The sequence below is a fragment of the Streptomyces sp. NPDC107550 genome (genome assembly GCF_055639095.1).
Window position 1 is genome coordinate 55272 of the sequence record NZ_JBVKBC010000022.1, and the last position, 52399, is coordinate 107670.

A 52399-nucleotide genomic window follows, 5' to 3' on the forward strand; every position below is an offset into this window, starting at 1 on the left:
CCGCCCGCCGCTTCACCGCGCGGGTGTACGTCCTGTCGGCGGCCGAAGGCGGGCGCAGGACGCCGGTCACCACCGGGTACCGGCCGCAGTTCTACCTGCGCACGGCGGACGTGGTCGGGGACATCGACCTCGGCGATGCCTCCGTCGCCCGTCCCGGCGACACCGTCACGATGACGGTCGAGCTGGGCCGGGACACGCCCCTTGAGCCCGGTCTCGGCTTCGCGATCCGCGAGGGCGGCCGGACCGTCGGCGCGGGCACGGTGACGTCGGTGGAGTGAACCGGCGGCCCGGCGCCCGGGTCCCACCCGTGAGGGCGGGCCCCGGGCGCCCGGCACAATGGGGGCGTGGACGTCAGTGAGCCAGGCGCAGAGCCGATACCCGTCAGCCGAGAGGTCGATCACGGCAGCGCCCGGCTGCTGCCCGACGTGGACCGGCCCCGCGCCTGGCTGCTGACGGTCGACGGCGCGCCCCAGTCCTACGTCGACCTCGACGAGCCGACCCATCTGGAGTTCGAGTACGCGCGCCGCCTCGGGCACGTCCTCGACACCGCCGCGGAGCCCGGCGCCCCGCTCGACGTGCTGCACCTCGGCGGCGGCGCCCTCACCCTGCCCCGGTACGTCACCGCGACCCGCCCCGGCTCCCGGCAGACCGTCGTCGAGGCGGACCGGGCGCTGCTCGCGCTGGTCACCGAGCATCTGCCGCTGCCCGCGGGAGCGGCCGTCGCCGTGCACGGGGCCGACGCCCGCGCGTTCGTCGAGGCGGCGGACGAGGACAGCGCCGATGTCGTCGTCGCGGACGTGTTCGGCGGCTCCCGGGTGCCCGCGCATCTGACGACCCTCGGCTACGCCCGGGCCGCCGCCCGCGTGCTCCGCCCCGGCGGCACCTACGCGGCGAACCTCGCGGACGGGGCGCCCTTCGACTTCCTGCGCGGGCAGCTCGCCACGTTCCGCGCGGTGTTCGCGCACGTCGCGCTGGTCGCGGAGCCCGCCGTGCTGCGCGGGCGCCGATTCGGCAACGCCGTACTGCTCGCGTCGCAGACCCCGTACGACGTGACCGAGCTGGCCCGGCGCACCGCCCGCGACGCCTTCCCGGCCCGCGTCGAACACGGCCCCGCGCTCGCGCGGTTCACCGGGGACGCCGCGCCCGTCACGGAGGAGGAGGCGACGCCCTCACCGCTGCCGCCCGGGGGCTCGTTCAGCGTGGGGTGACCGGCGCCTCGGCGGGGCCTGGTTCAGCGTGGGGCGACCGGGGCCTCGGCCTGCTTCTTCGGCGCGGTCACCGGCTCCGCGCCCGCCTCGGCCTCCGTCGCTGCGGCCTGTGCCTGGGCGGTCGCCTCCGCCGCCGCGACCGGCTCGGCCGGCTTGCGGCGCAGCCCGCGTACATCGGGGACGAACAGGACGGCGGCCGTCGCCAGTACGACGAGACCGGCGCAGCCCCAGAGCGCTGCCGTCCGGCCGAACGCCGACTCGGCGGGCCCGGCGAGCGCCGTCGCCAGCGGCACCATCGCCACCGAGCCGAACCAGTCGTAGGCGGAGACCCGGGACAGCTTCTCCTCCGGGATCTCCTGATGCAGCGCGGTGATCCAGGAGACGCCGAAGATCTCGATGGTGACGCCGCTGACGAACATCACGGCGACGAGCACCGGCAGCGGCACGGGAATGGCGAGCGCCGCCGAGGGCAGCGCCAGCGAGAACACCGACAGGGTCGCAGCGAACAGCAGCCGGTCCGGCTTCCAGCGCATCATCAGCAGCCCGCCGAGCACCGTGCCGACGCCGAACGCGCCGAGCGCCAGCCCCCAGGGCCCCGCGCCGCCCAGCTCGTCGCGCGCCACGAGCGGCCCGAACACCGACTCGGCGGCGCCGACCACCGCGACGACCACGGAGAACTGCGCGACGATCGTCCACAGCCAGGGCCGCCCGATGACCTCACGCCAGCCCTCGCGCATGTCCGACAGCAGGCCGCCGCCCGCCTCGCGCGGCGCGATGTGCCCCACGTCGAGGAACGCGCGCAGCGCGCCCGCCACCGCGAACGCCGCCGCGTCCACCGCGAGCACCCAGCCGGGCCCGAGCGCGGCGACCATGGCCCCGCCGAGCGCGGCGCCGCCCACCGCCGCGCCGGACATGCCCATCCGGAACAGGGCGAACGCGCGGCTGGCCTGCTCGCCCCGCACCGACGACATGAGCATGCCCTCGGCCGCCGGATTGAAGAACGCCTGGCCGGTGCCGCCGAGGGCGCTGAGCGCCATCATCTGCCAGAGCTTGGGGTCGCCGTGCAGGACGAGCAGGGCGAAGGCGCCTTGCGACAGGAAGTTCAGCGCGTTCGCCGCGACCATCACGCGGTGCCGGGGGAGCCGGTCCGCGACCGCGCCGCCCACCAGCAGGAACACCACGAGGAACAGCGTGCGCGCCGCCGCGACCAGTCCTACGTCACCGCCGTCGCCGCCCGTCTCCAGGACGGCGAACGCCGACGCGATGAGGGCACCGTGGGCGCCGAGCGTGGTGATGAACGCCGAGACCGCCAGCAGTACGTAGTTGCGCCCGGCCCACGCGGGGCGGCGCGAGCGCTTGGACGGCGGCGGCTCGGACGGCGGGGAGGCGGCGGCGGAGGTCACTGAGGGACTATCGCCGCCCGCCGCCCGTTTGCCAAACCGATTTTCCCCGGCCGGGCCCGAGGCGGCCGGGGCGGGCCGGGATCAGGACTCGGTGGGGTCCTTGTAGTAGCGGACCGAGCTGAGGATCTTGTCGATCGTGGCGTCCGGCACCTCGTCCTTGACGCCCTTCGCGGACCACAGGTCCCAGGAGACGAAGTCGCCCGCGCCGTTCTGGAAGGCGAACACGACCGCCTTGCCGTCGCTCGCGCACTTGCCCTTCTTCGGGGTGTGCGAGGACGACGCCTTGATGAGGCTGCCGGAGACGCCCTGGGCGTTGGTGAAGGACTTCGCCTTGCCCATGGTGATCGACTTGGTGTCCGGCTCGGTGTAGCCGCCGTAGACCCACCACGGCACCCGGTTCTCGGCGGCCTGCGCGGCCGTCTTCGCGCCGTCCTCACCGCGCGTGCCGACGCCCGCGAGGGAGTGGTCCTCCTGGCGGCCGTCCTGGTCGGTGTCGTCCGAGCACCACTTCGACTTGTAGGCGGCGGGCGCGGAGACGGTCGTCATGCCGTGCTCCTTCTTGCCGCTCTTGTTCTTGTAGTCGTACTCGAAGCCGGTGATCTGGTCGGCGCCGCCCGCCGCGACCTCCCAGCCGGGCGGCACGTCGAACACCGTCTTGTGCTTGGTGTTGACGACGGGCTGCCAGCCCGCGATGACCGGCTTGACCGCGCTGCCCTCACCACGCGGGTTGTCGTCGGTGGCGCCCGAGGCGGACGCGCTCGCCGACGCGGAGGCGGACGCGGACGGCGACGCCTTCTTCTTGCCGCCGCCCTTCGCGTCGTCGCTCTTGTCGCCCCCGAGCACCAGGAAGCCGGTGACGCCCGCGGCGATCACGACGGCCGCCGCGGCGACGATCGCCACGATCTTGGTGTTGCCGCCGGGCTTCTTCGGCGGGGGAGTCGTCCCCATCGGAGCCGTCGGCGCGTTCCACGCGGGCTGCTGCTGGTACGGGTTGGGCTGCTGGTACCCCTGCTGCTGATAGGGGTTCGGCGCCTGCTGAGGTGCCGGTGCCTGGTGCGGTGCCGGTGCCTGGTGCGGCGCCTGCGGAGGCGCCGGCGGCGACGGGTAACCCGGCTGCTGGTACGGGTTCGGCGCCGGCGTCTGCGGAGTGTTCGGGTAGGAGGGGTTGTTCGGGTCCTGCGGGTTCTGCTCGCCCCCGGGCGGCTGCTGTCCTGGCCACATGGCCGTCAACGATAGAGGGTCCCCGGCGCCCTGAAGGTCCCTGGCCTGTACCGGACGTGCAACGGTTGGCGCACGGACCGGCCGCGCCGATCAGGTGCGGCCCGCCCCGGGAATCGGCGGGACCCGGCCCGCGGATCAGTGGGCGGCACGGTGTGGACCCGTAAGCTACTCGCAGGTAACGTGCGGGGCATGACCGCAGACCAGATGTCCATCGGCGAGATGCTCGCCGCCACCGTGCCGATGGCGCGCACGCTGAACCTCGACTTCGTCGAGACCACCCCGGAGAAGGCCGTCGTCGCGCTCCCGGACCAGGCGGACTACCACAACCACGTCGGCGGACCGCACGCCGGCGCCATGTTCACGCTCGGCGAGTCCGCGAGCGGGGCCATCGTCCTCGCCGCGTTCGGCGAGCAGCTCTCGCGCGCCGTGCCGCTGGCCGTCAGCGCCGAGATCTCCTACAAGAAGCTGGCCATGGGCCCGGTCACCGCCACGGCCACCCTCGGCCGCCCGGCCGCCGAGGTCGTCGCCGAACTGGACGCCGGACAGCGCCCCGAGTTCCCCGTCAGCATCGCCATCCAGCGCGAGGACGGCGCGGTCACCGGCGAGATGACCGTCGTCTGGACGCTGCGCCCCAACGGCTGAGCGGCCCCTCTGAAACACGAAGCGACGCCGAGCAGGGCTCGGCGTCGCTCGATCGGCACCGGATCAGCGGTGCTCCTTCCCGGCCTTCGCCGCGCCGCCCTCCTCGGGCCCGGCGCTCGCGCCACCGGACTCGTCGGAGCAGTGCGCCATCCACTCGGCCTGCGTCAGCTTGTCGTCCGTGCAGTCGACCTTCTTCGTCTTCTTCACGTCCGAGGGCTTCGGCTCGGCCTTGCCGTCGTCGCCCCCGCCGCCCGAGCAGGCGGTCAGGGCGGCCAGAAGCAGTGCGGCCAAGGCCGCGGTCGCGCGAACGCGCATGTTCTCTCCCACAGTTGAGCTGGCCGCAACACCGTAGTGCACGCGGAGCGGGCCAAGGGCGTGTCCCCGGTCCGCGCCCCGCCAGGTAGGCTGCCCGGCAGCGTTGGGTGAACGGCACGGGAGGCGACGGCGTTGCACGTCCAGGAATGGCTCGACACGATTCCGGCGGTCGCCATCTACGCCTTGGTGGCCGGCGTCATCGGTCTGGAGAGCCTCGGCATCCCGCTCCCCGGCGAGATCGTCCTCGTCTCGGCGGCGCTCCTGTCGTCCCAGCACGGCGACGTCAACCCCGTCGTGCTCGGCGTCTGCGCCACGGCGGGCGCGGTCATCGGCGACTCCATCGGCTACGCGATCGGCCGCAAGGGCGGGCGCGGGCTCCTGGAGAAGATGGGCCGCAAGTTCCCGAGGCACTTCGGGCCCGCCCATGTCGCCACCGCCGAGCGCTCCTTCGAGAAGTGGGGCATGTGGGCCGTGTTCTTCGGCCGCTTCATCGCCCTGCTGCGGATCTTCGCGGGCCCCCTGGCGGGCGTCCTGCACATGCCGTACTGGAAGTTCCTCACCGCCAACTTCCTCGGCGGCGTCGCCTGGGCCGGCGGCACGACCGCCGTCGTCTACTACGTCGGCATCGTCGCCGAGGACTGGCTCAAGCGCTTCTCGTACGTGGGTCTCGCGGCGGCGGTCCTGGTCGGCGCGGCCTCCATGCTCATCGTCAAGCGCCGGGCGGCGAAGATGGCCCGGGAGACGGAAGAGGCCACGGACTCGGAACCGGCCCACTCCTGAGCCTCCCGGCCCCCGCCCCGCGCGAGGCCCCGGCCCCCGCCTACTCGTGGACGGCCCGGTGCTCGCGCCCGAGGCCGACGTAGAACTCCCCGTTCAGCGAGACCCCGGCCCGCTCCTCCTCGGTCAGTTCCCGCTTGACCTTCGCCGGGACCCCCGCGACGAGCGACCCCGGCGGCACGACCATCCCCTGCGGGACGAGCGCCTGCGCCGCGACCAGCGAACCGGCGCCGATGACCGCCCCGTTGAGCACGGTCGCCCCCATCCCGACCAGGCAGTCGTCCTCGACGGTGCACCCGTGCAGCACGGCGTTGTGCCCGACGGACACCCGCTCGCCGACCGTCACCGGGAACCCGGGATCGACATGGACCGTGCAGTTGTCCTGGATATTGCTGTCGGCGCCGATCACGATGGGCCCGCAGTCCGCGCGCAGAACCGCCCCGTACCAGACCCCCGCCCCCGAGCGGAGCGTCACGTCTCCGATGAGGACCGAGGTCGGCGCGGTGAACGCCTCCGGGTCCACCTGCGGTTCCTTGCCGCCGAATCCGGCGATGAGGGGCTCGTGGGACATGCCGTCGTACTCCCTGTGTGTGCGGGTCTGCGTCGCGCCTGAGCGAACCGTACCCGTGGGGTGAAGATCACAGGTCACCGAGGTGGGGCCCGGCCGTACGGATGAGTAACGTGGCGCCGTGCCGATGAACTGGAACGCGTATCCGCCCCGCGCGCGACGCACCGCGAAGCGCGGCGGACTCGCCCACCGGGCCGTACAGGCGGGCTGGCGCTGGGCGCAGCGCCACGGCGCGGTCACCGCCGACCACCCCGGCGGCCACCCCTTCGGCGCGATCGGCCCCGGCACGAAGCTCGCGTTCCCGCAGGGCACCCTCTTCGGCGAGCCCTGGATCCGGCTCGGCGCACACTGCATCATCGGCGAACAGGTCACGCTGACCGCCGGATTGATGCCCGACCTCGACCTCGGCCCCGACCCGATCCTGACCTTCGGCGACGGAGTCGTCATCGGCCGCGGCAGCCATGTCATCGCGGACACGACCGTCACCGTCGGCAGCGACGTCTACATGGGCCCGTACGTCTACATCACGTCGACCAATCACTCCTACGACGACCCGCACGAGCCCATCGGCAAGCAGTGGCCCCGCATGGAACCCGTGTCCATCGGCCCCGGCTGCTGGATCGGCACCGGCGCGGTGATCCTGCCCGGCGCGCGCCTCGGGCGCAACGTCGTCGTCGCGGCCGGCGCGGTCGTCCGCGGCGAGGTACCCGATCACGCGGTCGTCGCCGGCGCGCCCGCCCGTCCCGTACGCACCTGGGACGAAGCGCGGGGCTGGCAGCCGCCGTTGCGCACCCCGGCGCCGCGCCCCCTCCCGGCCGACATCACGCCCGAGCAGCTCGTCGCGCTGGCCGACTGGGAAGAGGACAGGGGCGCCTGAGCGCGTGGGGTCCGGTGCTCAGCCCGTCGTGCGGGTGAGGACCAGGAGCGACCGCGGGACCCGGGTGAGCGTCGAGGACGCCTTGTGCTCCGACTCGTCCGGCGGCGGATCCTCCTCGGCCGTGTCGATCCGCGTCGTCCACGCCTGCCCGTACGAGGAGTCCGGCAGCCGGAACTCCACCGGGTCCCAGCCGAAGTTGAACAGCAGCAGGAACGAGTCGTCCTTGACGCGCTCACCCATCGCGTCCCGCTCCTTGATGGCGTCGCCGTTGAGGAACACGGCGAGCGCGTGCCCGTCCGGATCGTTCCAGTCGCCGTCCGCCATGCGCGTCGCGTCGGGGCGCAGCCACTCCACGTCCGGCAGCGGCTCGCCGGCGCCGGGCGCGGGCTCGCCGCGGAAGAACCGGCGCTGGCGCAGCACCGGATGTTCGGCGCGCAGCGCCACCAGGGCCCGCGTGAACTCCAGCAGGGACCGCCGCTCGCCGTCCAGGTCCCAGTCGATCCAGCTCAGCTCGTTGTCCTGGCAGTAGGCGTTGTTGTTGCCCTGCTGGGTGCGGCCCAGCTCGTCGCCGTGCCCGAGCATCGGGATGCCCTGCGACAGCAGCAGGGTCGTGAGCAGGTTGCGCTGCTGCCGGGCGCGCAGCGCGCGCACCTTCGGGTCGTCGGTGGGGCCCTCGGCACCGCAGTTCCACGACCGGTTGAAGCTCTCGCCGTCCCGGTTGCCCTCGCCGTTGGCCTCGTTGTGCTTGTCGTTGTACGAGACGAGGTCGCGCAGCGTGAACCCGTCGTGCGCGGTGATGAAGTTGACGCTCGCCCTCGGCCGGCGCCGGTCGCGCTGGTAGAGGTCGGCGGAGCCGGTCAGCCGGGACGCGAACTCCGCGAGCGTGCCCTGCGCCCGCCACATGTCCCGTACGCAGTCGCGGTACTTGCCGTTCCACTCGGACCACTGCGGCGGGAAGTTGCCCACCTGGTAGCCGCCGTCACCCAGGTCCCACGGCTCGGCGATCAGCTTGACGCGGCTGACCACCGGGTCCTGCTGGATGAGGTCGAAGAACGCCGACAGCCGGTCCACCTCGTGGAACTGCCGGGCCAGCGTCGCCGCCAGGTCGAAGCGGAAACCGTCCACATGGCACTCGGTCACCCAGTAGCGCAGCGAGTCCATGAGGAGCTGGAGCACGTTCGGGTGCCGCATCAGCAGGCTGTTGCCGGTGCCCGTCGTGTCGTAGTAGCGGCTGAAGTCGTCGTCCGACAGGCGGTAGTACGAGGCGTTGTCGATGCCGCGGAACGACAGTGTCGGCCCCTTCTCGTTGCCCTCGGCCGTGTGGTTGTAGACCACGTCCAGGATCACTTCGAGGCCCGCCGCGTGCAGCGCCTTCACCATCGACTTGAACTCCGTGACCTGCTCACCGAGTGTGCCGTGCGCGGAGTAGGCGTGGTGCGGGGCGAAGAAGCCGATGGTGTTGTAGCCCCAGTAGTTGGACAGCCCCCGGTCGCGCAGGAAGCCGTCCTGCACGAACTGGTGCACCGGCAGCAGCTCGACCGCCGTCACCTTCAGCTCCGTCAGATGCTCCAGGACGGCCGGCTCGGCGAGCCCCGCGTACGTGCCGCGCAACTCCTCGGGCACCCCCGGGTGGCGCGCGGTCAGCCCCCGTACATGGGTCTCGTAGATGACGGAGTCCGCGTACGTGCGGCACGGGGGAGTGTCGTCGCCCCAGTCGAAGGCCGGGTCGACGACCACTCCGCACAGCCCCTCGCCGTCCGCGCCGGCCGAGCCCGAACGGTCGTGCACGGCCTTCGCGTACGGGTCGAGGAGCAGCTTCTTCGGGTCGCAGCGGTGGCCCGACGCCGGCTCCCACGGGCCGTGCACCCGGTACGCGTACTGCTGCGGCGGCGCGACGTCCGGCACGTACCCGTGCCACACCGTGCCGTCCACCTCCGGCAGGGTGACCGTGTGCTCGGTCCCGTCCGGGTCCAGGAGCACCAGGTCCACCCGCTCGGCCACGGCACTGAACAGGGCGAAGTTCGTGCCGTGGCCGTCGTACGTCGCGCCCAGCGGGTAGGGGCGACCCGCGCGGACGCGCGGCGCCCCCTTGCTCGTGGTCCGCTGGGTCACGAGGCGGTACCCGCGCTCACGGAGACGGCGTCGGTGTCGGTGTCGGGCCGCACGATCACCGTGCGCGGCACGTCGAGCGCCTCGCTCGCCGTGGGCGTCGGCCGCTTCGGCACCAGGAGCTCGCGGTCGCCGGTGCGGCTGCGCAACGAGAACCAGACGATGTGCTGCGCGTCCTTGGTGCAACTGCCCCAGCCGTCGCTCATCGCGGCGAGCTGCTCCGAGCACAGCGCCGGCAGCTCATGGACGCGGGCCGCGCCGAGACCGTCGTAGGAGACGGCGTTGATCAGGTGCTGGCCCGTCCACCACGCCTCGACCTCGACGCGGGTGTCGGGCACGCCCTGGACGGCCTGGTCCAGCAGTAGCCCGAGACCGCGGGTCGCCGAAGGGGCCAGGCGCTGCAGACCCCAGTACCGCAGGTGCGCCGCCATGATGCGCTGGACCTGCCCGACGCGTTCGGGGGCCGGTTCCACAGCGACGTGGTAGTAGCGGGGCGTTTCCTGATGCATGGTTCTCGCTCCTCACCGCGGAGTCCACGGTTCCGTCGCTCGGGACGCTCCGTCGCGCACGGAAGGTGAACAGTGATCGCTTGAGAGTCACTGACCAGCGTGTGCGCGCTGCTCCGTTCGTGCAACCGGAGCGTGTCCGGGCGGCCACGCTCGGTTCAACAGGCCGGATCGCGCGACACGCCGCACCATGGGTGAGAGCGCCGCACGGTGACGGCGCGTTTTCCCTCCGTGAACGGCTCACGGGCCCGCCCGGGTCCGACGTGACGGAGGTGCGGAGGTCGATGGCGATGGAGGCGATGGAGACGTCGCGCACCACCGGTGAGGTCGACCGGTGCCTCAGGAGCTACCGCTCGTGGGAGCGCCGCTTCCTGGCCCGTCCGGCGGACTCGGAGACGTACCGCGGTTTCGCGCGGGCCGTGGCCGACCTGTGCCGGGTGACGGGCAGGCGGTGCGGACGCGAGGCCGCCGAGGCGGCGGAACGGGCCCGGCCGCGGCCGGCCGGCGCGCGAGGTGGTGCCGCGTGACGGCCCCCACCGCCGCCGGAGTCCCGCTGCCCGTCGAGGACGTGCGCCCCGCCGTCGACGGTGGGCGCCGCCCCGCCAAGGCCGTCGTGGGCGAGGAGTTCACGGTCAGCGCGCTCGTCCTCGTCGAGGGCAACGCCGTGCTCGGCGCCGAGGCCGTCCTCGGCGACCCGGACGGGCGGGAGATCCGGCCCGTGCCCATGACCGAGACGGGCCCCGGCACCGACCGCTGGAGCGCCGAGGTGCGCGCGCCCGCGCCGGGCCGCTGGACCTACCGCGTGCGCGCCTGGTGCGACCCCGTCGCCACCTGGATGCGCGACGCCACCGTCAAGGTGGGCGCCGGCGTGGACGTCGAGATCACCCTCGAAGAAGGCGCCCTCCACCTGGAGCGGGCCCTGTCCCGCCACCCCGACCCGCATCTGCGCGCCACCCTGCGCACCGCCCTCGCGGCTCTCGCCGACGCCTCCCGCGCCCCCGCCGAACGCCTCGCGGCGGCGACGGCCCCCGCCGTCCGCGCCGCCCTGGCCGCGGCCCCCGTACGGGAACGGCTCACCGAGTCCCGGCCGATGCCGCTGCTCGTGGAGCGGGAGCGGGCGCTGTTCGGGTCCTGGTACGAGTTCTTCCCGCGCTCGGAGGGCGCGGTCGTCGAGCCCGGCAAGCCCCCGGTGAGCGGCACGTTCGCCACGGCCGCCGAACGGCTCCCGGCCGTCGCGGAGATGGGCTTCGACGTGGTGTACCTGCCGCCGATCCACCCGATCGGCCGCACGTTCCGCAAGGGCCCGGACAACGCGCTGACGGCGGGCCCGCACGACGTGGGCGTGCCCTGGGCGATCGGCTCGCCCGAGGGCGGCCACGACGCGGTCCACCCGGACCTCGGCACGCTCGCGGACTTCGAAGCGTTCGTCGCCCGCGCCCGCGGCCTCGGCCTGGAGATCGCGCTCGACTTCGCGCTCCAGTGCTCCCCGGACCACCCGTGGGTGGACAAGCACCCGGAGTGGTTCCGGCACCGCCCGGACGGCTCGATCGCGTACGCGGAGAACCCGCCGAAGAAGTACCAGGACATCTACCCGATCGCCTTCGACCAGGACATGCCCGGACTGATCGCGGAGACGACCCGGGTGCTGCGGCACTGGATGGCCCACGGCGTACGCATCTTCCGCGTGGACAACCCGCACACCAAGCCCGTCGCCTTCTGGGAGCGCGTGATCGCGGACATCAACGCGACCGACCCCGATGTCGTCTTCCTGGCCGAGGCGTTCACCCGCCCCGCCCTGATGGCCTCCCTCGCGCGGGCCGGCTTCCAGCAGTCGTACACGTATTTCACCTGGCGCAACACCAAGCAGGAGCTGACGGAGTACGTCACCGAGCTGGCGGGCGAGTCCGCGGCCTCCATGCGGCCCAACTTCTTCGTCAACACCCCCGACATCCTCCCGGAGTTCCTCCAGCACGGCGGGCGACCCGCGTTCGAGCTGCGGGCCGTGCTCGCCGCGACGCTCTCTCCCGCGTGGGGTGTCTACAGCGGCTACGAGCTGTGCGAGAACACCCCCGTGCGGCCCGGCAGCGAGGAGTACCTCCACTCGGAGAAGTACGAACTGCGGCCCCGCGACTGGGAGTCCGCGGCGCGCGAGGGGCGGACCATCGCCCCGCTGCTCACCGCCCTCAACGCCATCCGCCGGCGCAACCCCGCACTCCAGGGGCTGCGACAGGTGCGCTTCCACCACGCCGACAAGGACGAGGTGATCGTGTACTCGAAGCGGCGGGGCGCGAACACCGTGGTGGTCGTCGTCAACCTCGACCCGCACCACACCCAGGAAGCCACGGTCCGCCTCGACTGCGAGGCGCTGGGGCTCGCCCCGGACGCCACGTTCCGCGTCCGCGACGAACTGACCGGCGACACCTACGCCTGGAGTTCCACGAACTACGTGTGCCTGACGCCGGGCCGCACGCCCGCGCACATCCTCACCCTCGGCTGAGCCAGGAACAACCGCTCCGCCGGGCACGGCAGGAACCGAACGAGGGAGAACCCTCATGACGACGCATGACTTCACGCTGCCCGCATCCTCCGACGAGAAGGAGAACAAGCCCCGCGATCCCGAGTGGTACAAGCGTGCCGTCTTCTACGAAGTGCTGGTCCGCTCGTTCTACGACAGCAACGGGGACGGGGTCGGCGACCTCAAGGGCATCACGGCGAAGCTGGACTACCTCCAGTGGCTCGGCGTGGACTGCCTGTGGCTGCCGCCGTTCTTCAAGTCGCCGCTCCAGGACGGCGGGTACGACGTGGCCAACTACATCGCCGCGCTGCCCGAGTTCGGCGATCTCGCGGACTTCGTGGAGTTCGTGGACGCGGCGCACCAGCGCGGCATGCGGGTCATCATCGACTTCGTCATGAACCACACGAGCGATCAGCACGAGTGGTTCCAGCAGTCCCGCAGCGACCCGGAAGGCCCCTACGGCGACTACTACGTCTGGGCGGACGACGACACGCTGTACCGGGACGCGCGGATCATCTTCGTGGACACCGAGGCGTCCAACTGGACCTTCGACCCGGTCCGCAAGCAGTACTACTTCCACCGCTTCTTCTCGCACCAGCCGGACCTCAACTACGAGAACCCGGTCGTGCAGGAGGAGATCCTCGCCGCCCTGCGGTTCTGGCTCGACCTCGGCATCGACGGCTTCCGGCTCGACGCGGTCCCGTACCTGTACGCCGAGGACGGCACGAACTGCGAGAACCTGCCCGCCACGCACGAGTTCCTCAAGCGCGTCCGCAAGGAGGTGGACGCGCACTACCGGGACATCGTGCTGCTGGCGGAGGCCAACCAGTGGCCCGAGGACGTCGTGGACTACTTCGGTGACTTCGCCTCCGGCGGCGACGAGTGCCACATGGCGTTCCACTTCCCGGTCATGCCGCGCATCTTCATGGCGGTGCGCCGCGAATCCCGTACCCCCGTCTCGGAGATCCTCGCCAAGACGCCCGCGATCCCGTCGTCGTGCCAGTGGGGCATCTTCCTGCGCAACCACGACGAGCTGACCCTGGAGATGGTCAGCGAGGAGGAACGGGCCTTCATGTACGCCGAGTACGCGAAGGAACCCCGGATGCGCGCCAACGTCGGCATCCGCCGCCGCCTCGCGCCGCTCCTCGACAACGACCGCAACCAGATCGAGCTGTTCACCGCGCTGCTCCTGTCGCTGCCCGGCTCGCCGATCCTGTACTACGGCGACGAGATCGGCATGGGCGACAACATCTGGCTCGGCGACCGCGACGCGGTGCGTACGCCGATGCAGTGGACGCCCGACCGCAACGCGGGCTTCTCCTCGGCCGACCCGGGGCGCCTGTTCCTCCCCGCGGTCATGGACCCGATCCACGGCTTCCAGGTCACCAACGTGGAGGCCGCGATGGCGTCGCCGTCCTCGCTGCTGCACTGGACCCGCCGGATGATCGAGATCCGTAAGCAGAACCCCGCGTTCGGCCTCGGCACCTACACCGAACTGCCGTCCTCCAACCCTGCGGTGCTCGCGTTCCTGCGCGAGTACAAGGACGACCTCGTGCTGTGCGTCCACAACTTCTCGCGCTTCGCGCAGCCCACCGAACTCGACCTCCAGGAGTACGACGGCCGCCACCCCGTCGAGCTGATCGGCGACGTGCGCTTCCCCGCCATCGGTGAACTGCCGTATCTGCTGACCCTCGCCGGCCACGGCTTCTACTGGTTCCGCCTGCTGCCCTCGGGCCGCCTCACGCCCCGCGTCGCTCGTCACGATTGGACCTGACGCCATGAACACGATCCTGGCCGAACTCGACGGCCCGACCTCGCTGGTGCTCGGCTCCTCCCTCACCGACCTGCTGCGGCGCTGGCTGCCCGGGCAGCGCTGGTACACCGGCGCCGGGCACGGCATCACGGACGTCGTGGTCGTCGCCGCGACCGAACTCGCCCCCGACTGCTTCCACCTCGTCGTGCGCGTCCGCGAGAGCGGCGACCTCGACGACGCCCACTACCAACTGGTCCTCGGCGCGGCCGTCGACCCGCCGCCCCGGCTGCGGCACTGCGTGATGGGCCGCGTGGACGGCCCCGGCGGACGCGACCTCATGGTGTACGACGCCGTGCACGACCACCGCGTCGCCGTCCTCCTCCTGGACCGGATCCGGCGCGGGGGCAGCACCGGCCATCTGCGCTTCGAGTCCTTCCCCCGCACCGCCGTGCCCGCCGACCTCGCCCCGCGCGTCGTCAGCGCCGAACAGTCGAACACCTCGATCGTCTACGGCGACACCCTCATCCTCAAGCTGTTCCGGCGCCTCCAGCGCGGCGTCAACCCGGACCTGGAGGTGCCGACCGCGCTGGCCCGCTCCGGCTACCCGTGGGTGCCCGCGCCGACCGCCTGGTTCTGCACGACCGTCCCGTTCTGGGCGACGCTCGGCATGGTGCAGCCCTTCATATCCGGCGCCACCGACGGCTGGACGCTCGCGCTGCGCTCCGCGTCCTCCCGCGGCGGCTTCGTCGAACAGGCCCGCGACCTCGGCCGCACCACCGGCGAACTGCACACCGCGCTCGCCCGCGCCTTCCCCACCCGCACCCCCTCCGCCCACCATCTGGCCCGGCTCGCCGAGGAGATGACCCGCAGACTCGTGCACGCCGCCGACACCGTCCCGGCGCTGCGCCGGCACACCGCCGTGCTGCGCGACATCTACGCGGCGGCGGCCGTCGGCGACGAGGACCTGCCGCTCCAGCGCATCCACGGCGACTACCACCTCGGCCAGGTGCTGTGGGCGCAGGGCCAGTGGCACGTCGTCGACTTCGAGGGTGAACCCGCGCAGCCGATGGCCGAACGCTGCGGCGACCGCTCGCCGCTGCGCGACGTCGTCGGCATGCTCCGCTCCTTCGACTACGCGGGCCACATGGGCCCCAACACCCGCCCCGAGTGGGCGGAACGCTGCCGCACCGCGTTCTGCGCGGGCTACGGCGAGGGCGGCGGCTTCCGCCTGCTCGCCGCCTCGACCCTGCTGCGCGCCTACGAGGCCGACCGCGCCGTCTACGAAGTGCTGTACGAGGCGGCCCACCGGCCCGACTGGATCACCGTGCCGCTGCGCGCGGTGGCCCGGCTCGCCGCCCGCCCCGCGACCCGGTGACCCAGCGAACCCGTCCGACGACCCCAGGCCCGATCCCCCGAGGCGAGGAGCCCTCATGAGTGTCAGTGCCGACCCGGCCACCACCCCGCGCACCCGGAGCGCAGCCGCCCCGGACATCGACGCGGACACGCGGGCCCGCCTGCTCTCCGGCACGCACCACGACCCGCACGCCGTCCTCGGCGCCCATCCGGCGCCCGGCGGCACGGTCGTACGGTGTCTGCGGCCCGGCGCGGTCGCGGTGACGGCGCTGGTCGACGGCGCGGAGTGGGAGCTCGCGCACACCGGCGACGGCCTGTTCGCCGGCCGGCTGCCCGTGCCGCCCGCCACCCCCTACCGGCTGCGCGTCGCCTACCCCGAGGCGCCCGGCGCCCCGGTCGAGCAGGACGACCCGTACCGCTTCCTGCCCGCGCTCGGCGAGACGGACCTGCATCTGATCGGCGAGGGCCGCCACGAGGAGCTGTGGACCGCGCTCGGCGCGCACGTCATGGAGCACCAGGGCGTGTCCGGCACCCGGTTCACGGTGTGGGCGCCCAACGCGCGCGGGGTCCGCCTGGTCAGCGCCTCCACCTACTGGGACGGCACCGCGACCCCGATGCGCTCCCTGGGCGCCTCCGGCGTCTGGGAGCTGTTCGTGCCCGGCGTCGGGGAGGGCGAGCTGTACAAGTACGAGCTGCTCGGCCCCGACGGATCGCGCCGCCAGCATGCCGACCCGATGGCCCGCCACACGGAGAAGCCCCCGGCGACCGCCTCCGTCGTGCACGTCAGCCGGCACGTCTGGCAGGACGAGGAGTGGCTGGCCCGCCGCACCGAACGCCCGGTGCACGAGGCGCCGTTCTCCGTGTACGAGGTCCATCTGGCTTCCTGGCGACCGGGCCTGACGTACCGCCGGCTCGCGGAGGAGCTTCCCGCTTATGTCTCCGAACTGGGTTTCACGCATGTGGAGTTGATGCCGGTCGCGGAGCATCCCTTCGGCGGCTCGTGGGGCTATCAGGTCACCGGCTTCTACGCGCCGACCGCGCGGCTCGGCACCCCGGACGACTTCAAGTACTTGGTCGACGCGCTGCACCGGGCGGGGATCGGCGTGCTGATGGACTGGGTGCCGGCGCACTTCCCGCGCGACGAGTGGGCGCTCGCCCAGTTCGACGGGCAACCCCTGTACGAGCACGGGGACCCGCGACGGGCGGCGCACCCGGACTGGGGCACCCTGGAGTTCGACTACGGCCGCCGCGAGGTACGCAACTTCCTGGTCGCCAACGCCGTGTACTGGTGCGAGGAGTTCCACATCGACGGCCTGCGCGTCGACGCGGTCGCCTCCATGCTCTACCTCGACTACTCGCGCGAGGACGGCCAGTGGACACCCAACCGCTTCGGCGGGCGCGAGGACCTGGACGCGGTCGCCTTCCTCCAGGAGATGAACGCCACCCTCTACCGGCGCGTGCCGGGCGTCGTCACCATCGCCGAGGAGTCCACGGCCTGGAACGGTGTGACCCGGCCGACCCACGAGGTGGGCCCGGACGGCCTGGGCGGGCTCGGCTTCGGCCTGAAGTGGAACATGGGCTGGATGCACGACTCGCTCGCCTACATGAGCCACGAGCCCGTGCACCGCAAGTACCACCACAACGAGATGACGTTCTCCATGGTGTACGCCTACAGCGAGAACTACGTGCTGCCCATCTCGCACGACGAGGTCGTCCACGGCAAGCAGGCGCTCGTCTCCAAGATGCCCGGCGACTGGTGGCAGCAGCGGGCCGACCACCGCGCCTACCTGGCCTTCATGTGGGCCCACCCCGGCAAGCAACTCCTGTTCATGGGCCAGGAGTTCGCGCAGGGCGCCGAGTGGTCCGAGGAGCACGGGCCGCAGTGGGAGGTGCTGGCCGACCAGTGGCCCGCCCGCGAGGACCACCTCGGCGTACGGCGGCTCGTCGCCGACCTGAACCGGATCTACCGCTCCACGCCCGCCCTGTGGGAACGGGACACCGACCCCGCCGGGTTCACGTGGACGGCCGCTGACGACGCCGACGACAACGTCCTCGCGTTCCTGCGCCGCGCCGCCGACGGCAGCCCCCTCCTGGGCGTCTTCAACTTCTCGCCCGTCGTCCGCCCCGGCACCCGCCTCGGCGTCCCCGCCACCGCGTCCGGCGCCTGGACGGAGATCCTCAACACCGACGCCGGTACGTACGGCGGCAGCGGCGTCCTCAACCCGGGGCCGTTGCGCGAGGAGGCCGTCGCCCACCAGGGGCAGCCCGCCTCCCTGACGGTGACGCTGCCCCCGCTGGCGGCGCTCTGGCTGACCCCCGCGAGCGGCGGCTGAGGAGCCCCGGCGCACGGGCCCGTGCCGCTCACCCGCCCGGCTCACCCGCGCCGCTCACCGGCCCGGCTCACCCGCCCCGCTCACCCGCGCAGCGCCCCGGCCGCCGCCGCAAGGACCGCCCCGGCGACCGAGGCGAGCGCGGGGGAGTCCAGCTTCCACTGCTGCCAGTACAGCGGCACGTCCATCGGTTCGTCCGGCGCCAGCAACGTCAGGCGCCCGGCGCGCAGCAGCGGCCCGGCCTGCGCCTCGGGCACCATGCCCCAGCCCAGGCCCGCCGCGACCGACTCCGCGAACCCCTCCGAACTGGGCACCGCGTGCCGCACCGGGCCCGCACCGCCCCGCCCGCCGCGCAGCCGCCTGACGAAAGCGTCCTGGAGGTCGTCGCTCCGGTCGAAGGTCAGCACCGGCGCCGCCGCCAGACAGGGGCCGAGCGGCCCGTCGAGGTGGCGGGCGGTGAACTCCGGGCTCGCCGCGGCCAGATACCGCATCCGCCCCAGGAGCCGCACCGAACACCCCGCCACCGCGTCCGGCGACGAGGTCACCGCCGCCATCACCCGGCCCTCCCGCAGCAGCGCCGCCGTACGCGTCTCGTCCTCGCGGTGCAGGTCGAACGCGACCGGCGGGCCCCCGGGCGGCAGCCGCGTCAGCGCGCCGAGGAACCAGGTCGCCAGCGAGTCCGCGTTCACCGCGACGGAGACGCCGACCGGGCCCTCGTCGGCGGCCATGCCGAGTTCGGCCCGCGCGTCCCGCTCCAGACGGGCGAGCTGCCGGGCGTAGCGGACCACCACCGCGCCGGACTCCGTGGGCCGCACCGGCTTCGACCGCACGAGCAGGACGCGCCCGGTGCGCTGCTCCAGTGCCTTGACGCGCTGGCTCACCGCCGAGGGCGTCAGACGCAGCGCGGCCGCCGCCGCGTCGAACGTGCCCGCGTCGACCACCGCGAGCAGCGTGCGCACTTGATCGACCGGAAGCTCGGGAATCATCACGGCGGCTAATGCTACGTAAGAATCTTTAGCTGTACGCGCGGTGATCCACTTCGTAGCGTCGGGGTCATGTCACCCTCGCTCACCGCCGCCGCGGCCGGTTTCGGCACCGGACTCTCGCTCATCGTCGCCATCGGCGCGCAGAACGCCTTCGTGCTGCGCCAGGGCGTCCGCCGTGACGCCGTGCTCGCCGTGGTCGGCATCTGCGCCCTGTCCGACGCCGTGCTCATCGCCCTCGGGGTCGGCGGCGTCGGGGCCGTCGTCGTCGCCTGGCCGGGGGCGCTGACGGCCGTCGGCTGGATCGGCGGCGCGTGCCTCATCACGTACGGGCTGCTCGCGGCGCGGCGCGTCCTGCGCCCGGCGGGGGCGCTGGAGGCGGCGGGGGAGGGGGCCGGGTCGCGGCGGCGGGCGGTGCTGACCTGTCTGGCGATGACCTGGCTCAACCCGCACGTCTATCTCGACACCGTGTTCCTGCTCGGGTCGGTCGCGGCCGGGCAGGGGGCGCTGCGCTGGACGTTCGGGCTCGGGGCGGTCCTGGCCAGCCTCTGCTGGTTCGTCGCGCTCGGCTTCGGGGCGCGGCTGCTCGGCCGGTTCCTGGCGCGGCCCGCGGCCTGGCGGGTGCTCGACGGGCTGGTCGCCGCGACGATGCTCACGATGGGGGTGCTGCTGGTGGCTGGGGAGTGAGGTCGCCGGGGAGTGAGACGCCCGTTCCGCCCGGTCCGGTGGTCCTGCGATAGTGAACCGCGCACCGATAGATGTAGCGGCCAGTCAGTCACGTACGGGCCGGCCCGGGGCGGAACCGAACAGGCCAGCGGACCAGGACGACAGACGACAGTGGACACCAGCAAGAGCAGCACCGGCGCGGAACCCTCCACGGAGCCCGAGCCCGGACCTTCGCCCGCGCCCCAGCCCGAGCCCGCCGCTCCGGACCGTGACGAGGGGCGGGCCGGCCGGCGTGGCTGGCGCCGCTTCGCCATGGACACCCGGCCGCTGCGCGTGCCCGCCTACCGCCGCCTGTGGTCGTCGACCATCGTCACCGCGGTCGGCAGCCAGCTCACCGCCGTCGCCGTGCCCAAGCAGATCTACGACCTCACGCACTCCTCGGCCTGGGTCGGCGCGGCGAGCCTCGCCGGACTCCTTCCGCTCGTCGTGTTCGCGCTGTGGGGCGGGGCCGTCGCCGACACCATGGACCGCCGCAAGCTCCTGCTCATCACCAACACCGGCATCGCCGTGACCTCGGTCCTGTTCTGGCTCCAGGCCGTCGGCGGGCTCGGCTCGGTGGTCGTGCTCATGGTGCTGCTCGCCGTGCAGCAGGCGTTCTGGGGGCTCAACGCCCCGGCCCGCAACGCCTCCATCGCCCGGCTCGTGCCCGAGGGCCAACTGGCCGCCGCCAACGCCCTCGGCTCGACCGTCATGCAGACCGGGCAGGTCGTCGGACCGCTGCTCGCGGGCGTCCTCATCCCCGTCATCGGCCTGCCCGAGCTGTACCTCATCGACGCGCTCGCCCTGTGCGTCACCGTCTGGGCCGTCCACCGGCTCCCCGCCCTGCCGCCGCTAGGCGAGGCCCTCAAACGCCGGGCCGGAGTGCGCGAGATAGCCGCCGGTTTCCGCTACATCGCCGCGCACAAGGTGCTGCTGCTGTCCTTCCTCGCCGACATCATCGCCATGGTCCTCGGCATGCCCCGCGCCCTGTTCCCGCAGCTCGCCGCCGAGACGTACGCGCCGTGGGGCGAAGGGCTCGCCCTCGGCCTGCTGTTCGCGGCGATCCCGGTGGGCGCGGTCGCGGGCGGGCTGTTCTCCGGTACGTTCTCGCGGGCGCGGCGGCACGGGTGGATGGTCATCGGCGCGGTCGTGGCGTGGGGCGCGGCGATCACCGGGTTCGGGCTGAGCGGCAACCTGTGGCTCGCCGTCGTCTTCCTCGCCCTCGCCGGGGTCGCGGACATGGTCTCCATGGTGTTCCGCGGGGCGATCCTGCTGTCGGCGGCCACCGACGAGATGCGGGGCCGGATGCAGGGCGTCTTCACGGTCGTCGTCGCGGGCGGCCCCCGCCTCGCGGACGTCCTGCACGGCACCGCGGGGTCGGCGTTCGGCGCGCGGACGGCGGTCGCCGGCGGGGGCCTGCTGGTGATCACGGCGATGCTGGGCCTCGCCCTCGCGGTACCCGCGCTGCGCCGGTACGCGATCTGAGACCGGCCCCGTTCCGAAGCCGCACGTGCGACGGCCGGACGCCGGTGCCCGGGACGCGGCGAGCCGGGGGAGGGGCGGTGCGGGCGGTTACGTACAAGAGGTACGGGAGGGGCGGCCCGAGGCCGGGGCGTACGGGAGGGTCAGGCTTCGGGGCGTGCGGGCGGTCAGCCCGAGGCCAGCAGGACCGTGCCGACCAGGGCGAGGCCCGCGCCCGCCGCCTGGATGCCGCGCAACCGCTCATGGAGGACGCCGCGCGCGGCCAGGGCCGTGACCACCGGGTACAGCGAGGCGAGGACGGCCGCGACGGTCACCGGGCCGTGCTGCGCGGCCACCGCGTACGTACCGTTGGCGGCGACGTCCGCGAGACCCACGAACGCCAGCGCGGGCAGCGCCGCCCGGATCGCGTCCAGGCCGCCGCTCTCGGGCAGGACCGCGCCGCCGCGCCGCGCGGAGACGTACAGGGCCGCGCCGCCCGCCGCCACGTTCGTCACGCGCTGCACGAACAGCGCGAGGAACAGGCCCGTCAGCGTGGTCGACGCCGACGCGATCAGCGTCATCACCGCGCCGAACCCGAACGCGGCCAGCAGCGTCAGCAGCACCGCCCGCCGCTGCACCGGAGCACCCCGCAACTGCGGCCCGCCCGCGAGGACGACGCCCGCCACCGCCACCGCGACGCCCACGCCCTGCAGCCACCCGGGGCGCTCCCCGAGCACGAGCCCGACGCCGACGGGGACGACCACCCCGAGCGAGCCGAGCGGCGAGACCACGCCCATCGGGCCGAGCGCCAGCGCCTTGTAGAACGCCAGCATGGCGACCGGGCCGACCAGACCGGCCGCCACCGCGTACCACAGCCGCGGCCCGGCCTCGCTCCAGCCGCCCGTCGCCACCACGATCGCGCCCAGCACGAGCGCCGCGAGGGACTGGGAGACCACGACGACGGTGAGCGCGGGCGTCCGCCGGGTCAGCAGACCGCCGCCGAAGTCGGCGAGCCCCCACAGCAGACTCGTGGCGAGGGCGAACAGTGCTGTCATGCGGGGCCTCGCAGTACAGTGCGGTGGACGGTGGGGTGCACCACACCGTAGTTCAGTGAAGTGAATGCTGTCATCCAAAATATTGGACGGAATGTGCCGGACCTCGATCTCCTGACCCAGTCGCTCGCGCGCAACGTCAAGCACTGGCGTACCGAGCGCGGCTTCACGCTCGACACGCTCGCCGCCCGGGCCGGCGTCAGCCGCGGCATGCTCATCCAGATCGAGCAGGCCCGCACCAACCCCAGCATCGGCACCGTCGTGAAGATCGGCGACGCCCTCGGCGTCAGCATCACGACCCTCCTCGACTACGAGCAGGGCCCCAAGGTCCGCATCGTCCCCGCCGACCAGGCCGTACGCCTGTGGTCCACCGACGCCGGCAGCTACCACCGCCTCCTCGCCGGCACCGAGGCGCCCGGCCCGCTGGAGATGTGGGACTGGCTGCTCCAGCCCGGCGAGGGCCACGCATCCGACGCCCACCCGCAGGGCACCGTCGAACTCCTGCACGTCCTCGACGGCACCCTCACCCTCGTCGTCGACGGCACCGCCCACGAGGTCCCCGCCGGAGCCAGCGTCACCTTCGAGGCCGACACCGCCCACGAGTACCGCAACGACGGGCCCGTCCCCTGCGCCCTCGTGATGGCCGTGTCCGTGCCGTTCGTACGCTGAGACGCCCACCGCCCGTGCTGCGGGCGGCCGTCAGCGTGCCGCCATGCGCGCACCCATCGGCTCCTTCGACCACGGCAAGGCCCTCGCCGAACTGCCGGGCGCGGTCGTCCTCGACGGCCTCGGCACCGCCTGACGGCCCGTCCGGCGGCGGAGTGGCAAGATCGCCGGTGGAACGCCGACCGGCGGCCCGCCGGCCCGCGCCGGGCGCGCCGCACCCCGACAAGGAGCGTGACGTCTTGACCTCCACCGCCAAGCCGACCGTCGCCGTCCTCGGCACCGGCATCATGGGCGCCGCCATGGCCCGCAACATCGCCCGCGCCGGCCTGCCCGTACGCGCCTGGAACCGCAGCCGCGCCAAGGCCGAACCGCTCGCCGCGGACGGCGTCGAGATCGCCGACAGCCCGGCCCGCGCCGTCGCCGGCGCCGACATCGTCCTCACCATGCTCCACGACGGGCCCGCCGTCCTGGACGTCATGCGGCAGGCCGCCGAGGGGCTGCGCCCGGGCACCGCCTGGCTCCAGTCGACGACCGCCGGGCTGACCTCCGTCAAAGACCTCGCCGAGTTCGCCGCCGCGCACGGCCTGGTCCTCTTCGACGCGCCCGTCCTCGGCACCCGCGAACCCGCCGAGGCCGGCCAGCTCCTCGTGCTGATCGCCGGGCCGAGCGCCCACCGCGACACCGTCGCCCCCGTCCTGGAGGCCGTCGGCTCCCGCACGGTGTGGGCGGGGGAGGAGGCGGCGCAGGCGGGCGCCACGCGGCTCAAGCTCGTCGCCAACAGCTGGGTGCTGGCCGCCACCAGCGCCGCCGGGGAGGTCCTCGCGCTGTCCAAGGGGCTCGGCGTCGACCCCCGGCAGTTCTTCGACGCCATCGCGGGCGGCGGCCTCGACATGCCCTACCTGCGGCTCAAGGCCGACAAGGTCCTCGACGACCGGCTCACCCCGCCGCAGTTCGCCGTCGACACCGCCGCGAAGGACGCCCGTCTCATCCTGGACGCGGCCCGCACCGCCGGCGTCCGCCTCGACGTCGCCGAGGCCAGCGCCGCGCGCCTCATCCGCGCCTCCGAACTCGGGCACGGTGACGAGGACATGGCGGCGGCCTACTTCGCGTCCTTCGAGTAACCCCGGGCGGGGGACCGGCCCCGGCCCTGGTCAGCCCAGGCGGGGGATCTCGATGGCGGGGCAGCGGTCCATGACCATCTCCAGGCCCGCCTCGCGCGTGCGCGCGGACGCCGCCTCGTCGACGACGCCGAGCTGGAACCAGACCGCCTTCGCGCCGACGGCCACGGCCTGGTCGGCGACCTCGCCCGCGAGGTCGCTGTTCACGAACACATCGACCACGTCCACCGGGAACGGGATCGCCTCCAGCGAGGGGTAGCCCTGTTCGCCGTGGACCGTCTCCGCCTTCGGGTGCACCGGGACGATGCGCTTGCCGAAGCGTTGCAGTACCTCCGCCACTCCGTACGCGGCGCGGGACCTGTTGGACGACAGGCCCACCACCGCCCAGGTGTCGCCGCTGCCGGTCAGGATCCTGCGGACGGTCTCCGTGTCGCCGTACATCGTCGCTCCCTCGCTCATGCGGTATCTCTCTTGCCGGCACAACGGGTGGCACCGCCCCGGGATTCCCTCCGGGCGGCGGGTCACGCTCGTGCGTGGGCGTCTGCGAGCGGGTGGTGGCTGGCCGCGCAGTTCCCCGCGCCCCTGTCGGGGCACTACGCGCGCGTGGTCACCTGCGGCCCGGTGGGGGCCGGTCGCGCAGTTCCCCGCGCCCCTGGAAGCGGGGCTTCGCCCCTGCTTCCCCCGATGGAGGCGGCGACGCAGTCGCCCCTCCCGCTGCCCCCAGGGGGGAGGGTGCGACGCAGTCGCCCCTCCAGGGGCGCGGGGAACTGCGCGACCAGCCACGACGCGAGTCGAGGACCCCCCGGCAGAGCCACCCACCCGCGCGGGGGAAGGAGAACTGCCCGAGGGAGTTCAACAGGCCGCACACCAAGAACCCGCCCCCCCCCGGAGGGAACCGTCACCCCACATGCACCCGCGGCCGCCGCCCAGGCACCCCCTCGGCCCGCCGCAGAACCTCCCGAGTGACCGGCGCCACCTCCCCGTCCCCGAACACGAGAAACCGCAGCAGATGACTGACCGGATGCCCCTCCGTCCAGGTGAAGTACGCATGCGGCACCTCCCCCGTACGGTCACGCAGATCCATCAGCACCGCCGCCACCGTGTTCGGCACCCCCGGCCCCCGCACCCGCAGCCGCCGCACCCCGTGCTTCTCGTCCCCGTGCACGAGCAGATCCTCCGTGAAGTCCGAGGAGTCCCGCACGAACACCTCAAGGAAGAGCACCGGCCCGTCCTCGGGGATCGGCGTGTCCTCGCGCTGGGACTCCTCCTTGCGGCGGTACTCGGCGGTCGTGTGCTCCTGCGGCTCGTTGGCGATGATCCGCAGCGGTCCGTGCGCCGCCGCCTCCTCGACCAGCCGCAGCGCGGCATCGTCGTACGTCACCGCGCCCGCGCGCAGCTCGAACGCCCGGTGCACGCGCGAGGCGAACGACGAGACCAGGATCGCCACGATGAAGATCAGGGCGATCTTGATGCCGTCGGGCCGCTCCACCACGTTGGTGACGAGCGTGTACGCGAACACCGCCGTGATCGCCCCGAACCCGGCCGTCGCCGCCCGGCGCCCGCGCCGGTGCACCGCGACCGTGGACGCGAACGACGCCGACAGCATCAGCACCAGTACGCCCGTCGCGTACGCGCCCGACTGGTCGTCCACGTTCGCGTTGAACCACAGCGTGATCGTCACGGCCGCCGCCATGAACACCAGCACCAGCGGCCGCACCGCCCGCGTCCACTCCGGCGCCATGCCGTAGCGCGGCAGGTAGCGCGGTACGAGGTTCAGCAGCCCGGCCATCGCCGACGCCCCGGCGAACCACAGGATGGCGATGGTCGACAGGTCGTACACCGTGCCGAAGCCCTCGCCGAGATAGGTGTGCGCGAGGAACGCCAGCGCGCGCCCGTTCGCCGACCCGCCGGCCTCGAACTCGCGCTGCGGGATCAGGATCGTCGTGGCGAGGCTCGAAAGCAGCAGGAAGCCGCTCATGATCAGCGCGGCCGTCGTCAGGAGCTTGCGCGTGTCCCGGATGCGGCCCCTCGGCTCCGCGTACGTGTCCGAGGCCGCGCCCCGCACCTGCGGCATCACCGCCACGCCCGTCTCGAAGCCCGACATGCCGAGCGCCAGCTTCGGGAAGACGAGCAGCGCCACGCCGATCATCACGAACGGTGACGAGTGCTGGGCGGTCATGGCGTGCCACCAGTTCCCGATCCGCACCGGCTCGTCGAACACGTGCACGGCGGCCGTCACCAGGACCACCACGTTCAGCAGCAGATACGCGCCGACCAGGACGACGGCGACCCGGATCGCCTCCCGGAACCCCTTCAGGAAGACCGCGCCGAGCGCCGCGAGCAGCGCCAGCGTGATGTACGTGTTCGCGCCGGACAGCGCGGCCGGCGCGAACGGGTTCTCCACGACGTGCGCCGCCGCGTCCGCCGCCGACAACGTCATCGTGATCAAGAAGTCGGTGGCCGCGAACCCGAGCAGCACCAGCACGAACAGCTTCCCCGCCCACCAGGGCAGCAGCCGCTCCAGCATGGCGATCGAACCCTCGCCGTGCGGCGACTCCTTCGCCACCCGCCGGTACACCGGCAGCGCGCCCAGCAGCGTGAGCGCGATCAGCACCAGCGTCGCCAGCGGCGAGAGCAGCCCGGCGGCGAGCGCCGCGATACCGGGCTGATAGCCGAGCGTCGAGAAGTAGTCGACGCCGGTCAGACACATCACGCGCCACCACCGGTGGCCCTTGTGCTCCTCGGGCACATGCCCGTGCGGGCCCTGGTGACGGGCCGTCTGCTCGCTCAGCCCCTCCAGCAGCCACGACCGCCACCCGTGGGAGGGCGGGGTCGTGCTGGCGGCCGGGGGCTCGGCCTGGGTGCCGGTCATGGCGCGCTGTTCCTGTCGGTCGGTGCCGGGGGACGACGAGCGAGTATCCAGTACATCGTCACCTGTGCCTCGACCGGGGGCGAGCCCGACACCACCTGCGCATACGCTGGACCGATGCAGGACGAGTACCGCACGGTGGCCCACGAGGGCGTGCACGAGACAGAGATCAACCGCTCCCGGTTCCTGTGCGCGCTCGCACCCGCCGCGACCGAGGCACAGGCCCAGGACTTCATCGCGCGCGTACGGGCCCAGCACCCCACCGCCACCCACAATTGCTACGCGTACGTCATCGGCGCCGACGCCTCCGTCCAGAAGGCGTCTGACGACGGCGAACCGGGCGGCACCGCGGGCGTCCCCATGCTCCAGATGCTCACGCGCCGCGAGATGCGCTACGTCGTCGCCGTCGTCACCCGCTACTACGGAGGCGTCAAACTCGGCGCCGGCGGCCTCATCCGGGCCTACGGAGGTGCCGTGGGCGAGGCGGTCGACGCCCTCGGCACGGTCACCCGCCGCCGCTTCCGGATCGCCACGGTGACCGTCGACCACGCCCGCGCCGGCAAGATGGAGAACGACCTGCGCTCGACCGGCCGCGAGGTGCGCGAGGTGCGGTACGCGGAGGACGTCACGATCGAGATCGGGCTGCCGGAGAGCGACATCGAGCGGTTCCGCGGCTGGCTCGCCGACGTCAGCGCGGGCACGGCCGGACTCGAACTCGGCGGCGAGGCATACGGGTAGAGCCCCCTGGCGCGGGAAGAGGGCGGCGCCCGAAGCCCGGGTGGGTCTCGACGCGGGGCGGGGGAGGCTGCTTGAATCGGGGCATGCACGCACAGCGGCAGGACCTCACGCGGCGACGTCACGTCGACCTCGCGCGCGTGTCCAGCGCCGTCTGTCCCCGCACCCGCTGAGCCCCCGCGCGCCGCGAGCCCCCGCCGGCCCGTGCGCCCTGTGTGCTCCCGCGCCCGGCACCTGACGCCCGTACGGGCCCGTCCTCGTGCGCCGCAGGCGCGGTCCGACCCTTCCTCAGCCCCAGCGCACCGGCACCCGGCGAACGGCACGTCCCGCCCGCCGCCCGTGCCGGGCGCGAGCCTGCCGCCGCCCGCTCCCAGCGCGCGCGGCGCCCACCGCAAAGGACGCACCCGTGGCCCTCGTTCTCGCCCTCGCCGGCAGCGCCTCCGCCCCTGGCACCTCCCGTACCGCACGCCTCGTCCGTCACGTCGGTGACGGGATCGCCGCCCATGGGCACGACGTGCGCCACGTCGACGTGCGCGACCTGCCCGCCGACGCGCTCCTCGGCGCCGACACCCGCCACCCCGCCGTCGCGGACGCCACCGGGCTCGTCGCCCGCGCGGACGCCCTGATCGTCGCCAGCCCCGTCTACAAGGCCGCGTACTCCGGAGTCCTCAAGACGTTCCTCGATCTGCTGCCGCAGTACGCGCTGCGCGGCAAGAGCGTGCTGCCGCTGGCCACCGGGGGCTCGCCCGCGCATGTCCTTGCCGTCGATTACGCGTTGCGGCCGGTGCTGACCTCGCTCGGGGCGGATGTCGCGCAGGGCTGGTTCGTCCTCGACCGGCACATCGCGGTGGGCGGTGACGGGAGCGTCACGCTCGCCGAGGAGACGGGGCTCGCGCTCGCCCCGGTGATCACCCGCTTCCGCGAGACCCTCCCGCCCACCCCCCGCCTGGCCGCCGCGTAGCGCCGCTGGCACGGCTGGAAGTGTCAGGTCGTCATCGACGGCGCTTACGCATCCACAGCGCCTCGAAGATCACTTACGGGACAGCCCTTGGTGTTGCTCCTCGTCGCCAGAGGTGTTCAAGCGCCAGGGGCAGACCGATCACCACTATGAGCCATATCTGGACATACAACCGGTCTTCCTCGATCGCGAGCGGGTGCGCGGCCATGGTCGCGAAGCCCGTCAGCCCCATGACCACCACACACAGCGCAAGGGGGACCGAGCGTGTCCACAGACCCCACGCGCCGAAGGCGACCAGGGTCAGCAACAGCGGGGCGAGAGCTTCCTGCTGGAGCCACTGCCACCAGTAGTTGATGTTCAAATCGAGCAGCGAACGCCAGGGATCGCTGACCGCGGGGTAGGTCCAGTGCAGGGTGAAGGTGTCCTGCAACGAGTCGGTCAGGCCGGGCAGGCTGAACACTCTGCTGAGGATGAGCGCGACGATGGTGGCTGTCACCGACAGCCCAGCGAGCAGCCAGGTGCCGAGGGTCCGAGCGCACTTGATGAAGATCAAGGCTGTACAGGCGGCGAGGGCGAGGGCCGGTGCGGCGATCAGGAAGCTGGAGTACTTGACACCGAGTCCCAGGGCGAAGGCCGCGGAGAAGAGCAGCGTGCCGTGGATGAGGCGGTTCTGCAACAGCCAGACGCAGGCGAGGAGCATCGCCGTCATCAGAGCCAGCATGGGGCCCTCGGACAAGGGCCTGCCGCCCCACTTGGCCACGGGGGTGACGTAGAAGAGGACTTGGCCGAGGGCGGCGGCCAGAGGTGGGGCGCGCAGGGCGCGCAGCAAGAGGAACACGAAGCAACCGGCCGCGGTGGTGAAGGCAAGGGCTACCAGGGTGAGGCCGGCCTTGGCGCCGAGCAAGGCTACGAAGGGGGCGGCTATCAGCGGGTAGGCGGGACGCGTGTGGAAGATGCGCTCGTACTTCGCGTCCGTGGGGACGAGCCCGTTCGCGTACTTGGTTTCACAGGCGCGCCGGTATTCCGCATGGCGACCGGGGTCGCGGAACTTCATCTGATCCAGCATCCGGTTGCGGTGTACGAGTTTGGCGGTGTCGGCGCAGTAGGCGGCTACCGCCTTCTTCTGAGCCTCTTTGGGCGAGTCTCCGAGGAATTCGTACGCCTCACGCGCGTAGCGATAGGAATCGTTGGAGAACCGGGTCGCCGGATAGCCGAACGTATGCAGCGCGATGAATACAGCGGCTGCCACCAGCGGTAGCGCTCGCAGGAGCCGGTGCCGTGAGACGTGGCGGGCTGTGCGAGACGAGGCGCCCGCTCCGGCCGAGGTGCCGGGTCCGGAGGTCCTTCCGACAGTCAATGGTCGCTCCCGATGAGTTGCCCGCCCTCACAGTTCCCTGCACGTCAGTGAGCGCATGTTCCCGTCTTTACAGTCAAAGCCCTTGGAATCCCTGACTTTTGACCCTTCTGTTCGGCTCTTGGCGCGCGCCCATCGAGCGGGGTGGCGGTGCCCGGGCGCGGCGTCCGGGGCGGGCTCGTCAGCTGATGGCGCGGATGTACTGCCAGCCGCCGGAGCCGATGACGGTGGACGAGCCGTTCGTCGGCCTGCCGTCGGCCTCCTTCTTGCCTGCATAGAAGAGGAGTTCGCCCTTGCCGGTGGTGGCCCACAGGCTGGGATTGCCGGTGCCGGCGGCATCGGCCGCACAGGTGACCAGGGGACGGTTGGAGGTGGTCCAACCGCTGGTGCCGAAGACGCTTCGGGTGCCGAACGTGCCGCTGGTCCGGCCGGGGTAGAAGAACAACTGCCCACTGCTGGTGCGGCGGGCCAAGAGGTCGGGGACGCCGTCCGCGTTGGCGTCGTTGAGCGCGGACACGGTGTAGGCGGACCAGCCCGTGCCGACCCGGATCGGGTTCTTCAGGAAGGGACGCTTGACGGGGTCACCGGCGTAGGCGTAAAGCGTGCCGCCCTGGCGGATGGTGAGGTCGGGGACTCGGTCGCCGTTCATGTCGCCCATCGCCACCACCTGTGCGTCGGCGGGCAGGCCGGTGCGGATCACGATCTTGGGGCCGAGAGTGCCGTCGCCCTTGTTCGGGTACACCCGCAGTTCGGTGCCGACGCGGGCGACGACGTCCTCGTGTCCGTTGCCGGTGAGGTCGCCGCGGTGCGCGATGGACGCGTCGCCCCAGCCTCGGGTACCAATGAGCTTGCGGGTGCCGAGCTTGCCGTTTCCCTGTCCGGGTACAGCCAGAGCTGGCCCTTGTCGTCGATGGCCAGCAAGTCCGGTTTCCCGTCCCCCGTCATGTCTCCCGGCACAGCGGTGCCCTGCAGTACCCAGTCGGCGATGTCGTCGACGCGGCTGCTGGTAGCGCCGGTCCGGGTCTCCGTCTCGTCAGTGCCCAGGCATCCGCCCTGCCAGGACGTGGAGTTGATGGACGTCACTTCGTAGCCGTCGCCGGTAGGCCGGAGCAGGGGGCCGCCCGCGTCTCCCCGGCAGACGGCGGCCTTGTCGGAGCCGTTCAGATGCAGACTCGTGACCGCGACGCCGTCGGTGGTGAAAGTGGCCTGGTGGAGCTGGTCGGGGACCCAGGTGTCGGCGGTACGACCGAACCCGAGCGCGCGCATCTGCTCACCCGTCTTGGGCGCAGCGGTGGACACGCGCAGTGGCGTCACTCCCCTGACGCGATGGTCGAGCTTGACCAGGGCCAGATCCCGGTCTGGGCGTGGTATGAGCCAGGTCGCATTCTGGGTGCTGCCGCCGCTCGCGGTGAGGTCGGTGCGGCCGACGGTGACCGTGGTCTTGTGCTTGGGTGTCCCGGCGGCCGGCTCGCCCTTGCCATCGGAGAAGCAGCTCCTGGCGGTCAGCACCCACTGCGGGGCCACCAGAACCCCGGAACATGCACGGTCCGTGTTCCCGATGTGCAGCTGGGCCATCGCGTTGTACGCGCTGTCGGTGGCCTTGTCGCCGACCATGGCACCGGCCGGGGCGGCGGTGATCAGGCTGGCGGCGAGTGCACCAGCGAGCAGCCCTGCGGCACTGGCCCACCGGGCGCGAACAGAGGGGGAGGGCATGTCGGGTCTTCACTTCCTTGAGCGGAGCGGGGAAGGCGTGAGGATCAGTCGAGGATGTGCTCACGGCGATCCCCCGGGTGAACGAGCCTCATCGGGGCTACTTGGTGTGGCGGATCTCGACGAGGAGGTGCTCCCGGCCCTTGGGGTCGGCGGTTTCGCCGACGGGGGTCCACTCGTCCTTCTTGATGTCGAAGGACTTCTCTTCACCGTCGACTTCCATGTCGACCGCGGTCTTGTACTTGTTGCCCACCACCGCGTACACGGACTCCATTTCCAGAGTCACGAAGCCGGAGTTGCCGGTGAAGCGGAAGCAGTACGGCTCGTCCTTTGCTCGCTTCCACACTTGTAGCAGTCCGTCCTGGCTGCCGCACTCGGCCAGGGCGATGTGCCCGTCGCCTCGCTTGAGGAGGATTCCCTTCTCTTCGAGAATCCTGGCGGCGTTCGGGTAGTTGAAGTCCTCCACCGCTGCGGACTCTGTCGACGGGGTGGGTGTGCTGGTCCGCTTCTCGCGCGGCGATGCGGCTGCGGGGGCGGTCTTACGTGCCGAGGGGGTGGTGGACGGCGTGGCGCGTGGCGACGGAGTGTTGGGTTCCGCCTCGGGCGCGGCGGACGCGGTGGCACCTGGTGTCGGTGCGATCTGCGCCGAGGGATCAGCGTCAGCGGCCGGCACTGCCGAGGCAAGTAGCGCTAGCGCGGCCGACGCTGACGCTAAACCAACTCGAAGTCTGTTCATTTTCGGACCAGCCTCCTCGGGGGCTATCCACGCCGAGCTGTGCGAAGTGGATACCTTCTTATCATTTGCATACGGAGGAGACGAAGTCGACCTGCCTTCAGAGTGGTTGACCCGGAGTTCGGGCCGGGACCTTCGGCCTTTCCGTTCGGGACATTCGTCCCACCCGTTCGGGGCATCCCGCACTTACGTTCCCGGCGTTGGTCTCGTTTGACTGCCCGTAAGTGCAGTCTCAGATCGCCCAGTTGGTTGCCTGACACCGAGAATTACGGGAAGGCGGATGGCTCTTACGTTTCCATTAGACGGTATCCGTGCGAGCCTGCGGTGCCGCCCTGTGGAAGCTGTTAGCGATGTGAGGCATTGGTCGATCGTGAAGGCGACGGTGTCAGTGAGTACGAACCAGTTCAATCGGCGGGCCTTTATCCGGGCGGCATTTGCCAGCACCGCGGCCGTCGCGGTGGGCTCACTGATCACCACGCGCAGCGCCTACGCAGCCGGGAAGGAGGACGACGGGCCGATACTGCCGGACACTCATCGCGGTAGGGCGCTGGAGGCGTATTTGTCGGGTGGTTCGGCGACCAAGGAGGCTGCCGGGCGGGCTCTGCTCGGGTCCGATCAGGACGTCAAGGACTTCCTTGACGAGCGCCTGATGCCGCTGCGGGCCGAAGACGAGCGCATCGCCGTGCTGACCATGTTGCCGATGGCGGGCAAGGGCGTGTACAACGCCGCGCAGAAGGCACTCTCCTCCGACAAGGCCGGCCTGCACGCCTTCGTCACTAAGGGTTTCCAGGCGCCCTTGAATGAGGACCGTTGCGTCGCCGTTCTGACGATCATGCACGCGGGCGGCACCGGAGTGAAGCGCGCCGGGCAGAAGGCGCTGGATGACAGCTCGGCGAAGGCGCTGGAAGACTTCCTGTACAAGGGCCAGTTCGCGGCCCGCACGGAGGACGACCGGGTCGAGATCCTGAAGATGATGTCCACCGCCGGCCCGCGGCTGAAGGAAGCCGCGCAGCGGGCCCTGTCGGGCACGGCTGCTGACCTGTCCTGGTTCCTGGAGACCGGGCAGCACATTGCCCGCGCGCGCGATGAGGAAATGCTCTCCATCGCCCAACTCGCCGACCTGGCCGAGAAGGAGTCCAAGCGGGCCAAGGCCGAGACGGACGCGGCCAAGGAAGCCTCCCAGCAGGCCAAGGACGCGGCTGCCAAGGCCAAGGCGGCAGCCCAGAAGGCCGCACAGGAGACCAAGGCCGCCAAGGGGGATGCGGCCCAGGCCAGTGCCGCCGCCGGCCGTGCCTCCGACGCTGCCAACGGTGCCGCCTCCGCCGCCCGCACCGCGATCCAGGCATCGGGGGCTGCGGTGTCGGCGGCGCGTACGGCAGCGCGCGCCGCGTCGGCGGCCGCGTCCGCTGCCGCTGCCGCGGGCCGGGCTGCGGCAACGGCCAACCGTGCTGCCACGTCGGCCGCGGCGAACGCCGGACAGGCGGCCAACGCCCGTCGTGCCGCCGAAGCCGCACGCGATGCCGCCAAGGGCGCGCGCACCGCGGCAGCCGCCGCCAACCATGCCGCCGACGCGAGCGCCGAAGCCGGCCGGTCCTCCAACGCCGCAGCCGCCGCAGGCCGCGATGCCGCCGCGGCAGCCTCGGCTGCCGCGAACGCCGCCACTCAGGCCGGGGTATCGGCGGCTCAGGCCAAGAAGGCCCGCGAGGCCGCCGCTCGCGCCCAGCGCGCCGCCGACGTCTCCACCAGGGCCGCGGCCCGCGCTAACTCCCTCGCGGGTAAGGCCGCCACTGCGGCCCGCCAGGCGAGGGATGCCGCCAACAGCGCCGCCGCACACGCGGAGAAGGCCGCCGACTACGCCGAGGACGCCGCCGACCACGCCGGGGAAGCGGCCGACTTCGCGGCGTTGGCGACCAAGCACGCCAATGCCGCGATCGAGGCTGCTGACAATGCGACCGACGCGGTCAAGAAGGCTCAGGACATCGAGAAGCTCGCCCGGGAGAGCGAAGCCTCGGAACTGCAAGCCAGTGCCGAACAGGCCAAGCAGGAAGCCGCCATCCTCAAGGACGAGGACACTCAGGCCCGTAAGAAAGCGCAGGAGGCCCAGACCCAGCAGGCCGCCCTCGACGAGGCGACCCGGAAACTATTGGAACAGGCCGACGACGAAACTGACCCTGCGAAGAAGGCGGCACTGGGTCGCCAGGCCGCGCTCAACCTGCTGCGGGGCACAGGGATCTGGACGGGGCAGGCCGCCACCGACGCCCTCGCCGGAGACGATGCGAATGTCCTGCTCTGGCTCAAGACCGAACGCCTCAAGGCCGCCCAGCTCGACGAGCGGGACAAGCTCGTTGCCCTTGCCGACTCCGGCCGCGTCGCCCTCGCCGAGGCCGCCCAGAAAGTCCTGGACACCAACGACCCGAACAAGGTCTCGGCGTTCTTGACCACCGGCGCCTACGAAGCCCAGATCGAAGACTTCCGTATCCACACCCTCAAAATCCTGAACGGTGCAGGAAAGGCCGTCACCGAGGCGGCCAACGCCGCGCTCAACGACGGCAGCGCCAAAGCCCTGTACGACTTCCTGATCACCGGCTACGCCACCGCCCAGGCCGAAGACGATCGTGTCGCCATCCTGGCGGCCCTGGCCAAGAACCCCGGCCCCAACTACCAGGCCACGGCCCAGGCCGCCCTGAACGGGCCGGTGTGGATGACCCACTCCTTCGTCGCACGAGTCGGCTACAAGGCCAACCTCCTGGATGAGGACACCCAAGCCCACGTTCTCGCGGTGCGTGCCCTCATCGCGCAGGCTGCCAAGGCGGCCGAATCCGCGCAGGAGAACGCCGCCCTGGCTGCCAAGGTCGCCGCCGAAGCCCGCGGCGCCGCGGCCGAGGCCGCCAAGTGGGCCCGCCACGCCAGTAAGTCGGCCGAAGCGGCCAAGGAACACGCCAAGAACGCCCTCAAAGACGCCAACAGCGCCCAAGAATCCGCGAACCGGGCCAAGGAATCGGCGAAGAAGGCCAACACCGCCGCCGCCACCGCACGTCGCGCCGGCCGGCAGGCCAACTACTACGCCAACCAAGCAGCCGCCTCCGCCGGCAAGGCCGCCAGCGCCGCATCCAGCGCCGCCCAGGCCGCCGAGCGCGCCCGCCGCGACGCCCTCGCCGCAGGCCGGGATGCAGCCGCAGCCAATGCCGCCGCACGCGAAGCACACGACGCCTACCTGACCAAATACCGCGCAGAACAAGCCGCCGCCGCGGCCAAGGCAGCAGAACAAGCACGCCAGGACGCCGCCGCAGGCCGCAACCCCGCCGACACCCCCGACAACGACAAGGTGAACAAGCCGGGGTCCGGGTCCGGCGGCGACGGCAGCCTCAAGGACTGGATCGACCTCTCCAACCAGATCAGCGGTTGGGCCGGACTCGCCGGAGTCTTCCTGGCCTTCACGCCGATTTCTCCCATCGCGGTTCCTATCGCAACCGCCATATCCTGGGGAGCCGCCGGCGTCGGAGCAGTCCTGACCGTGATGGAGTACGGCTGGAACAGCGATGAGTTCATGAGTGCCCTGGGCGGGCTTGCGCTAGCGGGCATCCTTTCAGGTGTCGGCGGCGCTATCGGACGAGAGATCGACAACGTCAACAAGATTGGCGGCGCGATCGGTGGAGTCACCAAGAATGTCGTACAGGGGGTGCAAGGAGCCGCCTCATCACTCGTATCCCTGTTCTCCTAGCAAGCGCATATAAGGGAATCGATCAGCGTAATGCCGACTCCGCCGCACTTCTCAATCATCGTATGGTGGGCCATCGATGCGATCACGTTGGGGGCATTCCTAGCCTTCTATCTTTCGTTGTCCAGCGAGCGGGGGTACAGGATCACGACGTGCCTGGGGCCAGTGGTCGGCGCCGTCGCTGCTGTCGGCGTCGCCTCGTACTATCACTGGACGCTAGCTGAGACTTTGTCGATATGCGGATCGATCTACGCTGGTCTGTTGTTGGCAGGAATCGGGCGGCGAAAAGAACTCCGAAAGGCCATTTCTGCCCAGTCGAACGGAGAGCGGTACGACTTCAGTATCGGCCATCGGACACAGGTGGTGGCATCCATCTTCTTGTGCGGGGCAATCGGGATCTGGCTCGCCAGGTGAGCAACCAATGACGACGGTGGCCGCGGCGTGTGCCCGGGAAGGTGGAGCAGCATCGCGGTGTCGGACCGGGCGGTGATCCCGGTGTCGCCGCCGGTCAGGCTCTTGTTGCCGCCGGAACGTGAGTCGGAGCCGAGGATGACCATGTTCCGCGCGCCGGCCCTGGCGGGGACGGGCCGGCCGCCGGTCGTTGTCCGGCCGTCGCGGCGCCCTGGTCACGCGTGCCTGTCTTCCTCGTCGGCCAGGTGGGTGAGCACTGATGCGTAGAGGTCGCAGGCCGTCGTGTTGCGCGTCGGCTCCTGGCGGCGGACGTCGATGACATGGCCGGTCTGGGACGACAGCAGCACGTCCAGGGAGGACTGTGCGACGGCCTCGGACGTCAGCAGCGTCTCGGCGGGTTCGTCGCCGAAGGCGCGGGCCCGCATGGGCGTGCGGGTGCGTTCGGGGTTGACGCAGTTGACCCGGATGCCGTCCTCGGCCCATCCCTCGGCCAGTGTCTGGGTGAGGTTGACGATCGCGGCCTTGGCCGAGGAGTAGAGGCTGTACCGGGCGCGGCCCGCGGGTGTGGCTGCTGGAGGTGTACAGGAGCAACTGCCCCTTGGTCTCGGCGAGATAGGGCCGTGCCAGCCGGGCCAGATGCACCGGCGCGAGATAGTTGACGAGCGTCGCCTGTTCGATGCTGGCGGTGTCGGTCTCGGCGAGCTTTCCGATGCTCAGTGTGGCGGCGGTGTTGACGACGTAGTCGATGCGGCCCGCCTGCTCGTACGCGTCCCGCAGCGCCTTGTCGAGGTGTTCGGGCATCTCGACGTGGACGCCGGTGCGGGACCGGCTGTGGGCGAAGACAGTGGCGCCGTACCGCTCGGCGAGGTCGGCGAGGTCGGCGCCGATGCCGTAGCCGGCGCCGAGGACGACCATCACCTTCCCCGCGAGCACAGTGCGGTAGACCGCCTCGTCCCGGGGTGGCGGCGCGGCCTGGGAGGCGAGCTGGAAGAGTTTGTCGACGAGGAAGATGTCCAGTGGGTGGGTCACCTTCATGTTGTGCTCGTCGCCGGGGACGACGTGGATCGGCACGTCCGGGAGGTAGCGCAGCACGACGCTGCAGTCGTCGGTCGCGGTGAACAGCGGGTCTTTCGCGGCGAGCCGGTAGGCGCGGCGGATCGTCGGCAGCCTGAACGCTTGCGGGGTCTGGCCCCGGCGCAGCCGCGAGCGCTCCGGAACGGCCGTGATGAACTCGCCCTCGGCGCCGTGCGTCCGGGTCGCGACGATGGTGTCGGTAGCCGGGACGGCGACGTCCACCGCCTCATAGCTGTCCAGGGCCCGCACGCACTCGGCGATCACGCGCTGGGAGAGCAGCGGACGCACGGCGTCGTGGAACAGCACGCGGATGTCCTCGTCCCCGTCGCCGGCCATCTCGCCGAGCGCCTCCAGGGCGCGTTCGGTGGTCCGGTTGCGGGTGGCGCCGCCCGGCAGGACCCGGCGCACCTTGGCCAGTCCGCTCCTGGCGACCATCGCCCGCACCTCGGGGACGTACGCAGGGGTCATCAGGACCAGGACGTCGTCGATGTCCGGCGCCTTCTCGAAGGCCTCCAGGGTGTGCTCGATGATCGACTTGCCGGCGACCTTGACGAGCTGCTTGGGGATCGCAAGGCCGACGCCGCTACCCGTACCTCCCGCGAGGACGATGGCGACGGTCCGGGTAGTGCCGGAGCTGTTTTCGGTGGGCGCGCAGGACGTCCCGTTCTGGGGCCGCGAGCATGGCGAGGAGGTCCTTGACCCCGCGGGCATCGGGTGTGAGCACATAGGCCGCCCGGGCCGCTCCGAGGAGAGGCCGTCGGACGGACCCGGTCGGCGGAGACCGACCGTCGGGCCCTGAGAGTCCGATGCGGCCGCTGGACCCCTTACGTCGGCTGGCGGCCTTCCTGGCTCCAGGTGAGCGAGGTCACGATCAAGAATGAGTACCGCGTGCGGGGGCTTACGGCGCCATCGCCGGCGGGGTGTCGCTCGCGGAAGTTCCCCGCTGGTTCGATCATTCGACGCCCCAGATCGCCGCTGACCTCTACGGCCACCTCACCCCGGACGCACCTGGCAAACTGAGGTCTGTGATGGACAGGGTGCTGTCTGGCGATAGCGTAGGTGGTGAGGCTGGCGGGGCTGGTGCTGGCCGGGTGCTGGATCCAGGGGCGAACTGAGGAGAACATGCAGGTCGGGGCGGTACTTTGAGAATCCTGCACACGTCGGACTGGCACCTGGGACGCGCGTTCCACCGGGTGAACATGCTCGACGCCCAGGCCGCGTTCATCGCCCACCTCGTCGCCACCGCGCGCGAGCGGGACGTGGACGCGGTGGTCGTCGCCGGTGACGTGTACGACCGTGCCGTGCCACCGCTCGCCGCCGTCGAGCTGTACGACGACGCCCTGCACCGCCTCGCCGACCTCGGCGTGCCCACGGTCATGATCTCCGGCAACCACGACTCCGCCCGCCGCCTCGGCGTGGGCGCCGGACTCATCGGCCGCGCCGGCATCCATCTGCGTACCGAGCCCGCCCGCGTCGGCGAACCCGTCGTCCTCGCCGACGCGCACGGCGACGTCGCCTTCTACGGGCTGCCCTACCTCGAACCCGCGCTGGTCAAGGACGAGTTCCGGGTGCCTAAGGCGGGCCATGAGCAGGTGCTGGCCGCCGCCATGGACCGCGTACGGGCCGACCTCGCCGCCCGCCCCACAGGCACCCGCTCCGTCGTCCTCGCGCACGCCTTCGTCACCGGCGGCGAGCCCAGCGACAGCGAGCGCGACATCACCGTGGGCGGGGTCGCGGCCGTCCCCGCGGGCGTCTTCGACGGCGCCGACTACGTCGCCCTCGGCCACCTCCACGGCTGCCAGACCCTCAGCCCGCGCGTGCGCTACTCCGGCTCCCCGCTCCCGTACTCCTTCTCCGAGGCCGACCACCGCAAGAGCATGTGGCTCATCGACCTCGACGCGGCCGGCGAGGTGAGCGCCGAGCGGCTCGACTGCCCCGTGCCCCGCCCCCTCGCCCGGCTCCGCGGCGACCTCGACGACCTGCTCGCCGACCCCGCCCTCACCGCCCACGAGGAGTCCTGGACCGAGGTCACCCTCACCGACCCCGTACGCCCCGACGACCCCATGGCCCGGATCGCCGCCCGCTTCCCGCACACCCTCAGTCTGCTGTTCGACCCCCGCCGCACCGACGACGACGCCTCCGACGCCAGCTACGCGGAGCGCCTCGCCGGGCGGGACGACCACGAGATCGCGGAGGACTTCGTGACCCATGTCCGGGGCGCGGGACCCGACGAGGACGAGCGGGCGGTGCTGCGCGCCGCGTTCGACGCCGTCCGCGTGGACGACGTGGTGCGCGAGGTCGCCCGGTGAGACTGCACACGCTCCGCGTCACCGCGTTCGGCCCCTTCGGCGGAACCCAGGAAGTCGACTTCGACGCGCTCTCCTCCGCCGGCCTCTTCCTGCTGCACGGCCCGACCGGCGCCGGCAAGACCTCCGTGCTCGACGCCGTCTGCTACGCCCTGTACGGGAGCGTGCCCGGCGCCCGCCAGAGCGCTTCCGGCCAGGGGCAGAACCTGCGCAGCGATCACGCGGACCCCGGCGTGCGCACCGAGGTCGTCCTCGACCTGACCGTCGCGGGCCGCCGCCTGGAACTGACCCGGCAGCCGCCGTTCGCCCGCCCGAAGAAGCGCGGCACCGGCACCACCACCGAGAAGGCGCAGAGCTGGCTGCGCGAGTACGACGCGGCCGACGGGCGGTGGAAGGACCTCAGCCGCTCCCACCAGGAGATCGGCGAGGAGATCACGCAGCTCCTCGGCATGAGCAAGGAACAGTTCTGCCAGGTCGTACTGCTGCCGCAGGGCGACTTCGCGCGGTTCCTGCGCGCCGACGCCGAGGCCCGGGGCAAGCTCCTCGGCCGGCTGTTCGACACGCGGCGGTTCGCGGCCGTCGAGCAGCGGCTCGCGGAGGACCGGCGCGCCGCCGAGAAGCGGGTCGCCGCGGGCGACGCCGAACTCCTCGCGGACGCGCACCGCATGCAGCAGGCGGCCGGCGACCTCGTGGACCTGCCGCCGGTGGACGCGGCGCCTGGCGACCCCGGCCTCGCCGACGCGGTCCTCGCCTGGGCGGCCGTCGCCCGTTCCACGGCCCGCGAGCGCTACACCCAGACGCACGTCGCGCTCGGCGCCGCCGAGCGCGTCCGCACCGCCGCACAGCAGGCGCTCGCCGAGACGCGGGAGACGGAGCGGCTCCAGCGCCGGTACGCCGAGGCCCGGGGGCGCGCGGACGCCCTCGCGGCGCGGCAGGGGGAGTACGAGGAACTGCGCGCCCGCATGGAAAGGGGCCGCAAGGCCGAGACCGTCGCCCCGGCCCTCGCCCTGCGCGACACCGCCGAGGCGGAACACCGGGAGGCCCTGGCACAGGAGCGCCGGGCTCGCGCCGAACTGCGGACGGAGGCGGAGACGGACGGGGTGCTCCCGGGTGCGGGGGCGTTCTTCGGTGCGGAGGCGGACAGCGCGGCGGAGCTTTCGGGGGCGGGGGCGGACGGCGCGGGGGAGCCTTCCGGGCCGGTGGCGGACAGCGCGGGCGTGGGCGGGGGCGACGACGCCGGTACGGGGATCGGGCCCATCGTGGGCTCCGGCTCCGGCTCCGGCGCGGAAGCCGCCCCCGGTAGGGGATCCAGCGCCGGTGACGAAGGCGCCCTCGCGGCAGCTCGTGGTGCCCTCGCGGCAGAACACGGCGCCCTCACGGCGGAAAACGGCCCCGGCTCCTATGCCGACCGCTCGCCGGAGGCGCTGGCGCGGGCCGCCCGGCGTGTCGCCCTCGAACTCGGCGGCCTCGACGCGGCGCGTCGCGCGGAGCGGCGGCTGCGGGAACTGGCCGGGGAGCGCGCGGGACTGGAGCGCGAGGAGCGCGCCGACACCGACCTCCTCGACGAGGCGGCGGGCTGGCTCGACACCTGGGACGAGCGGCGCGCCGGACTCCAGGCCCGGCTCGACGCCGCGCAGGACGCCCTGACCCGCGCCGAACAGCTCGCCGCCCGTCTCGACCCCGCACGGCGCCAGGCCGAGGCCGCCGAACTGCGCGACCGGCTCACCGAGCGGGCCGCGAGCGCCGACGCGCGCGTGCTTCGGGCCCGCGAGGAGTCGGCGGCGGCGCACGAGCACTGGCTCGCCCTGAAGGAGCAGCGGCTGCGCGACGTCGCCGCCGAACTCGCGGAGGGTCTGGTCGACGGCGCCCCCTGCACGGTCTGCGGCGCCACCGAACACCCCGCCCCGATGCGCAAGTCGCAGGGGCACGTCGACCGCGCCGCCGAGGAGAGCGCGCTCGCCGCCTACCGTGCGGCCGACACCCGCCGCTTCGACGCCGAGCAGGCGCTGTCCTCCGTACGCGAGGAGCTGGCTGCGGCGAAGGCGGCGGCCGGAGAGGAATCCGCGCAAGAACTCGCTGACGCGGCACGCGAGTTGGCCGCGGAGCATGCGCAGGCGCGGGCTGCCGCCTCGGGCCTGCACGCTGCCCGCGAGGCCCTGGAGGCGGCGTCCGCCGAGCACGACCGCCGCCTCGCCCTCCGCCAGGAAGCCGCCACGCGGGGCGCGGCCCGGGCCTCCCGGCGTGATGCGCTCGACCGCCAACAGGCCGAGCTGGAACAGGAATTGACGCAGGCACGCGGTTCGGCCGCCAGTGTCGAGGCCCGCGCGGACCAGTTGGAGCGGCTGGCCGCGCTGCTGACGGCCGCCGCCGACGCGGCCCGGGCCGCAGAGGAGACGGCGGGCCGTCTCAAGGCCGCCGACGCGCGACTCGCCGACGCGGCGTTCCGCGCCGGGTTCGACACGCCGCAGGACGCGGCGGCCGCGCTCCTCGACGACGCCGAGCATCGCGCGCTGCAACACCGCCTGGACGCCCGGCAGTCGGAGGAGGCGACAGTCCGCGCGATCCTCGCCGAACAGGAGACCGCCGCCGCGGCGCTCGCCCCCGACGCCGACGTGACCGCCGCGCAGACGGCCGCCGAAGCCGCCGACACGCGCGCCAGGGCCGCTGCCTCCGCCCGGGACGCGGCCGCCCGCCGGTGCGCCGACCTCGACCGGCTCTCCCGGCGCGCCCACACCGAGGCCCGCCGCCTCGGCCCGCTGCGCGTCACGTACAACCGCGTCGCGCGGCTCGCCTCGCTCGCCGCCGGCACCTCCGCCGACAACGAACGCAAGATGCGCCTGGAGTCGTACGTCCTCGCCGCCCGGCTGGAACAGGTGGCCGCCGCCGCGACCGCCCGCCTCAGCCGCATGTCGGCCGGGCGCTACACGCTGGTGCACTCCGACTCCCCTGCGGGGCGCGGCCGTTCGGGGCTCGGACTGCATGTCGTCGACGCGTGGACGGGCCGCGAGCGGGACACGGCGAGCCTGTCCGGCGGCGAGACGTTCTTCGCGTCGCTGGCGCTCGCGCTCGGCCTCGCGGACGTCGTCACCGACGAGGCGGGCGGGGTGCGCCTGGACACCCTCTTCATCGACGAGGGCTTCGGCAGCCTCGACGACCAGACCCTCGACGAGGTCCTCGACGTGCTCGACTCGCTGCGCGAACGCGACCGCAGCGTCGGCATCGTCAGCCACGTCGGCGACCTGCGCCGTCGCGTCCACGCCCAGCTGGAGGTCGTCAAGGGCCGCGACGGCTCCCGCGTACGCCAGCGCGGCACGGGCGAAGGCTGACCCGCGCCCGCACCCTCAAGCGCGGGCACCCGTGCATCCGTGCGCGCGTACGGGCGTCGCTCAGTGGCCGAGGGCGCGGCGCGGCAGCGGCGAGGAGTACACGACGCTCGTCGTCACCGACCCGAGCGCACCGATCCGTCCGGAGACCTCCTCCAGATGGCTCATGGACCGCGCGGCGACCTTGATGACGAAGCAGTCGTCGCCCGTGACGTGGTGCGCCTCCAGGATCTCCGGCGTCGCGGCGACGAGATCGTGGAAGGGCTTGTAGTTTCCGTTCGGGTAGCGCAGCCGGACGAACGCCATGATCGGCATGCCCAGCCGCTCCGGTACGACGACGGCCGTGTACCCGGCGATCACGCCCGCCTCCTCCATCCGGCGCACCCGCTCGGTGACGGCGCTCGCCGACATGGATACGGCGCGCGCCAGCTCTGCGTACCCGGCGCGGCCGTCCCGCTGGAGGACCTCCAGGATGCGCCAGTCGGTGGCGTCGGGCGCGTACGCGGGGCGGGGTGTGGAATCGACGGTCATCACCGAGAGATAGCAGGGCGATCCCCGGCAGGGCAAGGGATGTGCCGGGGATCATGCCTTCCGGCGGGCGTCCCGCGACCGTAGATTTCCGGTCAGGACGACCCCTGGGAGGGACCACCACCATGACCGTCACCGCCTCACCCACCGCGCCCCCGGCAGCCGCCCCGCACGGCACCCCCGTCGAGAACCCGGTGCTGCGGGTGCCGCCCGCGCCGCCCGCCGCCGCCGTCGCCCACTTCTCGGCGAGCCTCGCCTTCCACGCCGACGTGTCCGACGTCGCCGCCGCGCTGTCGGCCGGCGGCGACCCCGGGTTCGTCCTCGTCGACACGCGCTCCACCGCCGCCTGGGACCAGGGGCACGTGCCCGGCGCGCTCCACCTGCCCACGGCGCTCGTCGCGGAGCAGGCGGACGGGCTCCTCGACCGTTCCGTGCCGGTCGTCACCTACTGCTGGGGTCCCGGCTGCAACGGCGCCACCCGCGCGGCCCTCGCCTTCGCCCGACTCGGCTTCCCCGTCAAGGAGATGCTCGGCGGCTTCGAGTACTGGGTCCGCGAGGGCTTCCCGTACGAGACCTGGGAGGGCCCCGCCCGCACGGCCCCCGACCCCCTCACGGCCCCCTTCGACACGACGGCCGACTGCGGCTGCTGAGCTGCGGCTGCTGACCGGGCCGGGGCCGCCCGGCGTCGGCTACAGGTCGAGCTGGCGCTGGTGGGTGGTGTGCGTAGGGGTGTAGCCGAGTGCGTCGTTGATCGTCCGCATGGGCGTGTTGCTCTCGGCGGTGTCGGTCAGGAGGCCGGTGAGGTGCGGGTGGTCCGCGCGGGCCCGGCGGATCGACTCGGCCTTCATCCAGCGGCCGAGCCCGGCGCCCCGGTGTGCGGGGAGGACGCCGGTGCCGTAGTGCTGGCCGTCGCCCAAGCCGTCGCCGGGGACGACGAGTTCGGTGAACCCGGCGATCGAGCCGTCGCCGGTGTCGACGGCGGCGACGGTGTCCAGATGGTCACCGCGCTGTTCGACGGCCCGCGCCGCCGCCCGTACGCGCTCCGCGTCCCAGGACGCGGCGGCGCAGTCGGCGTCGTCCATCGGCATGTCGTCCATGGCCCGGCGCGAGGCGGCGAACGTCTCGGCGAGGTCGTCGGGGACGACGCCCCGCCAGGACACCAGCCGGTAGCCGGGGTGCGGGCGGGCGACGAGCCGGGCGAGGTCGTCGGTGTCCACGTCGGCCAGCGCCAGACGCGTGAAGCGTAGCGTCAGGACCTTGCGGAAGCCGTGCGCTGCCAGGAAGAGGTCGCCGGGCGAGCCGGCTTCCGCCTGGGCGAGCACGCGGCGCCGGGCGCCGTCCCGAGCGGCGTCGACGGCCGCGTCGAGGAGCCGGGAGCCGACGCCCCTGCGGCGCTCCGCGGGATGCACCCGCAGGTCGAGTTCGGCCTGGTGCTCCTGCGCGCCGTCCGGCAGACGCAGGAAGGCCGACCCGAGCGGTACGGATCCGGCGTCCGACGCCAGCCAGACGAGACGGGGGCCGTGCGGCCCGGGAGAGAGGTCGGTCAGAGGGGTGATGCGGAGGGACAAGGTGTCTCCGTCGTGAGGAGGTGGCAGAGGTCTGTACGCGCGCTCAACTCCTGGGCACTCCTGCGCATGTGCTCCACACCCCCTCGTCGACACCACCCGCCCGCACCGATGCCGGGCGGTGGGGCGAACCTAGCCGGTCGCCCGTACCGCGGCAACGGAATTTCCGTAGCGGCGGACCGAGCGCGGACGCGTGGTCAGGTACGAGGACGGCCGCCGCCCCGCGCTCCCTCGCGCGCGTGGGCGGCGGCCGCCGGGATCCGCCGGGTCAGAGGCGGGAGAGTTCCGCCACCAGGTCGTCGAGGCCCAGCGAGCCGAGCGACAGCGCCGCCATGTGCCACGCCTTCGCGTCGAACGCGTCGCCGTGCGCGGCCCGCGCCGCCTCCCGGCCCAGCAGCCACGCCCGTTCGCCCAGCTTGTACCCGATGGCCTGGCCCGGGATCGACAGATAGCGGGTCAGCTCGCTCTCCACGAAGTCCGCGGGGCGGCTGCTGTGCGCGCCGAAGAACTCCTGCGCGAGCGCCGGCGTCCACCGCTCGCCCGGCCGGAACGGCGAGTCCGCCGGGATCTCCAGTTCCAGATGCATGCCGATGTCCACGATGACGCGCAGCGCCCGCATCATCTGCGCGTCGAGATAGCCGAGCCGGGTCTCCGCGTCGGTGAGGAAGCCGAGTTCGTCCATCAGGCGCTCCGCGTACAGCGCCCAGCCCTCCGCGTTCGCGGACACCATGCCGAGCGTCGCCTGGTAGCGGGACAGGTCCTCGGCGACGTGCGCCCACTGCGCGAGCTGGAGGTGATGCCCCGGAACGCCCTCGTGGTACCACGTGGACACCAGGTCGTAGACGGGGAAGCGGGTCTGGCCCATCGTCGGCAGCCACGTACGGCCGGGCCGCGAGAAGTCCTCCGACGGCGGCGTGTAGTACGGGGCCGCCGCGCTGCCCGCGGGCGCGATGCGGGACTCCACGCGGCGTACGCGCTCCGCGAGTTCGAAGTGGGTGCCGTCCAGCGCGGTCACGGCCTCGTCCATGAGGTCCTGGAGCCACTGCCGCACCTCGTCGACGCCCTCGATGTGGCGGCCGTGCTCGTCCAGGTGCGCCAGCGCCACCCAGGGCGTCTTTGCTCCGGGCAGGATCTTCTCCGCCTCGGCGCGCATCTCGCCGAGCAGCCGGTGGAACTCGCTCCAGCCGTACGCGTACGCCTCGTCCAGGTCGAGGTCCGTACCGTTGTAGTACCGCGACCAGCGCGCGTACCGCTCGCGGCCCACGACGTCCGGCGCGCCCTCGATCGCCGGGGCGTACACGTCCCGCAGCCAGTCCCGCAGTTCGGCCGTCGCCGCGTCCGCTGCGCGCGCCGCCTCCGTCAGCTCCGCGCGCAGCGACTCGGGGCCGGCCGCCGCGAACTCCTCGAACCAGCCGCGCTCGCCGCCCGCCCACTCCGTGAGCTGCTCGATCACCGTCGCGGTCGGGCGCGGCGCCGCGTACACCTTGCGCTCAAGGCCCAGCGCCAGCGTCTCGCGGTACCCGGCGAACGCGTCCGGCACCGCCCGCAGCCGCGTGGCGACGGCCGCCCAGTCGGCGTCCGTGTCCGTGGGGGTGACGGTGAAGACCTCGCGGACGTTGTGGACGGGCGAGCCGAGGTTGCTGACCGCGCGCAGCTGCTCCTCCGCGTCGTGCACGGAGAGTTCGGCGGTCAGGCGCTCCCGCAGCAGGCGGGCGCAGCGCCGCTCGACGGCACTGTCCGCGCCGGGCGCGGATTCCGCGGCGTCCAGCCGCGCGAGGGTGTCGCGTGCGAGGTCGGCGAGGGCCTCGGTGCCGGCGGGGGAGAGGTCGGGCAGGCGGCTGTGGGCGTCCCGGACGCCGAGGTAGGTGCCCTCCACGGGGTCCAGCCTGACGTACGCGTCGACGAACGTGTCTGCGATCTGGCGGGGGAGCGGGGTGTGGGTGTTCGGCGTCTCTGACATGCGGCACATCTTCGTACGCGGCGGGGGGCTACGTCACCATCTGGCTTGGGGGGCGCTCATCTGGTCGGGACGGGCGTCCGGGCGTGGCCACCTGCGGGCCGGTGTGTCGTCCCGCGCAGTTCCCCGCGCCCCTGAAGGGGCGCTGCCCCCTGGGGTTGTCGTTCACCTTTCGCCGGGTGGGTGGCTGGTCGCGCAGTTCCCCGCGCCCCTTCGGGGCACGACCGTGCGTTGTCTTCTGCGGGTGGGTGGGGCTTCTCGCGCAGTTCCCCGCGCCCCTTCGGTGCGCACTTCGTGCGCTACCTCTATCTGGGGAGGCAGGGGCGAAGCCCCGCCTCCAGGGGCGCGGGGAACTGCGCGACCAGCCACGACGAAAGCCGAGGAAACCCACCGGCCGGAGCCCCCCACCCCCCAGGGGCGCGGGGAACTGCGCAAGACGGTCACTGCAAGCGGCCCCCGCCTGTGTACTCCCCAGTCGGAAGTGACGTACGTCGAGAGGTGAACCCCGGTTCAGCCGGACCCCGGCGGCAAAAGCGGCCCGCACTCCCACTGCTGGAAGATCAACCGCGTCTCCACCCTGGCCACTTCCCGCCGAGCCGTGAACTCGTCCAGCACAAGCCGCTGAAGATCCCCCATGTCCCGCACGGCGACATGCACGAGGTAGTCGTCGGGCCCCGTCAGATGAAACACCGACCGCGCCTCCGGCAACGCCCGCACCCGCTCCACGAACGGCCCCACCAACTCCCGCCGATGCGGCCGCACCTGCACGGACAGCAACGCCTGAAGCCCCCGCCCGAGCCGCGCCGGATCCACCCGCAAGGCATGCCCGAGGATCACCCCGGCCCGCCGCAGCCGCCCCACCCGGTCCAGGCACGTGGACGGCGCCACCCCCACCTCGGCGGCCAGCTCCCGGTACGTGGTGCGCGCGTCGTTCTGCAGCAGCCGCAGGATCTGCAGATCGACCGGATCCAGTGCGACGGAATCGGTCATCCGGCAAACGTAGCACGGCAGTTGCGGTCACGGCCCCGCCCGTTGTTCAGCATGAAGCGCATGGACACCTACGAGGACGTGACGTACCCGGACGCCCACCGGCCGCCCCGGGCGCTCGCCACCGAAGCCGTGCACGCGGGCCGCGACGATCTCGCCGCCCTCGGTCTGCACGCCCCGCCGATCGACCTGTCCACCACGTACCCCTCGGCCGACAGCCGGGGCGAGGCCGCCCGCATCGACGCGTTCGCCGCCGACGGCGTCCTCGACGACGGGCCGCCCGTCTACGGCCGCCTCGGCAACCCGACCGTCGCCCGCTTCGAGACCGCGCTCGCCCGCCTGGAGGGGACGGACGCGGCCGTCGCGTTCGCCAGTGGCATGGCCGCGCTGACCGCGACGCTCCTGGTGCGGCTCTCGGCGGGCCTGCGCCATGTCGTGGCCGTCCGCCCGCTGTACGGATGCAGCGACCATCTGCTGACGGCGGGCGCGCTCGGCTCGGAGGTCACCTGGGTGGACCCCGCGGGCATCGCCGACGCGATCCGCGCCGACACGGGCCTCGTCATGGTGGAGTCGCCGGCCAACCCGACGCTCGCCGAACTCGACCTGCGCGCCGTCGCCCACGCCTGCGGTTCGGTGCCGCTGCTGGTCGACAACACGTTCGCCACGCCGGTGCTGCAACGGCCCGTGGAGAGCGGCGCCCGGCTCGTCCTGCACAGCGCGACCAAGTACCTCGGCGGCCACGGCGATGTGCTCGGCGGAATCGTGGCGTGCGACGAGGCGTTCGCCCGCGAGCTGCGCAAGGTCCGCTTCGCCACCGGCGGGGTGCTGCACCCGCTCGCCGGTTATCTGCTGCTGCGCGGCCTGTCCACGCTGCCGGTGCGGGTGCGGGCCGCCTCGGCGACGGCCGCCGAACTCGCCCGCAGGCTCGCCGACGACCCGCGCGTGAGCCGCGTCCACTACCCGCGTATCGGTGGTGCGATGGTCGCCTTCGAGGTCGCGGGCGACCCGCACGCCGTGACCGCGGGGGTCCGCCTGATCACCCCGGCGGTCAGCCTCGGCAGCGTCGACTCGCTCATCCAGCACCCGGCGTCCATCAGCCACCGCATCGTCGACGGCGCCGACCGGCGCGCCGCGGGCGTCAGCGACCGGCTGCTGCGTCTGTCGGTGGGCCTGGAGGACGTCGAGGACCTGTGGGCCGACCTGGACACGGCGCTCGCCGCGTCGGCCGCGGCCGGCTCCACGGTCGTGCCGCTCAGTGCCGCTCGGCCTGCTCGTACGGGGGCCGGGACGCGACCGGAGTGACGTCCAGACGGGCCGTGACGACGAGGGTGCCCTCCTCGATCTGGTAGTCGAGGGGCAGCCCGAGGCCCCGCATCGCCGCGACCATGCCCGTGTTGGACGCCTGCGTCACCGCGTACACGCTCTCGCAGCCCGCCTCGACCGCCATCGAGACCAGCCGGCCGAGGAGTTCGGAGCCGACACCGCGGCGCTGCCAGTCGTCCTGCACGAGCAGCGCGATCTCCGTCTCGTCGCCGTCCCACAGCAGATGGCCGAGGGCGACGACCCGGCCGGAGGCCGTCTGCGCGGCGAGCGTACGCCCGAAGCGGGGGCTGAGCAGGTGGTTCAGATAGCGGTCCGCGTCCCCGACCGGGCCGTGGTACCGCATGTTCAGCGTCCGCTGCGAGCACCGCTCGTGCATCTCCTTCGCGGCGGGCAGATCCGACACGTCGGCGCGCCGGACGGTGATCTCGTTGCCCTCGGGCAGCGTCAGTACGTCGGTGCCGCGCGGGACGCGGGGGCCGAGCCGCGTGTCCAGCTCGACGAGGGCGCGGGCCCGCGCGAACTCCGTGGGCGTGAACGGCAGATAGGCCCGCTCCACTGTGATCACGCCGCCCTCCGGCGTGCGCAGCCGCAACTCCGTGCCGTCGAAGCCGCCCTCGACGGGCGCCGCGTCGTCCGTGGCCGTTCCGGCACCGGCGGGCGCCGACCTGATCGTGCACCGGCCCAGCAACTGGCGCAGCGCCAGCGGAAGTTCCGCCGCGTCCAGGGCCGTACGGGTGGCGAGCCCGAGGACGCGGGTGGGCGCGTCGACGAGATCGTGGGCGTCGGCCCGCTCGATCCAGGTGCCGCTGCCGCCCGCGGCGGAGACCGTACGGGTCACGTCCTGCGCGGGCAGTTCCCGGGGCGCCCGCAGCAGGAACTCGTCGACCGCGCCCTCGGCCAGCGGGTGCGTCTGGAGGCTGAGGATGTCCACGCGCAGCCGCGCGAGCGCCGTGCACAGCACCGCCAGCGACCCGGGCTCGTCGCGCACGGTGGTCCGCATCCGCCACAGGTTGCTGTCCGCGGGATCGAGCGGGGCCGTGGCCCCGGCCCGGTCGGAGTCCCGCTGCCCGGCCGCGGTCTCGCCCCGCGCGGGGGCGGGCGGCCGGGCGCCGGTATAGGACGTCGGCGGCGCGTGCTCGTGGCGCCGCGCCCACCACACGTGGAAACCGGCGGTCGCGCCGAGCGCCCCCGCCGAGACCATGAGCAGGGCCGGACCGCCGGGCCCGTGCCCCACCATGTTCGCCACCGCGTCCGCCACCGCCACCGCCGTGAACAGGGCCGCCAGTTCGACCAGGTCCCGGCGCCAGTGGTGGGCCCGGCGGCCGTGCTTCGTCCGCTTCACATCGCACATGTTCTGAGTCATGCATCCACTGTGAAGGAACGGTGTTGCGTGATCGAGAACGCCCTGTGACCGATGGGTAAAGAGCGCTTATGTCGGTTTTGCGAACGCATAACTCGCGCCGGTCGCCCCGAAGGCCCGCTCCCTACTGGCCGACCCGCCCCGGCTGGAGCGTACGCGCGAACAGCACGTCACCGCCCTCCTGCCGCAGCCGCACCGTCAACTCCCCGCTCCCGCCGTCGATCTCGACCTCACCGAAGTACGGGGGAGTCTCCGCCGGGGACGTGTTGGCCCGCGTCGGCGCCTTCACGAACGCCTGCCGGGGGCCGAACGTGCCGTCCAGCTTCACCGCCGGGAACCCGCCCGCCGCCAGCGGCCCCGAGACGAACTCCCAGAACGGCTCGAAGTCCTTGAACGCGGCCCGCTCCGGCTCGTAGTGCTGCGCCGACGTGTAGTGCACGTCCGCCGTCAGCCACAGCGTGCCCGTGATCCGCCGGTGCTTGATGTGCCGCAGCAGCTCCGCGATCTGCAACTCCCGGCCGAGCGGCGCGCCCGGGTCGCCCTGCGCGACCGCCTCGAAGTCCGTCGCGCCGTCGGTCACCACGAGCCCCAGCGGCATGTCGGCGGCGATCACCTTCCACACCGCGCGCGAGCGCGCCAACTCCCGCTTCAGCCAGGCGAGCTGTTCCGCGCCGAGGATCCCGGTCCGGTCGTCGGGCTGCCGGTTCGGCGAGTTCGGATCGCGGTACGTGCGCATGTCCAGGACGAACACGTCGAGCAGCGGCCCGTGCCGCAGCACCCGGTAGACCCGGCCGTCCTTGTCGCCGGGCGCCTGCGTCGACAGCGGGAAGTACTCGCTGAACGCGCGCAGCGAACGCGCCGCGAGGACGTCGGTGTTCTTCTCCGTGTACCGGTCGTCGGCGAGGATCTGGCCCGGGTACCAGTTGTTGTGCACCTCGTGGTCGTCCCACTGGGTGATCGTGGGGACCTGCGCGTTGAATCGACGGACGTTCTCATCAAGCAGGTTGTAGCGGAACGCGCCCCGGAACTCCGCGAGCGTCTCCGCGACCTTCGACTTCTCCTCCGTGGTGACATTGCGCCACACGCGGCCGTCCGGCAGCGTCACCTTGGGCTGGATCGGGCCGTCCGCGTAGATGTTGTCGCCGCTGCACAGGAAGAAGTCCGGGTCCAGGGCGCGCATGTCCTCGTACACGCGGTAGCCGCCGCGGTCCGGGTTGATGCCCCAGCCCTGGCCCGCGATGTCCCCGGACCACAGGAACCGCACGCCCTCGCGCCGGCCCGCCGGTGCGGTACGGAACGTGCCGGTCACCGGGGCGCTCGTGCGGCGCGGGTCGTCGGGGTCGGCGAGCAGGACGCGGTAGTGGATCTGCTCCCCGGCGGGCAGCCCGCGCAGCCGTGTCGTCCCGGTGAAGTCGGTGCCGGGGCCGACGAGGGGGCCGTGCCAGCGGGTGGGCTTGCGGAACGATTCGGTCGCGGCCGTCTCCACGATCATGCGGGCGGGGCGGTCGGAGCGGACCCATACGAGTCCGGAGTGCGCGGTGACGTCTCCGGCCTGTACGCCCCAGCCGGCCCGGGGGCGGCCCGACAGGGCGAACGCGGGGGCGGCCGGCAGTGTGAGTGCCGCTGAGGCGGCGAGGGTGCCACGCAGGAGGGTGCGGCGGGTCGGGGGGAGCGGGGTCATGGGGCCTCCAGTGAGGGGTGGGGTGCGGTGGCGGGCGGGTCCACACCTACTGGGGCGGCGCAACCCCCGCAAGAACCCCAAGTGAACGCTTCCCCCTGCCGGGGCGGTGGGCGGACTTGCCGGTGGTTCGCCGTCTACCGTCCGGTGGCGGGCTGGTCGCGCAGTTCCCCGCGCCCCTGACGGGGCGCTGCCCCTTGGGGTGCGTGGTCATCTTTCGCCCGGTGGGTGGCTGGTCGCGCAGTTCC

Annotated in this window: 43 protein-coding genes and 1 pseudogene (1 of these 44 running past the window's edge); 22 read left to right on the plus strand and 22 right to left on the minus strand. The window is 72.6% G+C overall.

Annotated elements, in window-relative coordinates:
* On the plus strand, positions 1-278 hold the end of the coding sequence (tuf, locus tag ACZ7LY_RS25055; RefSeq protein ID WP_471626938.1) for an elongation factor Tu. 904 nt of this gene lie to the left of the window's left edge; the window shows 278 of its 1182 coding nt (coding positions 905-1182); its start codon lies off the left edge, out of view; its stop codon occupies positions 276-278.
* A gap of 66 nt (positions 279-344) precedes the next feature.
* Positions 345-1208: a spermidine synthase gene (locus tag ACZ7LY_RS25060; protein WP_471626939.1), complete on the plus strand. Its 864-nt coding sequence runs from the start codon at positions 345-347 to the stop codon at positions 1206-1208.
* 23 nt (positions 1209-1231) lie between these two features.
* On the opposite strand, the gene ACZ7LY_RS25065 is transcribed toward ACZ7LY_RS25060, so the two are convergent.
* Together ACZ7LY_RS25065 and ACZ7LY_RS25070 are read right to left on the minus strand one after the other, a co-directional pair.
* Positions 1232-2611 carry an MFS transporter gene (locus tag ACZ7LY_RS25065; protein WP_471626940.1) on the minus strand — a complete coding sequence of 460 codons (1380 nt, stop codon included), beginning with the start codon at positions 2609-2611 and terminating at the stop codon, positions 1232-1234.
* Positions 2612-2692: 81 nt separating this feature from the next.
* Positions 2693-3832: a DUF8017 domain-containing protein gene (locus ACZ7LY_RS25070; RefSeq protein WP_471626941.1), complete on the minus strand. Its 1140-nt coding sequence runs from the start codon at positions 3830-3832 to the stop codon at positions 2693-2695.
* 204 nt (positions 3833-4036) lie between these two features.
* Between ACZ7LY_RS25070 and ACZ7LY_RS25075 the strand changes: the two genes are divergently transcribed.
* Complete coding sequence (locus tag ACZ7LY_RS25075) at positions 4037-4474, plus strand: DUF4442 domain-containing protein (protein WP_471626977.1); 438 nt, start codon at positions 4037-4039, stop codon at positions 4472-4474.
* Positions 4475-4537: 63 nt separating this feature from the next.
* Here ACZ7LY_RS25075 and ACZ7LY_RS25080 read toward each other — a convergent pair whose 3' ends face one another.
* Entirely contained in the window at positions 4538-4789 is a 252-nt protein-coding gene (locus ACZ7LY_RS25080) for a hypothetical protein (RefSeq protein ID WP_471626942.1), read from the minus strand.
* Between the two features lie 132 nt (positions 4790-4921).
* Here ACZ7LY_RS25080 and ACZ7LY_RS25085 point away from each other — a divergent pair, with 132 nt between their 5' ends.
* Positions 4922-5569 (plus strand): DedA family protein, encoded by a 648-nt coding sequence (locus ACZ7LY_RS25085; protein ID WP_471626943.1) that lies wholly within the window; start codon positions 4922-4924, stop codon positions 5567-5569.
* A gap of 40 nt (positions 5570-5609) precedes the next feature.
* Here the strand turns inward: ACZ7LY_RS25085 and ACZ7LY_RS25090 are convergent, their stop codons facing one another.
* Entirely contained in the window at positions 5610-6137 is a 528-nt protein-coding gene (locus ACZ7LY_RS25090; protein ID WP_471626944.1) for a gamma carbonic anhydrase family protein, read from the minus strand.
* 118 nt (positions 6138-6255) lie between these two features.
* Here ACZ7LY_RS25090 and ACZ7LY_RS25095 point away from each other — a divergent pair, with 118 nt between their 5' ends.
* Positions 6256-7011: an acyltransferase gene (locus ACZ7LY_RS25095; protein ID WP_471626945.1), complete on the plus strand. Its 756-nt coding sequence runs from the start codon at positions 6256-6258 to the stop codon at positions 7009-7011.
* An 18-nt stretch (positions 7012-7029) separates the two neighbouring features.
* Here the strand turns inward: ACZ7LY_RS25095 and glgX are convergent, their stop codons facing one another.
* Both glgX and ACZ7LY_RS25105 read right to left on the minus strand, forming a co-directional pair.
* Positions 7030-9123, minus strand: coding sequence for a glycogen debranching protein GlgX (gene glgX / locus ACZ7LY_RS25100; protein WP_471626946.1), 2094 nt, complete (start codon positions 9121-9123; stop codon positions 7030-7032).
* Complete coding sequence (locus tag ACZ7LY_RS25105; protein ID WP_471626947.1) at positions 9120-9629, minus strand: pep a2; 510 nt, start codon at positions 9627-9629, stop codon at positions 9120-9122. The genes glgX and ACZ7LY_RS25105 overlap by 4 nt, the downstream gene beginning before the upstream one ends.
* A 281-nt stretch (positions 9630-9910) precedes the next feature.
* On the opposite strand from ACZ7LY_RS25105, the gene ACZ7LY_RS25110 reads away from it, so the two are divergent.
* From ACZ7LY_RS25110 to glgB, 5 genes are read left to right on the plus strand one after another with little or no spacing between them, the layout of a single operon-like run.
* On the plus strand, positions 9911-10153 hold the full coding sequence (locus ACZ7LY_RS25110; protein WP_471626948.1) for a DUF5133 domain-containing protein: 243 nt from the start codon (positions 9911-9913) through the stop codon (positions 10151-10153).
* Positions 10057-12123 (plus strand): alpha-1,4-glucan--maltose-1-phosphate maltosyltransferase, encoded by a 2067-nt coding sequence (locus ACZ7LY_RS25115; RefSeq protein WP_471626949.1) that lies wholly within the window; start codon positions 10057-10059, stop codon positions 12121-12123. Before ACZ7LY_RS25110 ends, ACZ7LY_RS25115 begins: the two co-directional genes overlap by 97 nt.
* A 55-nt stretch (positions 12124-12178) precedes the next feature.
* A complete protein-coding gene (gene treS, locus ACZ7LY_RS25120; RefSeq protein WP_471626950.1) occupies positions 12179-13915 on the plus strand; it encodes a maltose alpha-D-glucosyltransferase in 1737 nt (578 codons plus the stop codon).
* 4 nt (positions 13916-13919) lie between these two features.
* Positions 13920-15269: a maltokinase N-terminal cap-like domain-containing protein gene (locus ACZ7LY_RS25125; RefSeq protein ID WP_471626951.1), complete on the plus strand. Its 1350-nt coding sequence runs from the start codon at positions 13920-13922 to the stop codon at positions 15267-15269.
* 55 nt (positions 15270-15324) lie between these two features.
* The gene (gene glgB / locus ACZ7LY_RS25130; protein ID WP_471626952.1) at positions 15325-17580 is read left to right on the plus strand and encodes a 1,4-alpha-glucan branching enzyme; all 2256 of its coding nucleotides are present in this window, start codon (positions 15325-15327) and stop codon (positions 17578-17580) included.
* An 80-nt stretch (positions 17581-17660) separates the two neighbouring features.
* On the opposite strand, the gene ACZ7LY_RS25135 is transcribed toward glgB, so the two are convergent.
* Complete coding sequence (locus ACZ7LY_RS25135) at positions 17661-18563, minus strand: LysR family transcriptional regulator ArgP (RefSeq protein WP_471626978.1); 903 nt, start codon at positions 18561-18563, stop codon at positions 17661-17663.
* 69 nt (positions 18564-18632) lie between these two features.
* Here ACZ7LY_RS25135 and ACZ7LY_RS25140 point away from each other — a divergent pair, with 69 nt between their 5' ends.
* Both ACZ7LY_RS25140 and ACZ7LY_RS25145 read left to right on the plus strand, forming a co-directional pair.
* The gene (locus tag ACZ7LY_RS25140) at positions 18633-19247 is read left to right on the plus strand and encodes a LysE/ArgO family amino acid transporter (RefSeq protein ID WP_471626953.1); all 615 of its coding nucleotides are present in this window, start codon (positions 18633-18635) and stop codon (positions 19245-19247) included.
* A gap of 150 nt (positions 19248-19397) precedes the next feature.
* The gene (locus ACZ7LY_RS25145) at positions 19398-20750 is read left to right on the plus strand and encodes an MFS transporter (protein ID WP_471626954.1); all 1353 of its coding nucleotides are present in this window, start codon (positions 19398-19400) and stop codon (positions 20748-20750) included.
* 164 nt (positions 20751-20914) lie between these two features.
* Here ACZ7LY_RS25145 and ACZ7LY_RS25150 read toward each other — a convergent pair whose 3' ends face one another.
* The gene (locus tag ACZ7LY_RS25150) at positions 20915-21781 is read right to left on the minus strand and encodes an EamA family transporter (RefSeq protein ID WP_471626955.1); all 867 of its coding nucleotides are present in this window, start codon (positions 21779-21781) and stop codon (positions 20915-20917) included.
* A 93-nt stretch (positions 21782-21874) separates the two neighbouring features.
* On the opposite strand from ACZ7LY_RS25150, the gene ACZ7LY_RS25155 reads away from it, so the two are divergent.
* Both ACZ7LY_RS25155 and ACZ7LY_RS25160 read left to right on the plus strand, forming a co-directional pair.
* Entirely contained in the window at positions 21875-22447 is a 573-nt protein-coding gene (locus ACZ7LY_RS25155) for a helix-turn-helix domain-containing protein (protein ID WP_471626979.1), read from the plus strand.
* A 284-nt stretch (positions 22448-22731) separates the two neighbouring features.
* Entirely contained in the window at positions 22732-23565 is an 834-nt protein-coding gene (locus ACZ7LY_RS25160) for an NAD(P)-dependent oxidoreductase (RefSeq protein ID WP_471626980.1), read from the plus strand.
* Between the two features lie 30 nt (positions 23566-23595).
* On the opposite strand, the gene ACZ7LY_RS25165 is transcribed toward ACZ7LY_RS25160, so the two are convergent.
* Together ACZ7LY_RS25165 and ACZ7LY_RS25170 are read right to left on the minus strand one after the other, a co-directional pair.
* Positions 23596-24003: a CoA-binding protein gene (locus tag ACZ7LY_RS25165; protein WP_471626981.1), complete on the minus strand. Its 408-nt coding sequence runs from the start codon at positions 24001-24003 to the stop codon at positions 23596-23598.
* Positions 24004-24460: 457 nt separating this feature from the next.
* Entirely contained in the window at positions 24461-26434 is a 1974-nt protein-coding gene (locus ACZ7LY_RS25170; RefSeq protein ID WP_471626956.1) for an APC family permease, read from the minus strand.
* A gap of 114 nt (positions 26435-26548) precedes the next feature.
* On the opposite strand from ACZ7LY_RS25170, the gene ACZ7LY_RS25175 reads away from it, so the two are divergent.
* The 3 genes from ACZ7LY_RS25175 (at position 26549) to ssuE (ending at position 28127) form a co-directional block, all read left to right on the plus strand.
* Positions 26549-27169, plus strand: coding sequence for a YigZ family protein (locus ACZ7LY_RS25175; RefSeq protein WP_471626957.1), 621 nt, complete (start codon positions 26549-26551; stop codon positions 27167-27169).
* Between the two features lie 83 nt (positions 27170-27252).
* Entirely contained in the window at positions 27253-27339 is an 87-nt protein-coding gene (locus tag ACZ7LY_RS25180) for a putative leader peptide (RefSeq protein ID WP_471626982.1), read from the plus strand.
* Between the two features lie 233 nt (positions 27340-27572).
* Positions 27573-28127, plus strand: a complete 555-nt coding sequence (ssuE, locus tag ACZ7LY_RS25185) for an NADPH-dependent FMN reductase (RefSeq protein ID WP_471626958.1) — start codon at positions 27573-27575, stop codon at positions 28125-28127.
* Positions 28128-28200: 73 nt separating this feature from the next.
* On the opposite strand, the gene ACZ7LY_RS25190 is transcribed toward ssuE, so the two are convergent.
* The 4 genes from ACZ7LY_RS25190 to ACZ7LY_RS25205 all read right to left on the minus strand — a co-directional run bounded on the left by ACZ7LY_RS25190 (position 28201) and on the right by ACZ7LY_RS25205 (position 31654).
* Positions 28201-29373, minus strand: coding sequence for a hypothetical protein (locus ACZ7LY_RS25190; RefSeq protein ID WP_471626959.1), 1173 nt, complete (start codon positions 29371-29373; stop codon positions 28201-28203).
* 286 nt (positions 29374-29659) lie between these two features.
* Positions 29660-30220 (minus strand): FG-GAP repeat domain-containing protein, encoded by a 561-nt coding sequence (locus tag ACZ7LY_RS25195; RefSeq protein WP_471626960.1) that lies wholly within the window; start codon positions 30218-30220, stop codon positions 29660-29662.
* Positions 30175-31191 carry a S1 family peptidase gene (locus tag ACZ7LY_RS25200; protein WP_471626961.1) on the minus strand — a complete coding sequence of 339 codons (1017 nt, stop codon included), beginning with the start codon at positions 31189-31191 and terminating at the stop codon, positions 30175-30177. The genes ACZ7LY_RS25195 and ACZ7LY_RS25200 overlap by 46 nt, the downstream gene beginning before the upstream one ends.
* Before the next feature lie 97 nt (positions 31192-31288).
* Positions 31289-31654, minus strand: coding sequence for a hypothetical protein (locus tag ACZ7LY_RS25205; protein ID WP_471626962.1), 366 nt, complete (start codon positions 31652-31654; stop codon positions 31289-31291).
* A gap of 655 nt (positions 31655-32309) precedes the next feature.
* Here ACZ7LY_RS25205 and ACZ7LY_RS25210 point away from each other — a divergent pair.
* Positions 32310-35642, plus strand: a complete 3333-nt coding sequence (locus ACZ7LY_RS25210) for an ALF repeat-containing protein (protein ID WP_471626963.1) — start codon at positions 32310-32312, stop codon at positions 35640-35642.
* Positions 35643-35887: 245 nt separating this feature from the next.
* Here ACZ7LY_RS25210 and ACZ7LY_RS25215 read toward each other — a convergent pair whose 3' ends face one another.
* Both ACZ7LY_RS25215 and ACZ7LY_RS25220 read right to left on the minus strand, forming a co-directional pair.
* Positions 35888-36196: a hypothetical protein gene (locus tag ACZ7LY_RS25215; protein ID WP_471626964.1), complete on the minus strand. Its 309-nt coding sequence runs from the start codon at positions 36194-36196 to the stop codon at positions 35888-35890.
* Positions 36197-36265: 69 nt separating this feature from the next.
* Positions 36266-37733 (minus strand): annotated as a pseudogene (locus ACZ7LY_RS25220) (SDR family NAD(P)-dependent oxidoreductase).
* A gap of 533 nt (positions 37734-38266) precedes the next feature.
* Here ACZ7LY_RS25220 and ACZ7LY_RS25225 point away from each other — a divergent pair.
* Positions 38267-39433: an exonuclease SbcCD subunit D gene (locus tag ACZ7LY_RS25225; RefSeq protein WP_471626965.1), complete on the plus strand. Its 1167-nt coding sequence runs from the start codon at positions 38267-38269 to the stop codon at positions 39431-39433.
* Positions 39430-42756, plus strand: a complete 3327-nt coding sequence (locus tag ACZ7LY_RS25230; RefSeq protein ID WP_471626966.1) for an AAA family ATPase — start codon at positions 39430-39432, stop codon at positions 42754-42756. The genes ACZ7LY_RS25225 and ACZ7LY_RS25230 overlap by 4 nt, the downstream gene beginning before the upstream one ends.
* A 60-nt stretch (positions 42757-42816) precedes the next feature.
* Here the strand turns inward: ACZ7LY_RS25230 and ACZ7LY_RS25235 are convergent, their stop codons facing one another.
* On the minus strand, positions 42817-43284 hold the full coding sequence (locus tag ACZ7LY_RS25235) for an Lrp/AsnC family transcriptional regulator (RefSeq protein ID WP_471626967.1): 468 nt from the start codon (positions 43282-43284) through the stop codon (positions 42817-42819).
* Between the two features lie 122 nt (positions 43285-43406).
* On the opposite strand from ACZ7LY_RS25235, the gene ACZ7LY_RS25240 reads away from it, so the two are divergent.
* Positions 43407-43931 (plus strand): rhodanese-like domain-containing protein, encoded by a 525-nt coding sequence (locus tag ACZ7LY_RS25240; RefSeq protein WP_471626968.1) that lies wholly within the window; start codon positions 43407-43409, stop codon positions 43929-43931.
* Between the two features lie 39 nt (positions 43932-43970).
* On the opposite strand, the gene ACZ7LY_RS25245 is transcribed toward ACZ7LY_RS25240, so the two are convergent.
* From ACZ7LY_RS25245 to ACZ7LY_RS25255, 3 genes are all read right to left on the minus strand, one after another.
* The gene (locus tag ACZ7LY_RS25245; protein ID WP_471626969.1) at positions 43971-44849 is read right to left on the minus strand and encodes a GNAT family N-acetyltransferase; all 879 of its coding nucleotides are present in this window, start codon (positions 44847-44849) and stop codon (positions 43971-43973) included.
* Positions 44850-45114: 265 nt separating this feature from the next.
* Positions 45115-46815 carry a DUF885 domain-containing protein gene (locus ACZ7LY_RS25250; protein ID WP_471626970.1) on the minus strand — a complete coding sequence of 567 codons (1701 nt, stop codon included), beginning with the start codon at positions 46813-46815 and terminating at the stop codon, positions 45115-45117.
* 498 nt (positions 46816-47313) lie between these two features.
* On the minus strand, positions 47314-47793 hold the full coding sequence (locus ACZ7LY_RS25255) for an Lrp/AsnC family transcriptional regulator (RefSeq protein ID WP_471626971.1): 480 nt from the start codon (positions 47791-47793) through the stop codon (positions 47314-47316).
* A gap of 60 nt (positions 47794-47853) precedes the next feature.
* On the opposite strand from ACZ7LY_RS25255, the gene ACZ7LY_RS25260 reads away from it, so the two are divergent.
* Positions 47854-49092, plus strand: a complete 1239-nt coding sequence (locus ACZ7LY_RS25260; RefSeq protein ID WP_471626972.1) for a trans-sulfuration enzyme family protein — start codon at positions 47854-47856, stop codon at positions 49090-49092.
* On the opposite strand, the gene ACZ7LY_RS25265 is transcribed toward ACZ7LY_RS25260, so the two are convergent.
* Both ACZ7LY_RS25265 and ACZ7LY_RS25270 read right to left on the minus strand, forming a co-directional pair.
* Positions 49043-50476, minus strand: coding sequence for a GNAT family N-acetyltransferase (locus ACZ7LY_RS25265; protein ID WP_471626973.1), 1434 nt, complete (start codon positions 50474-50476; stop codon positions 49043-49045). The genes ACZ7LY_RS25260 and ACZ7LY_RS25265 overlap by 50 nt on opposite strands.
* Before the next feature lie 121 nt (positions 50477-50597).
* Positions 50598-52154, minus strand: a complete 1557-nt coding sequence (locus ACZ7LY_RS25270; RefSeq protein WP_471626974.1) for an alkaline phosphatase D family protein — start codon at positions 52152-52154, stop codon at positions 50598-50600.
* Between the last annotated feature and the right edge of the window lie 245 nt (positions 52155-52399).

What these genes read in the sequence shown, in the direction of transcription:
- ACZ7LY_RS25070 (WP_471626941.1), bottom strand. Translation starts at nt 3,832, where the DNA reads ATGTGGCCAGGACAGCAGCCGCCCGGGGGCGAGCAGAACCCGCAGGAC.
- ACZ7LY_RS25075 (WP_471626977.1), top strand. Translation starts at nt 4,037, where the DNA reads ATGTCCATCGGCGAGATGCTCGCCGCCACCGTGCCGATGGCGCGCACG.
- ACZ7LY_RS25080 (WP_471626942.1), bottom strand. Translation starts at nt 4,789, where the DNA reads ATGCGCGTTCGCGCGACCGCGGCCTTGGCCGCACTGCTTCTGGCCGCC.
- ACZ7LY_RS25090 (WP_471626944.1), bottom strand. Translation starts at nt 6,137, where the DNA reads ATGTCCCACGAGCCCCTCATCGCCGGATTCGGCGGCAAGGAACCGCAG.
- ACZ7LY_RS25105 (WP_471626947.1), bottom strand. Translation starts at nt 9,629, where the DNA reads ATGCATCAGGAAACGCCCCGCTACTACCACGTCGCTGTGGAACCGGCC.
- ACZ7LY_RS25110 (WP_471626948.1), top strand. Translation starts at nt 9,911, where the DNA reads ATGGCGATGGAGGCGATGGAGACGTCGCGCACCACCGGTGAGGTCGAC.
- treS (WP_471626950.1), top strand. Translation starts at nt 12,179, where the DNA reads ATGACGACGCATGACTTCACGCTGCCCGCATCCTCCGACGAGAAGGAG.
- ACZ7LY_RS25125 (WP_471626951.1), top strand. Translation starts at nt 13,920, where the DNA reads ATGAACACGATCCTGGCCGAACTCGACGGCCCGACCTCGCTGGTGCTC.
- glgB (WP_471626952.1), top strand. Translation starts at nt 15,325, where the DNA reads ATGAGTGTCAGTGCCGACCCGGCCACCACCCCGCGCACCCGGAGCGCA.
- ACZ7LY_RS25135 (WP_471626978.1), bottom strand. Translation starts at nt 18,563, where the DNA reads ATGATTCCCGAGCTTCCGGTCGATCAAGTGCGCACGCTGCTCGCGGTG.
- ACZ7LY_RS25140 (WP_471626953.1), top strand. Translation starts at nt 18,633, where the DNA reads ATGTCACCCTCGCTCACCGCCGCCGCGGCCGGTTTCGGCACCGGACTC.
- ACZ7LY_RS25150 (WP_471626955.1), bottom strand. Translation starts at nt 21,781, where the DNA reads ATGACAGCACTGTTCGCCCTCGCCACGAGTCTGCTGTGGGGGCTCGCC.
- ACZ7LY_RS25160 (WP_471626980.1), top strand. Translation starts at nt 22,732, where the DNA reads ATGGGCGCCGCCATGGCCCGCAACATCGCCCGCGCCGGCCTGCCCGTA.
- ACZ7LY_RS25165 (WP_471626981.1), bottom strand. Translation starts at nt 24,003, where the DNA reads ATGTACGGCGACACGGAGACCGTCCGCAGGATCCTGACCGGCAGCGGC.
- ACZ7LY_RS25170 (WP_471626956.1), bottom strand. Translation starts at nt 26,434, where the DNA reads ATGACCGGCACCCAGGCCGAGCCCCCGGCCGCCAGCACGACCCCGCCC.
- ACZ7LY_RS25175 (WP_471626957.1), top strand. Translation starts at nt 26,549, where the DNA reads ATGCAGGACGAGTACCGCACGGTGGCCCACGAGGGCGTGCACGAGACA.
- ACZ7LY_RS25180 (WP_471626982.1), top strand. Translation starts at nt 27,253, where the DNA reads ATGCACGCACAGCGGCAGGACCTCACGCGGCGACGTCACGTCGACCTC.
- ACZ7LY_RS25200 (WP_471626961.1), bottom strand. Translation starts at nt 31,191, where the DNA reads ATGCCCTCCCCCTCTGTTCGCGCCCGGTGGGCCAGTGCCGCAGGGCTG.
- ACZ7LY_RS25215 (WP_471626964.1), bottom strand. Translation starts at nt 36,196, where the DNA reads ATGGTCATCCTCGGCTCCGACTCACGTTCCGGCGGCAACAAGAGCCTG.
- ACZ7LY_RS25235 (WP_471626967.1), bottom strand. Translation starts at nt 43,284, where the DNA reads ATGACCGTCGATTCCACACCCCGCCCCGCGTACGCGCCCGACGCCACC.
- ACZ7LY_RS25240 (WP_471626968.1), top strand. Translation starts at nt 43,407, where the DNA reads ATGACCGTCACCGCCTCACCCACCGCGCCCCCGGCAGCCGCCCCGCAC.
- ACZ7LY_RS25250 (WP_471626970.1), bottom strand. Translation starts at nt 46,815, where the DNA reads ATGTGCCGCATGTCAGAGACGCCGAACACCCACACCCCGCTCCCCCGC.
- ACZ7LY_RS25255 (WP_471626971.1), bottom strand. Translation starts at nt 47,793, where the DNA reads ATGACCGATTCCGTCGCACTGGATCCGGTCGATCTGCAGATCCTGCGG.
- ACZ7LY_RS25260 (WP_471626972.1), top strand. Translation starts at nt 47,854, where the DNA reads ATGGACACCTACGAGGACGTGACGTACCCGGACGCCCACCGGCCGCCC.
- ACZ7LY_RS25265 (WP_471626973.1), bottom strand. Translation starts at nt 50,476, where the DNA reads ATGACTCAGAACATGTGCGATGTGAAGCGGACGAAGCACGGCCGCCGG.
- ACZ7LY_RS25270 (WP_471626974.1), bottom strand. Translation starts at nt 52,154, where the DNA reads ATGACCCCGCTCCCCCCGACCCGCCGCACCCTCCTGCGTGGCACCCTC.